This window comes from Kosakonia sp. R1.Fl, assembly GCF_023516815.1.
GTDB lineage: Bacteria > Pseudomonadota > Gammaproteobacteria > Enterobacterales > Enterobacteriaceae > Kosakonia.
The window spans coordinates 1,484,048-1,541,718 of record NZ_JAMGSQ010000001.1 but is presented as its reverse complement, the minus strand read 5'-3'; the positions used below and the strand labels follow the sequence as shown (position 1 = coordinate 1,541,718).

The window sequence follows — 57,671 nt, the reverse complement described above, 5'->3', positions numbered from 1 at the left end:
CAGCAGTGGTTTTACCGGGTAGGATCTCGCGCAGCCACTCGACTGTCGCGGCGGGCAGCGGGGCGTAAACCATAAAATAGGAGCGGGCAAAACCAAACACGATGCTGGCTTCCGCCGATGTGGTCAGACAGGTATCGACAAACAGCTCACCGTCATCGCTGCGGTGAAGCGGCAACAAGAACGGCAGCGTAGCCGACGGGGTAATAAGCTTGCCCACCAGCCAGGCGGCTTTGTTGCGGTAAAACAACTCGTTCGCCACCTGCAAGTGAGAGTGAGCAAGGGGTTCGTTGCCAAACGCTTCCTGCAAATGTGCGGTGATATAACTTACGTCACGCGCTTTATCCTGCCACGGCAGGCGCAGCGGCAAATCCGACAGCACTTTGGTCAGCAGTGCTTCCCAGCCGCGTTCCGGCCAGAATGCTTTGGCTAACGGGCGCGGGATGGTGCGAAAGCGGCGTTCCGGTTGCGAGCTAAAGATAAACAACCGTTCGGGCGTGAGAGAGCGGTGATCGAACAGCCGGCAATAGACTGAATTAAAAAAACTTTCGGCGATTTCAAAGCGGGGATAATCCGGCAGCAGTTGCGTGTAGTGCTCTTTGACGCGCAGCAAAAACGCGGCGTCCGGGCTTTGGCTGTCGGTGATGCAACGCAGTTGCTCGACGACCAGGCCAACATGGTGATCATAAAGGTGAATGCGCTGTTTCATCGCCTGCTGAACAGCATGCCAGTCGGCTTGTTCAAAGCGCTGTTGCGCGCCGGAAGTCACTTCCAGAAAACGACCATACTGGGCATCAAAGCCTTGCAGGATGGTTTGGGCAATCAACAGTTCCAGACCACGCGACATCGTATTCCCCAGGCATTAGCCCGGCAGGCAAATTGCTACCGGGCAGATTGACGATTAGAACTGAGCTTCTTCCGTTGAACCCGTCAACGCCGTTACCGACGAGGCGCCGCCCTGAATAATGGTGGTGACTTTGTCGAAGTAACCGGTACCCACTTCCTGCTGGTGAGAAACGAAGGTGTAGCCCTCTTTGCCTGCGGCGAACTCTGGCTGCTGCACTTTTTCGACGTAGTGCTTCATCCCTTCGCCCTGCGCGTACGCGTGGGCTAAATCGAACATGTTGAACCACATGCTGTGGATGCCCGCGAGGGTGATGAACTGGAACTTGTACCCCATATCTGACAGCTCCTGCTGGAAGCGGGAGATGGTGTTATCATCAAGGTTCTTTTTCCAGTTAAACGACGGCGAGCAGTTGTATGCCAGCAGTTTGCCCGGGTATTTCGCGTGGATTGCATCGGCGAAACGGCGCGCCAGGTTCAGGTCTGGCGTGGAGGTTTCACACCACACCAGATCGGCATACGGCGCGTAAGCCAGGCCGCGGCTGATCGCCTGCTCAATGCCTGCATGAGCGCGGTAAAACCCTTCGCTGGTGCGTTCGCCGGTGATAAACGTGCTGTCATACGGGTCGCAATCTGAGGTAATCAGATCGGCGGCATCGGCATCGGTGCGCGCCACCAACAGCGTCGGAACGCCCAGCACATCCGCTGCCAGACGCGCCGCCACCAGTTTCTGCACCGCTTCTTGCGTAGGGACTAACACTTTGCCGCCCATATGGCCGCATTTTTTCACTGACGCGAGTTGATCTTCGAAATGCACTGCCGCCGCACCGGCTTCAATCATCGATTTCATCAGTTCAAAGGCGTTCAGTACGCCACCAAAGCCAGCTTCGGCATCTGCGACGATCGGCAGGAAATAGTCGACAAAGCGCGGGTCACCTGGCTCAATACCGGAAGACCACTGAATTTGATCGGCGCGACGGAACGTATTATTGATGCGCTCAACCACCGACGGCACGGAGTTTGCCGGGTAGAGCGACTGGTCCGGGTACATGCTGGCGGCGAGGTTAGCATCTGCCGCCACCTGCCAGCCGGAGAGATACACCGCTTCGATTCCCGCTTTCGCCTGCTGCAACGCCTGCCCACCCGTCAGCGCGCCAAGGCTGTTGATGTACCCTTTTTTCGATTCGCCATGCAGCAAGCGCCACATTTTCGCCGCGCCCAGTTGCGCCAGCGTGCATTCCGGATTGACCGAGCCGCGTAACTTCACCACATCTTCCGCGCTATAAGGGCGGCGAATGCCTTCCCAGCGCGGCTGCGTCCACTCTTTTTGTAATTCTTCGATTTGTTGGGTACGGGTTTTCATATACAGATGCTCCATATTCTTCTCCTGGCTCGCCAGGCGTTATTGGTGAAGGCAGTTTGGCCACGACCAGCGCACGAAAACCGCAACGTGCTGGTGATACGTAAGGATGTTGAGCACTGTCCAGGGCCAAATTGGCGAACAAAATAGTCCGGGCGATTACGCCAGCAGGCGGTAGCCAGGCAACGTTAAGAAGTCGATCAGCTCATCAGAAGTGGTGATCTGCTCCATCAGGCGCGCGGCATCGTTAAAACGCCCGCTGCTGAAACGGTGCTCGCCCAGCTCCTCCTGAATAACCAGCATCTCTTCAGCCAGCATCTGGCGGAACAGCGCTTTAGTGACCGGCTTGCCGTTGCTCAGCGTTTTTTCGTGATGGATCCATTGCCAGATTGAGGTACGGGAAATTTCCGCCGTGGCGGCATCTTCCATCAGCCCGTAAATCGGCACGCAGCCATTGCCGGAGATCCACGCTTCGATGTACTGCACCGCGACGCGGATATTGGCGCGCATGCCCTCTTCGGTGCGCTCGCCTTCACAAGGTGCCAGCAGATCTTCTGCGGTGATCGGCGCATCGTCTTCACGGCTGACAAAGAGTTGGTTTTTGTGTTCGCCCAGCGCCGCGTTGAATACCTCCATCACCGTGTCACCAAGCCCCGGATGCGCAATCCAGGTGCCATCGTGGCCGTTATTCGCTTCGAGCTGTTTATCGGCTTTCACTTTGTTCAGCACCCAGTTGTTGCGTTCGGTGTCTTTGCTGGGGATAAACGCCGCCATACCGCCCATCGCGAAAGCGCCGCGACGATGGCAGGTTTTGATCAGCAGACGTGAATAAGCACTGAGGAACGGTTTATCCATCGTCACTACCTGGCGGTCAGGCAGCACGCGATCCGGGTAGTTTTTCAGCGTCTTGATGTAGCTGAAGATGTAATCCCAGCGTCCGCAGTTCAGGCCAACAATGTGATCGCGCAGCGCATGCAGGATCTCATCCATCTGGAATACCGCGGGCAAGGTTTCAATCAGAAGCGTGGCTTTGATGGTGCCGCGCGGCAAATTGAAACGATCCTCGGTAAAGCTGAAGACTTCGCTCCACCATGCAGCTTCTTGCCATGACTGCGTTTTCGGCAGGTAGAAATAGGGACCGCTACCTTTGGCGAGCAGACTTTTGTGGTTGTGGAAAAAGTAGAGCGCGAAATCGAACAGGCTGCCCGGAATGGCCTCGTCGCGCCAGGTGACGTGTTTTTCCGGCAGGTGTAAACCACGCACACGGCAAACCAGCACCGCCGGGTTTGGCTTCAGCTGGTAGATCTTACCCGCTTCATTGGTGTAGCTGATGGTGCCGTTGACGGCATCGCGCAGGTTGATCTGCCCGTCGATCACTTTGTCCCAGTTCGGTGCCAGCGAATCTTCAAAATCCGCCATGAACACCTTCACATTGGCATTCAGCGCGTTGATCACCATTTTGCGCTCAACCGGCCCGGTAATTTCAACGCGGCGGTCCAGCAGATCGTCGGGAATTCCCCGGATCGTCCAGTCACCTTCGCGAATGGAAGCTGTTTCCGAAATAAAATCAGGCAACGTACCGGCATCGATCTGTTGCTGCTGATGCACGCGCGCGGCCAGCAGTTGATTGCGCTTTGGCGTAAAGCGGGTGACCAGCTCGCTCAGGAATTCCACCGCTGCCGGGGTGAGAATCTGCTTCTCTTGTTCACCGTACGGTCGCGTAAAGGCCAGTTCATCGGTTGTTGTCGCCTGTTGTGTCATGGTGCGATTCCTCTTTTTTGCAGCAAAGACATTTCCCAATGCCAACGAAGATCGGGTGTGCAGTTTTCGTTCAGCAGGATCAATCCTGGCTAATAATTTTTCCAAAATCAAAAACAATTTCCATTTTTAAATTAAAATGGAAATAACTATTTGATAAAAAAGAGGTTATAGTTTTATTGTGTTGAGAAGTGATTTTCGCAAATAAAAAAGGCACCCGAAGGTGCCTGTAATAAGGGGCTGAAACGCTTAATCCAGCGTCGGATTCATATGGCTCAGATCGTATGGCGTGATCTGGTAGACGTAGTAGTTGAGCCAGTTGATAAACAGCAAATTGCCGTGGCTGCGCCAGGATGCACGTGGTTTATTCTGCGGATCGTCATGGGGAAAATAGTTGTGCGGTAGCGCCGGACTTAGCCCCGCATCCACATCGCGGAAGAACTCGTCTGCCAGTGTGTTGGCATCATATTCCGGATGGCCGGTAACAAAGGCGATACGTTTGTCTTTGCTGGCAAACAGGTAGGCGTCGCCCTCTTCCGTCTGGGCGAGGATCTCTAAATCGGTGTAGTCGCGGATCAATGCAGCCGGGAAATCGGCGTAACGCGAGTGCGGCGCCAGAAAAACATCATCAAAACCACGCGTCAACAACGCGTGAGGATGAAGGATGTGGTGTTCGTATACGCCGGAGAGTTTTTCGGTGCGGGTCTGTTTGGGGATGCCATAAAGGATGTTTAGCGCGGCTTGTACCGCCCAACAGACAAACAGGGTGGAGGTGACATGATCTTTTGCCCACTCCAGAACCTGCTCGATTTGCGGCCAGTAGGCCACGTCGTTAAATTCAACTAAGCCTAATGGCGCACCGGTGACGATCAGGCCATCGTAGTTTTCATCACGGATGTCATCGAAATTACAGTAAAAGGTATTGAGGTGCTCGGCCGGTGTGTTGCGTGATTCACGCGAGTCAATGCGCAGCAGGCGCACATCAACTTGTAGCGGTGAGTTGGACAGCAAGCGCAGGAACTGGTTTTCCGTCTCAATCTTCTTTGGCATCAGATTGAGGATCAGCACCTTCAGCGGGCGTATTTCCTGCACTGTTGCGCGCGATGTCGTCATCACAAAGACATTCTCATCACGCAAGAAATTGACGGCTGGCAGCTCGTCCTGCACCCGAATCGGCATATCTTATATCCTCACTGCATACGTTTAAACGTTTAGACATCCAGACAGCCGAAGATACCCAGGAATCGGCAAAATGTCGAGTCCGCAAGTGAAAGGTGAGAAAGTTTCACGTCGCTGCCTGTTTAGCATTGATATTAGCTAATGATTTTCGGTTTGTTATCGCGCGGAGAGGGAGACATTTTCGATTGTCTCAGTGCTGCCAGTACGTGTTGATCGCTAAGCGGTGTCTGACTGGCAACGACCTGCGGGTAACGGCATCGGCCTTGCGAAGCGCCAAAAGTCATTTCAAGAATGGCGCGCTCTTCGACGGGCGATAAGCCGCCTTCATTCATTTCCAGCGCATGCGCGAGGATAGCTAAACGCCCCATGCCCGGAAGTGCGTGCCAGAATGCGCGCGGTGCAACTTGTAGAATCAAATCTTGTAATAGCTTTTCCGCCGGGAAAAAGTCTGCGATGAGTATTCGCTGGTTGCTGAAGGTTTGGCTACCCGATACCTGCTGCTGAGTCTGGAGGTTACGCACAACCATGCGATTTTTATAAAGCTGGGCGTACAGAACGATCATTGAGATGTCCTTTAGCGATAAATGGAGCTGAAACAATAGCAAAAAAGCCCCGTGCTTTCGCATGAGGCTTTGTTCCGGGCAGGCAGTCACGCCTGTTGTGCGCTGGCTCAGGCAGGCGGGGTAGTTTACCGGTACTTACTGTCTGTTCCACATGAGGCTTTCTGTCGGGCAGATGAAAGGTTAAAACCGCCATCACAGACATGTTTTGCCGCATCCGAAGGGGGAGCGCCTGTGCTGTTTCACAGCGTAAAAACGCAAAAAGGCCATCCGTCAGGATGGCCTCTTCACTTGTTTGATGCCTGGCAGTTCCCTACTCTCGCATGGGGAGACCCCACACTACCATCGGCGCTACGGCGTTTCACTTCTGAGTTCGGCATGGGGTCAGGTGGGACCACCGCGCTACTGCCGCCAGGCAAATTCTGTTGTCAGACCGTTCTCACGCCCTGACGTAATCTGTATCAAGCTGATTTCATCTCTCTCACGCCAAAACATCTTCGGCGTTGTAAGGTTAAGCCTCACGGTTCATTAGTACCGGTTAGCTCAACGCATCGCTGCGCTTACACACCCGGCCTATCAACGTCGTCGTCTTCAACGTTCCTTCAGGAGACCTAAAGTCTCAGGGAGAACTCATCTCGGGGCAAGTTTCGTGCTTAGATGCTTTCAGCACTTATCTCTTCCGCATTTAGCTACCGGGCAGTGCCATTGGCATGACAACCCGAACACCAGTGATGCGTCCACTCCGGTCCTCTCGTACTAGGAGCAGCCCCCCTCAATTCTCCAGCGCCCACGGCAGATAGGGACCGAACTGTCTCACGACGTTCTAAACCCAGCTCGCGTACCACTTTAAATGGCGAACAGCCATACCCTTGGGACCTACTTCAGCCCCAGGATGTGATGAGCCGACATCGAGGTGCCAAACACCGCCGTCGATATGAACTCTTGGGCGGTATCAGCCTGTTATCCCCGGAGTACCTTTTATCCGTTGAGCGATGGCCCTTCCATTCAGAACCACCGGATCACTATGACCTGCTTTCGCACCTGCTCGCGCCGTCACGCTCGCAGTCAAGCCAGCTTATGCCATTGCACTAACCTCCTGATGTCCGACCAGGATTAGCTGACCTTCGTGCTCCTCCGTTACGCTTTAGGAGGAGACCGCCCCAGTCAAACTACCCACCAGACACTGTCCGCAACCCGGGTAACGGGTCCACGTTAGAACACCAGCCATTAAAGGGTGGTATTTCAAGGGCGGCTCCACGCAGACTGGCGTCCACGCTTCAAAGCCTCCCACCTATCCTACACATCAAGGACCAGTGTTCAGTGTCAAGCTATAGTAAAGGTTCACGGGGTCTTTCCGTCTTGCCGCGGGTACACTGCATCTTCACAGCGAGTTCAATTTCACTGAGTCTCGGGTGGAGACAGCCTGGCCATCATTACGCCATTCGTGCAGGTCGGAACTTACCCGACAAGGAATTTCGCTACCTTAGGACCGTTATAGTTACGGCCGCCGTTTACCGGGGCTTCGATCAAGAGCTTCTCCTTACGGATGACCCCATCAATTAACCTTCCGGCACCGGGCAGGCGTCACACCGTATACGTCCACTTTCGTGTTTGCACAGTGCTGTGTTTTTAATAAACAGTTGCAGCCAGCTGGTATCTTCGACTGATTTCAGCTCCACGAGCAAGTCGCTTCACCTACGCATCAGCGTGCCTTCTCCCGAAGTTACGGCACCATTTTGCCTAGTTCCTTCACCCGAGTTCTCTCAAGCGCCTTGGTATTCTCTACCTGACCACCTGTGTCGGTTTGGGGTACGATTTCGTGTTACCTGGAGCTTAGAGGCTTTTCCTGGAAGCAGGGCATTTGTTACTTCAGCACCGTAGTGCCTCGTCATCACGCCTCAGTGTTAAAGTCCTCCGGATTTGCCTGGAGCACACACCTTCACGCTTAAACCGGGACAACCGTCGCCCGGCTAACATAGCCTTCTCCGTCCCCCCTTCGCAGTAACACCAAGTACAGGAATATTAACCTGTTTCCCATCGACTACGCCTTTCGGCCTCGCCTTAGGGGTCGACTCACCCTGCCCCGATTAACGTTGGACAGGAACCCTTGGTCTTCCGGCGAGCGGGCTTTTCACCCGCTTTATCGTTACTTATGTCAGCATTCGCACTTCTGATACCTCCAGCATGCCTCACAGCACACCTTCGCAGGCTTACAGAACGCTCCCCTACCCAACAACACATAAGTGTCGCTGCCGCAGCTTCGGTGCATGGTTTAGCCCCGTTACATCTTCCGCGCAGGCCGACTCGACCAGTGAGCTATTACGCTTTCTTTAAATGATGGCTGCTTCTAAGCCAACATCCTGGCTGTCTGGGCCTTCCCACATCGTTTCCCACTTAACCATGACTTTGGGACCTTAGCTGGCGGTCTGGGTTGTTTCCCTCTTCACGACGGACGTTAGCACCCGCCGTGTGTCTCCCGTGATAACATTCTCCGGTATTCGTAGTTTGCATCGGGTTGGTAAGCCGGGATGGCCCCCTAGCCGAAACAGTGCTCTACCCCCGGAGATGAATTCACGAGGCGCTACCTAAATAGCTTTCGGGGAGAACCAGCTATCTCCCGGTTTGATTGGCCTTTCACCCCCAGCCACAGGTCATCCGCTAATTTTTCAACATTAGTCGGTTCGGTCCTCCAGTTAGTGTTACCCAACCTTCAACCTGCCCATGGCTAGATCACCGGGTTTCGGGTCTATACCCTGCAACTTAACGCCCAGTTAAGACTCGGTTTCCCTTCGGCTCCCCTATTCGGTTAACCTTGCTACAGAATATAAGTCGCTGACCCATTATACAAAAGGTACGCAGTCACACCCCGAAGGATGCTCCCACTGCTTGTACGTACACGGTTTCAGGTTCTTTTTCACTCCCCTCGCCGGGGTTCTTTTCGCCTTTCCCTCACGGTACTGGTTCACTATCGGTCAGTCAGGAGTATTTAGCCTTGGAGGATGGTCCCCCCATATTCAGACAGGATACCACGTGTCCCGCCCTACTCATCGAGCTCACAACCTGTGCATTTTTGTGTACGGGGCTGTCACCCTGTATCGCGCGACTTTCCAGACGCTTCCACTAACACACAAGCTGATTCAGGCTCTGGGCTGCTCCCCGTTCGCTCGCCGCTACTGGGGGAATCTCGGTTGATTTCTTTTCCTCGGGGTACTTAGATGTTTCAGTTCCCCCGGTTCGCCTCATTAACCTATGGATTCAGTTAATGATAGTGTGACGAGTCACACTGGGTTTCCCCATTCGGACATCGCCGGTTATAACGGTTCATATCACCTTACCGGCGCTTTTCGCAGATTAGCACGTCCTTCATCGCCTCTGACTGCCAGGGCATCCACCGTGTACGCTTAGTCGCTTAACCTCACAACCCGAAGATGTTTCGTGAAACATCCGCGTGTCGCGAAAATTTGAGAGACTCACAGAACAGTTCGCACTGTTCAGTGTTTCAATTTTCAGCTTGATCCAGATTTTTAAAGAGCAAATATCTCAAACATGACTCGCTGTTCACACAACGGAATCAGTTTTGAGATACATCGGCAGGTGACTTTCACTCACAAACCAGCAAGTGGCGTCCCCTAGGGGATTCGAACCCCTGTTACCGCCGTGAAAGGGCGGTGTCCTGGGCCTCTAGACGAAGGGGACGTAAAGTCTCGCTCGCAAGACGCCTTGCTTTTACTTTTCATCAGACAATCTGTGTGGACACTGCAGAGGCAGGTTCTTTAAGGTAAGGAGGTGATCCAACCGCAGGTTCCCCTACGGTTACCTTGTTACGACTTCACCCCAGTCATGAATCACAAAGTGGTAAGCGCCCTCCCGAAGGTTAAGCTACCTACTTCTTTTGCAACCCACTCCCATGGTGTGACGGGCGGTGTGTACAAGGCCCGGGAACGTATTCACCGTGGCATTCTGATCCACGATTACTAGCGATTCCGACTTCATGGAGTCGAGTTGCAGACTCCAATCCGGACTACGACGCACTTTATGAGGTCCGCTTGCTCTCGCGAGGTCGCTTCTCTTTGTATGCGCCATTGTAGCACGTGTGTAGCCCTGGTCGTAAGGGCCATGATGACTTGACGTCATCCCCACCTTCCTCCAGTTTATCACTGGCAGTCTCCTTTGAGTTCCCGGCCTAACCGCTGGCAACAAAGGATAAGGGTTGCGCTCGTTGCGGGACTTAACCCAACATTTCACAACACGAGCTGACGACAGCCATGCAGCACCTGTCTCACAGTTCCCGAAGGCACCAAAGCATCTCTGCTAAGTTCTGTGGATGTCAAGACCAGGTAAGGTTCTTCGCGTTGCATCGAATTAAACCACATGCTCCACCGCTTGTGCGGGCCCCCGTCAATTCATTTGAGTTTTAACCTTGCGGCCGTACTCCCCAGGCGGTCTATTTAACGCGTTAGCTCCGGAAGCCACGCCTCAAGGGCACAACCTCCAAATAGACATCGTTTACGGCGTGGACTACCAGGGTATCTAATCCTGTTTGCTCCCCACGCTTTCGCACCTGAGCGTCAGTCTTCGTCCAGGAGGCCGCCTTCGCCACCGGTATTCCTCCAGATCTCTACGCATTTCACCGCTACACCTGGAATTCTACCTCCCTCTACGAGACTCAAGCCTGCCAGTTTCGGATGCAGTTCCCAGGTTGAGCCCGGGGATTTCACATCCGACTTGACAGACCGCCTGCGTGCGCTTTACGCCCAGTAATTCCGATTAACGCTTGCACCCTCCGTATTACCGCGGCTGCTGGCACGGAGTTAGCCGGTGCTTCTTCTGCGGGTAACGTCAATGAGCAAGGTTATTAACCTTACTCCCTTCCTCCCCGCTGAAAGTACTTTACAACCCGAAGGCCTTCTTCATACACGCGGCATGGCTGCATCAGGCTTGCGCCCATTGTGCAATATTCCCCACTGCTGCCTCCCGTAGGAGTCTGGACCGTGTCTCAGTTCCAGTGTGGCTGGTCATCCTCTCAGACCAGCTAGGGATCGTCGCCTAGGTGAGCCGTTACCCCACCTACTAGCTAATCCCATCTGGGCACATCTGATGGCAAGAGGCCCGAAGGTCCCCCTCTTTGGTCTTGCGACGTTATGCGGTATTAGCTACCGTTTCCAGTAGTTATCCCCCTCCATCAGGCAGTTTCCCAGACATTACTCACCCGTCCGCCACTCGTCACCCGAGAGCAAGCTCTCTGTGTTACCGTTCGACTTGCATGTGTTAGGCCTGCCGCCAGCGTTCAATCTGAGCCATGATCAAACTCTTCAATTTAAAAGTTTGATGCTCAATGAATTAAACTTCGTAATGAATTACGTGTTCACTCGTTGAGACTTGGTATTCATTTTTCGTCCGAGGACGTTCAAGAATCCAGTCACCCTGAGTGCCCACACAGATTGTCTGATAAATTGTTAAAGAGCAGGTGCGACGCGCTTTAGCGCTCTGTCGCGAGGTGGCGTATATTACGCTTTCCTCTTTCAGAGTCAACCCTGAATTTCAGGATTTTTTCTCTTCAACCGAACCGGTTGTTTGTGTGAAGTGATTCACATCCGCCGTGTCGATGGAGGCGCATTATAGGGAGTTCTCCGCCCCCCGCAATAGAAAAATGACATAAAAATGACTGACTGCTGCATTCCACAGCAAAACCCGCCTTTATACCCCTTTACGCACAGACTTATCCACAATCCGGCAAAAGTACAAAAATTCGCGAGCGCTACGCAAACGTTTTCGTTACAATGCCCGCGCAAAAAACATGAGCCCTCGCTGGGGCATTAGCTAAGTTTTAGGATCAATAAAGATCCTAATATTTAGCTAACGCTCTCTGTTAAAGACAAATCCAGGGGATTTACCATGCAACAACGTCGTCCAGTCCGCCGCGCTTTGCTCAGTGTTTCTGACAAGGCCGGTATTGTCGAATTCGCACAGGCGCTCTCTCAGCGTGGCGTAGAACTGCTCTCTACCGGCGGCACCGCGCGTCTGCTGGCGGAAAAAGGTCTGCCAGTGACCGAAGTTTCCGACTACACCGGTTTTCCGGAAATGATGGATGGACGTGTGAAAACCCTGCATCCGAAAGTACACGGCGGCATTCTGGGTCGTCGCGGGCAGGATGACGCAATCATGGCAGAACATGCAATTGCGCCGATCGATATGGTGGTCGTTAACCTTTATCCATTCGCCGAGACCGTCGCGCGTGAAGGTTGCTCACTGGAAGATGCGGTAGAGAATATTGATATTGGCGGTCCGACTATGGTGCGCTCCGCCGCGAAGAACCATAAAGATGTCGCTATCGTTGTAAAGAGCAGCGACTACACCGCCATTATTAATGAAATGGATGCCAACGAAGGTTCACTTCTGCTTGCCACCCGCTTCGACCTGGCGATTAAAGCGTTTGAACACACCGCAGCGTACGACAGCATGATTGCCAACTACTTCGGCAGCCTGGTTCCGGCCTATCACGGCGAAAGCAAAGAACCCGCCGGTCGCTTCCCGCGTACCCTGAATCTGAACTTCATTAAGAAGCAGGATATGCGCTACGGCGAAAACAGCCACCAGCAAGCCGCCTTCTATATAGAAGAAGAGATTAAAGAGGCCTCCGTTGCCACCGCGCAGCAGCTGCAAGGCAAAGCGCTCTCCTATAACAATATTGCCGATACCGATGCAGCGCTGGAGTGCGTGAAAGAGTTCAGCGAACCGGCGTGTGTGATTGTGAAACACGCCAATCCTTGCGGCGTCGCGGTTAGCGGTTCAATTCTGGAGGCTTACGATCGCGCTTATAAAACCGATCCAACCTCCGCATTCGGCGGCATCATCGCTTTTAACCGTGAGCTGGACGCTGAAACCGCCCAGGCGATCATCTCTCGCCAGTTTGTTGAAGTGATCATCGCCCCGTCCGCCAGCGAAGAGGCGCTGAAAATTACCGCCGCTAAGCAGAATGTCCGCGTACTGGTCTGCGGCGAGTGGACGCAGCGTGTTCCGGGACTCGATTTCAAACGCGTCAACGGCGGTCTGCTGGTTCAGGACAGAGATCTCGGCATGGTAAGCGCAAGTGAACTGCGCGTCGTCAGCAAACGCCAACCGACCGAGCAGGAGCTGCGTGATGCGCTGTTCTGCTGGAAAGTGGCGAAATTCGTCAAATCCAACGCCATTGTCTACGCGAAAGAGAACATGACCATCGGCATCGGCGCAGGCCAGATGAGCCGCGTCTACTCGGCGAAAATCGCCGGGATCAAAGCCGGTGATGAAGGGCTGGAAGTGAAAGGTTCCGCCATGGCTTCTGACGCGTTCTTCCCGTTCCGCGACGGCATTGATGCCGCCGCCGCTGTTGGCGTGACCTGCGTTATTCAGCCTGGCGGTTCCATCCGCGATGACGAAGTCATTGCCGCCGCCGACGAACACGGCATTGCGATGATCTTCACCGATATGCGTCACTTCCGCCATTAATCCACGGAGCAGACAATGAAAGTATTAGTAATTGGCAACGGCGGGCGCGAACACGCGCTGGCATGGAAAGCCGCGCAGTCACCGCTGGTTGATACCGTTTTTGTCGCACCGGGTAACGCCGGTACGGCACTGGAACCGACGCTGCAAAACGTCGCGATTGGCGCAACCGACATCCCGGCGTTGCTGAGCTTTGCGCAGAACGAGAAGATCGATCTGACTATCGTTGGCCCGGAAGCACCGCTGGTGATCGGCGTGGTCGACGCGTTTCGCGCGGCCGGTCTGAAAATTTTTGGCCCAACACAGGGTGCCGCGCAGCTGGAAGGCTCCAAAGCCTTCACCAAAGACTTCCTCGCGCGCCACAATATCCCGACCGCTGAATACCAGAATTTTACCGACATTGAGCCTGCACTGACTTACCTGCGTGAGAAAGGCGCGCCTATCGTGATCAAGGCAGATGGTCTGGCGGCGGGCAAAGGCGTGATCGTCGCCATGACGCTCGAAGAAGCCGAAGCAGCGGTTCACGATATGCTGGCAGGCAATGCGTTTGGCGACGCGGGCCACCGCATTGTAATTGAAGAGTTTCTCGATGGCGAAGAAGCCAGCTTTATCGTGATGGTCGACGGCGAACACGTGCTGCCAATGGCCACCAGCCAGGATCACAAACGCGTCGGGGATGGCGATACCGGCCCGAATACCGGCGGTATGGGTGCTTACTCGCCTGCGCCAGTGGTGACGGATGAAGTGCATCAGCGCACCATGGAACGCGTCATATGGCCAACCGTGCGCGGCATGGCGGCAGAAGGCAATACCTACACCGGTTTCCTGTATGCCGGGCTGATGATCGATAAGCAGGGCAACCCGAAAGTTATCGAATTCAACTGCCGCTTTGGCGATCCGGAAACACAGCCAATTATGCTGCGCATGCAGTCTGACCTGGTGGAGCTGTGTCTGGCCGCGTGTGAAGGCAAGCTGGATGAGAAAACCTCAGAGTGGGATAGTCGCGCATCGCTGGGCGTTGTGGTTGCAGCCGGTGGTTATCCGGGCAACTACCGCAATGGCGATGTCATCCACGGTTTACCGCTGGAAGAAGTGGCTGACGGTAAAGTGTTCCACGCAGGCACCAAACTCTCCGCCGACGACCAGGTGCTAACCAACGGCGGGCGCGTGCTGTGCGTTACCGCGCTGGGTAACACCGTCGCCGAAGCGCAGCAGCGCGCGTATGCCTTAATGACCGATATTCACTGGGATGGCAGCTTCAGCCGCCGGGATATTGGTTACCGCGCAATTGCGCGCGAGCAAGGCAAGTAACTCTCGCCCTTTCACCCTCTCTCCACCGGAGAGAGGGTTTTCAGAAATTCTTTTCCGTCGGCTGCCAGCGGCAGAAATCCGCATTCGCCACCAGCAATAGCTGCGCGCCTTCCGGCGCTTCCAGCCATGCGACGCTTACCGCAACCGCAGAGCGGTTCTGACGCTGCTCAATACGGTTTAAGGCGTAATCATCCAGATCGGGTTTCACGGTCTGCCCTTCACAGGTCTGTACCGTATGGTTGGCCTGCCAGCGCCCCTGACGCAGGATCACCCGCCCCTGACGCAGCGCGTCACTGGTCTGGCGGATCTGCTCTGCCCGGTAGCGATACAGCGCGACCTGGTCGCTGGAAAGCTGCTGTTTCTGCCCGTCGACCTCACGCTGCATAAAGCTCAGCTCGCCGCGATCGTCAAAACGGACGCGAATATGCTCCGGCGGTTTACCGTAAACGTTGAGTTCAATGAGAGTTAACGTATCGCCCTGCCAGCGGTATTCGCTAAGCGATGTATTCCCGCGGTGCCACGGGCTAAATGCGGCGAGCAAGTGCGTCTCACCGTCTGAATCTTTACGCCAGATCCGCACTGCGCCCTGATCGCCGGCAAACCCGCTGGCGGTAAAAGGCGGTAAGGAGGAGTCATGGCTACAGGCTGTAAGTAACAGCGCTGCGCCCGCCAACAACAGCGGGCGACGCCAGAATGACAAAAGGGGCGAAACCGCCCCTTCGACAAAACTGTTCACTGCCACGCGGTCTTACTTAACTGCGTCTTTCAGTGCTTTACCAGAAACAAATGCCGGCACGTTAGCTGCGGCGATTTTGATTTCTTTACCGGTCTGCGGGTTGCGGCCAGTACGCTCAGCGCGGTGGTTCACTTTGAAGGTACCGAAACCAACCAGTTGTACCGCATCACCTGCTTTCAGAGACTCAGTAACGGCAGCCAGGGTGGATTCCAGTGCAGCTTTCGCTTGCGCTTTAGACAGATCAGCCTTGTCTGCAATTACATCAATCAGTTGAGTCTTGTTCATAAGTTATCCTTTCAATGTGTTTATCGCTTGCTAAGCATCGAGTGCGACGGAAATGCCTCAAAAGCACTCTCCTGCATACACGCACCGATAGCCACTTATTTTCGCCCCCCAAATGTAGACCAGACGAGGGTATTAAGGGAAGCCTTCAGGCACGACAAAACAGGCGTTAAATCACGTTTTATTGTCTCATTGCTGCAAATTTATACCGATATTGCTCTCGCCGACCTCACGCAGGTCTGCGCGCAGCCCTTTAATCAGCTCAATATCGCGTTCTTCGCAGGCTGCCAGAAGGCGGAAAATCTCCCACTGAATATCCCATTCTTGCTCAACAGCCGGGTTTTCCCGCAGCTCTTCGTCGGTCATTTCACGTCCCTGCTGGGTCATTTCCAGCATCGCAACGGTAGTGATCGACGTTTTACTGACCTCGATAGCATGCTCCAGTGTTTCACCGCTCAGGCGCGAATGAATCAGTTCACTGAGCGCCACGCAGGCATCAATGGCCGGATAAACACCGTACAGATCGTAGTCATCCGCCGCCGGAATCGCCTCTTCCAGTTTCTCCAGCTGGCTGTCGAAGTTCACTTTCGCGTCTTTGACGATCTGCGTTTCCCACACCAGGTCAAGGATCCGCCGGTAAAGCTGCGCATCGCCAAACTCTGTCTGCTGGCAGAACATGGCGTAATTGGGGTACATACGCTCGCACAGGCAAGCCATAAAGACGACGTGCTGCCAGCTTTCCAGCTTTTCCAGACGCAGGTGAATTGGGTTTTGTAACATGATCGTTTCTCAAAATCGGTAATGCGCGGCAGTTTACCTGATATCGCGCTGAATTGCCTGCCAACGCGTAAACGCAGGCCGACCGGATGCCACCGCGTCCGCCCAGCGCGTCGGTTCCGGTAACCGGTAGCCTTTCATGCAACGCTGCACCCACGCGAGCGCGCTATCCTGGCTGACACGATGCCCGGTGGTGACAAACAGCGGGTTACAGCGCGCCTTGCTGCGCCACACCCAGGCGAGCTTCTCACCTTTATCCATCAACGGGGAGAGCGCACCCGGCTCGTCCGCCAGCGGTTCGAACTTGCCACACAGCCGCTTTTTCGCCACGCCGATAGTAGGCACATCAACCAGCAAACCGAAATGGCTGGCAACACCGAGACGGCGCGGATGGGAAATACCGTGGCCATCGACAAACAGCAAATCGGGTTTTTGCGACAGCTGCTCCCACGCCGCCAGCAGCGCCGGGTATTCGCGAAAAGAAAGGAAACCGGGGATATAAGGCATGGTGGTGGCGATACGCGCCACCTGATATTCAATCAACTCCAGCGAAGGCCAGGAGAGCAGCACCATCGCCGCTCGCGTCACTTCTCCACCCTGCTCAAAACCGACATCGGCCCCGCCGATCAATGTGGGCGGATCGTTATCCAGACGATCCTCACGGATCACCGAAGAAGCCAGTTCAAGTTGTTGTGCGCGTAGTGACGCGAGATCCATACTCTCTCCTTACTGATGCCAGGAGGCCGACAGGCGGTGCACCGCCTCGACAAATACTCCTGCATGTTCCGGCGGGACATCCTGATGAATGCCGTGACCGAGGTTAAACACATGACCTTCGCCTTTGCCGAAGCCCGCGAGAATCGTCGCGACCTCTTCTTCAATGCGCGCAGGCGGCGCGTAAAGCATAGACGGGTCCATGTTGCCTTGCAGCGCAACTTTATGACCCACGCGACGGCGTGCATCGGCAATATCGGTTGTCCAGTCGAGGCCCAGCGCATCACAGCCTGTTTCTGCCATCGCTTCCAGCCACTGCCCGCCGCCTTTGGTGAATAACGTCACCGGCACGCGGCGGCCTTCGTTTTCACGCAGCAAGCCATCGACAATTTTATGCATGTAGTAGAGCGAGAATTGTTGATAATCGCGCCCGGTCAGCACACCGCCCCAGGTGTCGAAAATCATCACTGACTGCGCGCCCGCGCGGATCTGCGCGTTGAGGTACAACGTGACGCTCTGTGCCAGCTTATCCAGTAGCGCATGCAGCGTGTGCGGCTCGGCGTACATCATTTTTTTAATCAGGGTAAACGCTTTGCTGCTGCCGCCTTCCACCATATAAGTCGCCAGCGTCCATGGGCTACCGGAAAAACCGATCAGTGGTACTTCGCCTTTTAGCTCACGGCGAATGGTACGCACGGCATTCATTACGTAGCCCAGCTCGTTTTCCGGGTCTGGCACCGGGAGCTTATCAACATCCGCTTTGCAGGTGATGGGCGAGGTAAAACGCGGCCCTTCCCCGGCTTCAAAATAGAGGCCAAGCCCCATCGCATCTGGCACGGTAAGGATGTCGGAGAAAAGAATAGCCGCATCAAGCGGGTAGCGGCGCAGCGGCTGTAAGGTCACTTCGCAGGCCAGCTCGGCGTTTTTGCACAGCGACATAAAATCGCCTGCTTGCGCGCGGGTCGCTTTATATTCCGGTAAATAGCGGCCTGCCTGGCGCATCATCCACACCGGGGTCATATCTACTGGCTGGCGCTGAAGCGCGCGCAGGTAACGATCGTTTTTCAGTTCGGTCATTGTCAGTTCCTCAAGCGTCAGGCCGCCAGTATATACACCTTATTCGTCGTCTGCCCGACACATCGCCACCGTATCCTCGATAAGGCGGCGCGCAACCGTGCCCGGAGGCGGTAACAGCGGCAAATTGTCATAGCGATACCAGCCCGCATCCAGTAGCTCTTTCGGGTCAATGCGGATTTCGCCGCTGTCATATTCCGCCATAAATGCGGTCATCAGCGATTGTGGAAACGGCCACGGTTGCGAGGTGACATAACGCAAATTCTTCACTTTGATGCCGCTCTCTTCCATCACTTCACGCGCCACCGCTTGTTCAAGGGTTTCGCCCACTTCGACGAAACCGGCGAGCACCGTGTAAATACCATTGCGATGGCGCGTATGCTGCGCCAGCAAAATGCTGTCATCACGGCGAATGGCGACAATGATGCAAGGGGCGATTTGCGGGTAATAGCGCTCGCGGCAGTGATCGCACAGCATTGCCCATTCGGTTTTACTGGGGTGCATGGTGTGCCCGCAGTAACCGCAAAACTGGTGTGAACGATAAAATTCCGCCAGTTGCACGCCACGGCCCGCGAGTTGAAAAAGCCCCACATCTTGATCGATGAGCAGGCGTACGGATCCCATATCCTGGCGACGATTCTGGCGGATCATCCATACCGCTTCGCCCTGCCACTCGCCAATGTGAAGCGCGCTCTGCCCCACAAGATCGAAATTTCCTGCCTTGCCGTGTGGTAATTCCCCGCCGGGCATCCATAATTTTTGTTCATGGCTGACGATCCACCAGCCCTGATCGTGTGCTTCAATAATACGTACCATTTGGTGCACTACCTTCGCTTTACTGGCATGTTATTAACATTATTATTACATCGTTTTGATCTTACATATTTGCGGAGCCATTTATGCTAAACCAGTTAGAAAGCCTGACAGAGCGCGTTGGAGGAAGTAACAAACTTGTCGACCATTGGCTGCAAGCACGTAAGCAACTGCTTGTTTCTTATTACAATCTGGTTGGCATTAAACCTGGCAAAGGATCCTACATGCAGCTTAACGAAAAAGCGCTGGACGATTTTTGCCACAACCTGGTGGAATACCTTTCCGCAGGTCACTTCAATATTTATGAACGCATCATTAGCGAATTGGAAGGGAGCAGCCCACTTTTAGCGGCGACGCAGCTTTACCCAATGCTTGAAGCGAATACTGTAGAAATCATGAACTATTACGACTCCAGCCTGGAAAACGCCATTGATGACGATAACTGTCTGGAGTTCCAGCAAGCGCTCTCCGATATCGGCGAAGCGCTGGCCGCCCGCTTTACCCTTGAAGACAAGTTAATCGTGCTGGCCTTTGATAACAACATCAAAGAGAGCGCCAACGACGAAAGCGGTGTCGCGCGACCGGCTTGAGTTCTTAAACATTAACGCGTAATTTAAAAAGCAGTCCCCGTCTTCGGACGGGTTTTTCTTGTCGGAGTGCCTATATTTCCACAACATCATTCGCGATGCGTCGAGACGGCAAGTTCGTGAATCCCCGGGAGCTTACATCAAGTAAGTGACTGTGGTGAGCGAACGCAGCCCACAAAGAGGCAGCGTGAAGAATGAAGGGGAAAAGGCTGAGACCGTTAATTCGGGATCCGCGGAACCTGATCAGGTTAAAACCTGCGAAGGGAACAAGAGTAATCCAATCACATCAACCACCCTCACGGGCGGTTTGCTGCCATTACTCCATCCGTCGTCTGACAAGCCATATCCTTTACATTCTGGAATGAGCTATGTCTGCAAAACTTACACGCCGTGAACAACGCGCCCAGGCGCAACACTTCATCGACACACTGGAAGGTACAGCTTTCCCCAACTCGCGCCGCATCTACATCACCGGTTCGCAACCCGAGATCCGCATTCCGATGCGCGAAATCCAGCTGAGCCCGACGCTTACCGGCGGCACAAAAGAACACCCGCTGTTTGAAGAAAATGAAGCGGTGCCGGTGTACGACACCTCGGGTCCGTATGGCGATCCGGAGATTGCGATTGATGTCCAGCAAGGGCTGGCGAAACTGCGCGCTCCGTGGATTGCCGCCCGTGATGACAGCGAAACACTGGAACAGCGCAGCTCTGTCTATACCAACGAACGGCTGGCCGATGATGGCCTCGACGAACTGCGTTTTAGCGGTTTACTGACGCCGCGCCGCGCGAAACCCGGCCAGCGCGTCACGCAATTGCACTATGCGCGCAAAGGCATCGTCACGCCGGAGATGGAGTTTATCGCCATTCGCGAAAACATGGGCCGCGAGCGCATTCGCAGCGAAGTGTTACGCAGGCAGCACCCGGGCGAAGGTTTTGGCGCACGCCTGCCGGAAAACATCACCCCGGAATTTGTGCGCGATGAAGTCACCGCCGGGCGGGCAATTATCCCGGCCAATATTAACCACCCGGAATCGGAACCGATGATCATTGGCCGCAACTTCCTGGTGAAGGTGAACGCCAATATCGGTAATTCGGCGGTGACTTCCTCGATCGAAGAAGAAGTGGAAAAGCTGGTCTGGTCGACGCGCTGGGGCGCGGACACGGTAATGGATCTATCCACCGGACGTTATATCCACGAAACCCGGGAATGGATCCTGCGTAACAGCCCGGTGCCGATCGGCACAGTGCCGATCTACCAGGCGCTGGAGAAGGTTAATGGGATCGCCGAAGATCTCACCTGGGAAGCGTTTCGTGACACATTGCTGGAACAGGCGGAGCAAGGGGTGGACTATTTCACCATCCACGCGGGCGTGCTGCTACGCTATGTGCCAATGACCGCGCAGCGCCTGACCGGCATTGTCTCGCGCGGTGGCTCGATTATGGCGAAATGGTGCCTCTCCCATCATCAGGAAAACTTCCTCTACACCCATTTTCGCGAGATCTGCGAAATCTGCGCCGCCTATGACGTCTCGCTGTCGCTTGGCGATGGTCTGCGCCCAGGCTCCATTCAGGACGCCAACGACGAAGCGCAGTTTGCCGAGCTACACACGCTTGGCGAACTGACCAAAATCGCCTGGGAGTATGACGTCCAGGTGATGATTGAAGGCCCCGGACATGTGCCGATGCAGATGATCCGCCGCAATATGACCGAAGAACTGGAGCACTGCCACGAAGCGCCGTTCTATACGCTGGGGCCGCTAACCACCGATATCGCGCCGGGCTATGACCATTTCACCTCTGGTATTGGCGCGGCGATGATCGGCTGGTTTGGCTGCGCGATGCTCTGTTATGTCACGCCAAAAGAACACCTTGGCCTGCCGAACAAAGAGGACGTCAAACAGGGGCTGATTACCTACAAAATCGCCGCTCACGCCGCCGATCTGGCCAAAGGTCACCCTGGCGCGCAGATCCGCGACAACGCCATGTCGAAAGCGCGTTTTGAGTTCCGCTGGGAGGATCAATTCAACCTTGCGCTCGACCCGTTTACCGCGCGCGCCTACCACGATGAAACGCTGCCGCAGGAATCCGGCAAAGTGGCGCACTTCTGCTCCATGTGCGGGCCGAAATTCTGTTCGATGAAAATCTCGCAAGAGGTGCGTGACTACGCGGCAACCCAGGCGATTGAAGTCGGTATGGCGGATAAATCCAGCGACTTCCGCGCACGCGGCGGCGAGATCTACCTGAAGAGGGAGGAAGCCTGATGTATCAGCCCGATTTCCCGCCGGTGCCCTTCCGCCTCGGGCTTTACCCGGTGGTTGACAGCGTTGACTGGATTGCCCGTTTACTGGATGCGGGCGTGCGCACGCTGCAACTGCGCATCAAGGATAAACGCGACGAGGACGTTGAAGCGGATGTGGTGGCGGCCATTGCGCTTGGCCGCCGCGTTAACGCACGGCTGTTTATTAACGATTACTGGCGACTGGCGATCAAACACCAGGCTTACGGTGTGCATCTTGGTCAGGAAGATCTGGAAACGACTGATTTAAGCGCCATTCGTGCAGCGGGTTTGCGCCTTGGCGTCTCCACCCATGACGATATGGAAATCGACGTGGCGCTGGCGGCCCGCCCCTCTTACATCGCGCTGGGCCATGTTTTTCCCACGCAAACCAAACAGATGCCTTCTGCGCCGCAGGGGCTGGAACAGCTGGCGCGTCATGTTGCACGGCTGAAAGATTATCCAACTGTTGCTATTGGCGGTATCAGCCTTGCGCGTGCGCCGGATGTGTTGGCAACCGGCGTGGGCAGTATTGCGGTGGTCAGCGCCATCACCCGGGCGGATGACTGGCAACAGGCAACCCAGCAACTATTGCACCTGGCGGGGGTAGGCGATGAATGATCGTGACTTTATGCGCTACAGCCGCCAGATCCTGCTGGAGGATATCGCGGTTACCGGCCAGCAAAAATTGCTCGCCAGCCGGGTATTAATTATCGGCCTCGGCGGTCTTGGCGCACCGGCGGCGGTCTACCTTGCGGGCGCAGGGATCGGCACGCTGGTGCTGGCGGATGACGACGCCGTACACCTGAGCAACTTGCAGCGACAGATTTTATTTACCACCGATGATATCAACCAGCCGAAGACCCAGGTCACCGCGCAGCGCCTGCACAGATTAAACCCGGATATCGAGCTGATTACGCTCCAGCAGCGCTTGAGCGGTGAGGCGTTGCACCAGCACGTTCAGCAGGCCGATGTGGTGCTCGACTGTAGCGACAACATGCTGACACGCCAGGCGATCAACGCCGCCTGCGTGGCGGTGGAGACACCGCTTATCACCGCCAGCGCGGTGGGTTTTGGCGGCCAGTTGATGGTGCTGACACCGCCCTGGCAGCAGGGCTGCTACCGCTGTTTATGGCCGGACGACAGCGAGCCAGAACGCAACTGCCGCACCGCCGGCATTGTTGGCCCGGTGGTCGGCATTATGGGCGCCATGCAAGCGCTGGAAGCCATCAAATTGTTGAACGGCCTGCACACCACCAGCGGTGAGCTGCGCCTGTTCGACGCGCGCACCAATCTTTGGCGCACGCTGGCGCTGCACGCTTCCCGCCAGTGCCCGGTTTGTGGAGGGCGACATGCAGATACGCTTCAATGACGAGTCGATGAACTGCGTCGCCGGGCTTTCCGTCGCCACCCTGCTTGAGCAACTCAATCAGCTCAAACCTGGTGTTGCGCTGGCCGTTAATCAACAGATCCTGCCGCGCGAGCAGTGGGAAAACCATCTTGTGCAGGACGGCGATCACATCCTGCTGTTTCAGGTTATCGCAGGGGGCTGAGATGTTACGTATTGCAGAAAAAGAGTTCACTTCACGGCTGTTTACCGGCACCGGCAAGTTCGCCACGCCGCAACTGATGGTCGAGGCGATTCAGGCGTCGGGCAGCGAACTGGTGACGCTGGCGATGAAGCGCGTCGACCTGCGCCAGCGCACCGATATGCTGTTGCAACCCTTGCTGGATGCGGGCGTGACGTTGCTGCCTAATACCTCCGGGGCGAAAAACGCCGAAGAGGCCATTTTCGCCGCCCAACTGGCTCGGGAAGCACTCGGCACGCACTGGCTAAAACTGGAAATTCACCCGGACGCCCGCTGGTTGCTGCCCGATCCGATTGAAACCTTGCGCGCGGCGGAAAAGCTGGTGCAGATGGGTTTTGTGGTTCTGCCCTATTGCGGTGCCGATCCGGTGCTATGCAAACGGCTTGAAGAGGTAGGCTGCGCGGCGGTCATGCCGCTGGGCGCGCCAATCGGTTCCAACCAGGGGCTGGAAACCCGCGCCATGCTGGAGATTATTATTGAGCAGGCGAATGTGCCGGTGGTGGTCGATGCCGGGATCGGCGCGCCCAGCCACGCGGCGCAGGCGCTGGAGATGGGGGCTGACGCGGTGCTGGTTAATACCGCGATCGCGGTCGCCGACGACCCGGTCAACATGGCGCGCGCCTTTCGCCTGGCGGTCGAAGCCGGAACACTGGCCCGCCAGGCCGTACCAGGTGCCCGCCAGCGTTACGCGCAGGCCACCAGCCCGCTCACCGGTTTTCTGGAGGAAACATTATGAGCACCTTCACTGACCGCTGGCGGCAACTGGACTGGGACGATATCCGCCTGCGCATCCACAGTAAAACCGCCGCCGATGTCGAACGCGCACTCAATGCCCGGCAACTGACGCGCGACGATATGATGGCGCTGCTCTCCCCCGCCGCCGCCGGTTTTCTTGAACCAATGGCACAGCAAGCGCAGCGGCTCACGCGCCAGCGTTTTGGCAACACCGTCAGTTTTTATGTTCCGCTTTATCTCTCTAACCTTTGCGCCAATGACTGCACCTATTGCGGGTTTTCGATGAGTAATCACCTGAAGCGCAAAACGCTGGATGAGCAGGAGATTGCGCGTGAATGCGCGGCCATACGCGAACTGGGGTTTGAGCATCTGTTGCTGGTCACCGGAGAACATCAGGGCAAAGTCGGGATGGACTATTTTCGCCGCCATATGCCGGCGATCCGCCGCCAGTTCGCCTCGTTGCAAATGGAAGTGCAGCCGCTCTCCGAAGCGGATTACGCCGAGCTGAAAACCCTTGGTCTTGATGGCGTCATGGTCTACCAGGAGACGTACCACGAAGGCCAGTACGCGCGTCACCATCTGCGTGGTAAAAAACAGGACTTCTTCTGGCGGCTGGAGACGCCGGACAGGCTGGGCCGTGCGGGTATCGACAAGATTGGACTCGGCGCGTTAATGGGCCTGTCCGACAGCTGGCGGGTGGATTGCTATATGGTTGCCGAACATTTGCTGTGGCTACAACAGCGCTACTGGAAAAGCCGTTATTCCATCTCCTTCCCCCGCCTGCGCCCTTGCGCAGGCGGCGTGGAACCGGCATCGGTGATGGATGAACGGCAACTGGTGCAAACCATTTGCGCGTTTCGCCTGCTGGCACCGGACACGGAGCTGTCGCTATCCACGCGCGAGTCACCGCACTTTCGCGATCACGTGATTCCGCTGGCCATCAATAACGTAAGCGCGTTTTCCAAAACGCAGCCGGGCGGCTATGCCGATAATCACCCGGAGCTGGAGCAATTCTCGCCCCATGATGGACGCCGCCCGCAGGAGGTTGCCGACGCGCTGATCACCCGTGGGCTGCAACCGGTGTGGAAAGACTGGGATAGCTGGCTGGGACGCTCGCCGCAAAAAAGCCGCAACGCGCAAATAACGGGTTAACACGTTTTCGGCCTGTTACGTAAAAACAAAATCGGGCGATGGCGGCTTGTCGCCCGAACCTTCATGCTTGCGCTGTCAGGTCATGAGACTGACCGGAGCGGGCGCTCTTCCTCTCTTCCGCTCCGCCTTACTCACTTCAGGTACGCTATCTCTCGCGCAGCCCCTATACTGATACCTGTTCCTCTCTTGCATGTTCAAGGACAAGAAAATGCATATCAAACAACTTTCATTTACAAGACCAATTCTGATGAGCCTTTCCGGGATCCTCCTCAGTTTTGTGATAATCGCGCTCATGATTATCGCCGGTATGCGTAAAGAGACGCTGGAGGAGTACCACGATGTGAATCGCAATTTCGCGCATAACCTGGCGGTGAATTATACCCAGTCGATCCTGCGCGAAAACGACTATATTCTTAATCGCGCCACTGCGTTCTTTGCCCATGATAATCAGTTAGACGCCACCGTAACCGGCGATCGGGACAAGGGGCTTAAGTTACTGATGCAGTTGCTGGCGCTGATGCCGTCGGTGTCGTCGATTTCTCTCGCCGATTCGCGCGGCGTTTATCTGCGCGCGCCGCAGGTGATGGGCAGCGGTGAGAGTTTCAATGCCAGTACGCGTCCGTGGTTTATGCACCAGGCGGAAGCCAGCATGTTTAATCACTATACCCGTACCTATATGGATTTTTTTACCCATAACCCGACAGTCAGCATCTATAAACCGGTGATAGCGCCAGACGGTAAATTAAAAGGAACGCTGGCTTTTCACCTTGATCTGGCCTCCATGGGTTTCACCCTGCGCACCATGCAACCTCCGATGCCTGGCGAGTTCTTCGTTATCGACGGCGAAGGCAAAGCGATGCTGCACCCGGACACTGGCGCGCTATTCAAGACACTTGTCAGCCCGGCAATGCTCGCAGCAATGACCAGTGCTGAAGGCGCGCTTTTTGATGAAAAAAATGCGTGCTGGTATTACTACTACGCCTTCACCAACCCGGAGTGGTTTGTGATCTATAAAGTGTCCGCCAGCACACTGGATAAACGCGTTCGCCATCAGATTCAGCTTGTCGGTTGGGGGTTCACCACGGCGGCAGTGTTTATCATTCTGTTTGGCCTCTATTTACGCCACAGCTCGCGCACGGTGCTGATCAACATTATTGATGCAATAAAAACCGGTGATGTAACCCGCGCCCCACGGCTCGAAGCGATGCTGAGCAAAGCGATTGAAAGCAGTAAAGAGCGGGAACAAACGTGGGTGCGACAGGCAACCATGGATGCGCTGACCAATTGTAAGAATCGCCGCGCCTTTGATGCCGATATTGCCGCGCTGATGAACGATCATCAGCCGTTTGCGCTGGCTCTGGTGGACATCGATAATTTTAAATCCATTAACGATACCTGGGGCCATTTGAATGGCGACATCGTGCTGCGCAACGTGGCGCGCGAAGGTATCCAGATCCTGCAGCCGCAGGGGATTTCGCTCTATCGCTACGGTGGCGAAGAGTTCGCGGTGATTTTCCCGCATGCACATATTGATAACGCGCTGACGCTGCTGGAGCAGTGGCGAGTGAAAGTGGAGAACCGCACCTGGCGCGAGAAAGCGCTGTCGGTCACTTTTAGCGCCGGTTTGGGTGAGTGGAACATGGAACCGCTGAACCAACTAGTCGCCCGTGTGGATGAGGCCCTTTATACAGCGAAGCAGCAAGGTAAGAATCGGATTCTACTGGTGAATCACCTGTAACCAGTCGACGCTTCGCAAGGTTGCAACCGGTTTCATGTTATGCAGGGATTCTTTGTGATGCCCTACACACAATCGCGGTAAAGCGGTTGTTGAACCCAACAGCGCGGGATAATTATCACCTATCCCATCAACACCGAGGCTGACTATGAAAAACATCGTTTTATGCTGTGCAGCGGGTATGTCCACCAGCATGTTGGTGCAACGCATGAAAGACGCGGCGCAGAAAAAAGGCGTCGAGGTCACTATCAAAGCGGTTCCTGTTGCGGATTTTAAAGATGAGATTGCAACAGCGGATATCGTGTTGCTGGGGCCGCAGGTGAAATACGAACAGGCAAAATTGCAGGCGCAGGCGGAACCGCTGGGCAAGAAAGTGGCGGTGATCGATATGATGGATTACGGCATGATGAAAGGCGATGTCGTTCTGGAAAAAGCCCTTAAGCTACTGGAGTGAATGCGTGGAAGATTTAGAAACCATCATTATGGAATTGTTGGTTAACGCGGGCGCGGCGCGTAGCCAGGCATTAACCGCGTTACAGATGGCGCGTAAAGGCGACTTTGCTGAAGCAGAAAAAGCGATGGAAGAGTCGCGCGAATTCGTTAAAGCCGCGCATAAAATTCAAACCCAGCTTATCGGGCTCGATGAAGGCACCGGTAAGCTGCCGGTGAATTTGATCACCGTTCATTCGCAGGATCACCTGATGAACGCGATGGTGATTCAGGATCTGGCAACCGATATGATCGAGCTTTACCGCCGCATACCGCCGCGTGATTAAGACATCGCTTTCATACGATTACTATGCCCGCTCTGGCGGGCTTTTTTTCGTGCAGCGAAAAGTCGTGACGTGTGTTTTCCCCATGTAATTGCGTAATTGCACAACGTGTCATTCGGGATGGTGCAGAGAAATGCCGCTGTCCGGCGCCTATACAACCCGTCCTGCAACGCGATCGCGGTCTTAAAACCTGAATTTCAGGCATAAAAAAACCCGCCGAAGCGGGTTTTTTAGTACGCGAAACGATTACTCGTTGTCGGAACCACCCAGACCTGCGTTCAGCAGTTCTGCCAGGCTCGCGGACGCATCTTCCGCAGTCACCTGCGGTGCTGCCGGCAGTTCGCCAGCGGCGCGACGGCGCATACGATCCTGGTGGTACGCATAACCGGTACCAGCCGGGATCAAACGACCCACGATGACGTTCTCTTTCAGACCGCGCAGTTCGTCGCGTTTGCCCGCAACGGCTGCTTCGGTAAGCACACGAGTGGTCTCCTGGAACGATGCCGCGGAGATGAAGGACTCGGTTGCCAGAGACGCTTTGGTGATACCCAGCAGATCGCGTGCATAGGTTGCACCGATTTTGCCTGCTGCTTCCAGATCGCGGTTAGCGATCTTGACGCGAGAGTATTCAACCTGCTCACCTTCCAGGAAGTCGGAGCTTCCTGCGTTAACGATGGTGGCTTTACGCAGCATCTGACGAACGATAACTTCGATGTGCTTATCGTTGATCTTAACGCCCTGCAGACGGTAAACGTCCTGTACTTCGTTGGTGATATAACGCGTTACCGCGTGTACGCCACGAAGACGCAGAATGTCGTGCGGTGCTTCCGGACCGTCGGAAACCACGTCACCACGTTCTACACGTTCACCTTCAAACACGTTGAGCTGACGCCATTTCGGAATCATCTCTTCGTACGGCTCGCTACCGTCAACCGGCGTGATCACCAGACGGCGTTTTCCTTTGGTTTCTTTACCGAAGGAAATAATGCCGCTGATTTCAGCCAGGATTGCCGGCTCTTTCGGACGACGTGCTTCGAACAGATCCGCAACGCGCGGCAGACCACCGGTGATGTCCTTGGTACCGCTGGATTCCTGCGGAATACGCGCCAGAGCATCACCCGCACCGATCTGGATGCCATCTTCCAGCTGGACAATCGCTTTACCCGGCAGGAAGTACTGTGCAGGCATATCGGTGCCTGGGATCAGTACGTCGTTGCCATTGGCGTCAACGATTTTCAGTGCTGGACGCAGGTCTTTACCGCCAGAGGTACGCTCTGCGGAGTCCAGAACCACCAGCGAAGACAGACCGGTCAGTTCGTCGGTCTGACGAGTAATCGTCTGGCCGTCGATCATATCAGTGAAGCGGATGAAACCAGCCACTTCAGTGATAACTGGCATGGTGTGCGGATCCCAGTTTGCAACGGTTTCACCGCCGGCAACCTGCTCGCCATCACCCTTCGCCATCACCGCACCGTAAGGCACTTTATAGCTTTCTTTGGTACGACCGAATTCGTCGATCAGTTTCAGCTCAGTGTTACGCGAGGTAATAACCAGTTTACCGCTGGAGTTAACAACCGACTTCGCATTGCTAAGACGGATGCTACCTTTGTTTTTCACCTGAATGCTGGATTCAGCAGCCGCACGAGATGCCGCACCACCGATGTGGAACGTACGCATCGTCAGCTGTGTACCCGGCTCACCGATAGACTGTGCCGCGATAACGCCGATAGCTTCACCTTTGTTGATGATGTGGCCACGCGCCAGGTCACGACCGTAGCAGTGCGCACATACACCAAAGTCGGTGTCACAGGATACAACGGAACGTACCTTCACGGAGTCAACAGAGTTCGCTTCCAGCAGATCACACCAGTGTTCGTGCAGCAGTGTGTTGCGCGGAACCAGAATATCTGCGGTACCCGGCTTCAGAATGTCTTCTGCAGTTACACGACCCAGAACGCGATCGCGCAGCGGCTCTTTAACATCGCCACCTTCGATAACCGGCGTCATGGTGATGCCTTCCAGCGTGCCACAATCGTCTTCGGTTACGACCAGATCCTGCGCCACGTCAACCAGACGACGGGTCAGGTAACCGGAGTTCGCGGTTTTCAGTGCGGTATCCGCCAGACCTTTACGCGCACCGTGCGTGGAGATGAAGTACTGGAGTACGTTCAGACCTTCACGGAAGTTCGCGGTGATCGGCGTTTCGATGATGGAGCCATCCGGCTTCGCCATCAGACCACGCATACCAGCAAGCTGACGAATCTGGGCTGCAGAACCACGCGCACCGGAGTCGGCCATCATGTAGATGCTGTTAAAGGAAACCTGCTGCTCTTCAACGCCGTCACGGTTAATAACGGTTTCGGTTTGCAGGTTATCCATCATCGCTTTGGATACGCGATCGTTCGCCGCGGCCCAAATATCGATAACTTTGTTGTAACGTTCGCCAGCGGTTACCAGGCCAGACTGGAACTGCTCCTGAATCTCAGCGACTTCTGCTTCCGCTTCGCTGATGATTTCGTGTTTCTTCTCCGGGATGACCATGTCATCAATGCCAACGGATGCACCTGAACGCGCTGCATAAGCAAAGCCGGTGTACATCGTCTGGTCCGCGAAGATAACGGTTGGTTTCAGGCCCAGAATGCGGTAACACGTGTTCAGCATTTTGGAGATAGCTTTCTTGCCCAGCGCCTGGTTGACGATGGAGAAAGGCAGACCTTTCGGAACGATCATCCACAGAATCGCACGGCCAACGGTCGTGTCTTTCAGGCTGGTTTTCGCTACGAATTCGCCGTTAGCGTCTTTTTCATATTCAGTGATACGCACTTTAACGCGCGCATGCAGAGAGGCCAGGCCAGCGCGGTAAATACGCTCAGCTTCTTTCGGGCCAGTCAGCACCATGCCTTCGCCTTTGGCGTTAACACAGTCACGGGTCATGTAGTACAGACCCAATACAACGTCCTGAGACGGAACGATGATAGGTTCGCCGTTCGCCGGAGACAGAATGTTGTTGGTGGACATCATCAGCGCACGCGCTTCCAGCTGGGCTTCCAGCGTCAGCGGTACGTGAACAGCCATCTGGTCACCATCGAAGTCGGCGTTATATGCCGCACAAACCAGCGGGTGCAGCTGGATAGCTTTACCTTCGATCAGTACCGGTTCAAACGCCTGGATACCCAGACGGTGCAGTGTTGGTGCACGGTTCAGCAGTACCGGGTGTTCGCGGATAACTTCGTCCAGGATATCCCAGACGACAGCTTCTTCGCGTTCAACCATTTTCTTCGCGGCTTTAATGGTGGTGGCGAGGCCACGCAGTTCCAGCTTGCCGTAGATGAACGGTTTGAACAGCTCCAGTGCCATTTTCTTCGGCAGACCGCACTGATGCAGACGCAGGTATGGACCTACGGTGATAACAGAACGACCGGAGTAGTCAACACGCTTACCGAGCAGGTTCTGACGGAAACGACCCTGTTTACCTTTGATCATATCGGCCAAAGATTTCAGCGGACGTTTGTTGGAACCGGTGATCGCACGACCGCGACGGCCGTTATCCAGCAGGGCGTCAACCGCTTCCTGCAGCATACGTTTTTCGTTGCGTACGATGATATCCGGCGCCGCCAGATCCAGCAGGCGTTTCAGACGGTTGTTACGGTTGATCACGCGACGGTACAGATCGTTCAGATCCGACGTTGCGAAACGACCACCGTCCAGCGGAACCAGCGGACGCAGATCCGGCGGCAGCACTGGCAGAACAGTCAGGATCATCCACTCCGGTTTGTTACCAGACTGTACGAACGCTTCCAGCAGTTTGATACGCTTGGTCAGCTTCTTACGTTTGGTTTCGGAGTTGGTTTCGTTCAGCTCTTCGCGCAGCTGTTCGCACTCTTGCTCCAGATCCATGCTTTTCAGCAGGGCCTGAATAGCTTCGGCGCCCATTTTCGCGTCGAATTCGTCACCGAACTCTTCCAGCGCATCCAGGTACTGTTCTTCGGTCAGGATCTGGTTACGTTCCAGATTGGTCATACCGCCTTCGATAACCACATAGGATTCGAAGTACAGAACACGTTCGATATCGCGCAGCGGCATATCCAGCAGCAGGCCGATACGGGACGGCAGAGATTTCAGGAACCAAATGTGGGCGGTCGGAGACGCCAGCTCAATGTGGCCCATGCGCTCACGACGCACTTTTGTCTGGGTCACTTCAACGCCGCACTTCTCACAGATCACACCACGGTGTTTCAGGCGCTTGTACTTACCGCACAGGCACTCGTAATCTTTTACTGGCCCGAAAATACGCGCACAGAAAAGGCCGTCACGCTCAGGTTTGAACGTACGGTAGTTGATGGTTTCCGGCTTCTTAACTTCACCAAAAGACCATGAACGGATCATGTCTGGCGATGCCAGAGCAATTTTGATCGCATCAAACTCTTCGGTTTTAGTTTGCGCTTTCAGAAACTTTAATAAGTCTTTCACGGATTTGCTCCCGTCGGAGTTAGCACAATCTGGTGCCGGGGATTAACCCGGCACCAGTGACCTGTTTGAGCGAGAGTTACTCGTCTTCCAGCTCGATGTTGATACCCAGCGAACGAATCTCTTTCAACAGTACGTTGAAGGACTCAGGCATACCCGGTTCCATCTGATGGTTGCCGTCCACGATGTTTTTATACATCTTGGTACGACCGTTCACGTCATCAGACTTAACGGTGAGCATTTCCTGCAGGGTGTATGCCGCGCCGTATGCTTCCAGCGCCCACACTTCCATCTCCCCGAAGCGCTGACCACCGAACTGCGCCTTACCACCCAGCGGTTGCTGAGTAACCAGGCTGTAAGAACCGGTAGAACGCGCATGCATCTTGTCATCAACCAGGTGGTTCAGTTTCAGCATGTACATGTAGCCAACGGTAACCTGGCGCTCGAATTGCTCACCGGTACGACCGTCGAACAGTGTGATCTGACCGGAAGTCGGCAGGCCACCCAGCTGTAACAGTTCCTTGATTTCAGACTCTTTCGCACCGTCGAAGACCGGCGTTGCGATCGGCATACCTTTGCGCAGGTTTTCTGCCAGACGCAGAACTTCCTCATCGCTGAAGGTGCTCAGGTCCACTTTCTGACGAACGTCAGCGCCCAGATCGTATGCACGCTGGATGAATTCGCGCAGTTTCGCGACTTCTTGCTGCTGTTTCAGCATGGCGTTGATCTTGTCGCCGATACCTTTCGCAGCCATACCCAGGTGAGTTTCAAGGATCTGACCGATGTTCATACGAGACGGTACGCCCAGCGGGTTCAGTACGATGTCAACCGGCGTGCCGTTTTCATCGTATGGCATATCTTCGATCGGGTTGATCTTAGAGATAACACCCTTGTTACCGTGACGGCCTGCCATTTTATCACCAGGCTGGATCTGACGTTTAACGGCCAGATAAACCTTAACGATTTTCAGCACGCCCGGTGCCAGATCATCGCCCTGAGTGATTTTGCGGCGTTTCGCTTCGAGTTTTTTCTCGAACTCGTGTTTCAATTCGTCATACTGCTCAGCCAGTTGTTCCAGCTGATTTTGTTTCGCTTCGTCGGTCAGGCCAAGTTCCAGCCAGCGATCGCGTGGCAGCTTGTCGAGCTTGTCAGCTTCAACACCGCCGGAAACCAGCACGCTGTGGATACGGCTAAACAGGCCAGCTTCGAGGATCTGCAGTTCTTCAGACAGGTCTTTCTTCGCCTGTTTGAGCTGCATTTCTTCGATTTCCAGCGCACGTTTGTCTTTTTCCACGCCATCGCGGGTAAAGACCTGAACGTCGATAACGGTACCGGAAACACCGTTCGGTACACGCAGAGAAGAGTCTTTAACGTCAGACGCTTTCTCACCGAAGATCGCACGCAGCAGTTTTTCTTCTGGCGTCAGCTGGGTTTCACCTTTCGGCGTTACCTTACCAACCAGAATGTCGCCGCCGGTCACTTCCGCACCGATGTAAACGATACCGGATTCATCCAGTTTGGAGAGCGCGGCTTCACCCACGTTCGGGATGTCTGCGGTGATCTCTTCTGGCCCCAGCTTGGTGTCACGGGACACGCATGCCAGTTCCTGGATGTGAATAGTGGTGAAACGATCTTCCTGAACCACACGCTCGGAGACGAGGATGGAGTCTTCGAAGTTGTAACCGTTCCACGGCATGAACGCTACGCGCATGTTCTGACCGAGCGCCAGTTCACCGAGGTCGGTGGACGGGCCGTCTGCCAGCACGTCGCCGCGCTCAATTGGCTCACCCAGATAAACACACGGCATCTGGTTGATGCAGGTGTTCTGGTTAGAACGGGTGTATTTGGTCAGGTTATAGATGTCGATACCTGCTTCGCCCGGGTACATCTCATCTTCGTTAACTTTGATAACGATACGAGAGGCATCCACGTACTGAACAGTACCGCCACGTTTAGCGACTGCGGTTACACCGGAGTCAACGGCAACAGCACGTTCCATACCGGTACCAACCAGCGGCTTGTCAGCGCGCAGAGTCGGAACCGCCTGACGTTGCATGTTCGCACCCATCAATGCACGGTTGGCGTCATCGTGTTCCAGGAACGGGATCAGCGACGCACCGACAGAAACCACCTGCTGGGTGGAAACGTCCATGTAGTCAACCTGGTCTGCGCTGAAGAGGCTGGATTCGCCTTTGCTGCGGCAGGTTACCAGATCGTCTACGAAACGACCTTCTTCCGTCAGGTTGGTGTTCGCCTGAGCGATAACGTAGTTACCTTCTTCGATAGCAGAAAGGTAATGGATCTCGTCAGTTACAACGCCGTCGGTTACTTTACGGTACGGCGTTTCCAGGAAGCCGTATTCGTTAGTCTGTGCGTACACGGACAAGGAGTTAATCAGACCGATGTTCGGACCTTCAGGCGTTTCGATCGGACATACGCGACCGTAGTGGGTCGGGTGTACGTCTCGAACTTCAAAGCCTGCGCGCTCACGGGTCAGGCCGCCTGGGCCGAGTGCAGAGATACGACGTTTGTGCGTAATCTCGGACAGCGGGTTGTTCTGGTCCATAAACTGTGACAGCTGGCTGGAACCGAAGAACTCTTTAACGGCTGCAGAGATAGGCTTCGCGTTGATCATGTCCTGTGGCATCAGGGTATCCAGATCGCCCAGAGACAGACGCTCTTTCACCGCACGTTCTACACGAACCAGGCCAACACGGAATTGGTTTTCCGCCATTTCGCCTACGGAACGGATACGACGGTTGCCGAGGTGGTCGATATCATCCACTTCACCGATGCCGTTACGGATACCGATGAGCTTTTTCATCACTTCGATGATGTCTTCTTTGCTCAGGATACCGGAACCTTCGATGCTGTCGCGCAGCAGAGAACGGTTGAACTTCATGCGACCAACCGCAGAGAGATCGTAGCGGTCTTCGGAGAAGAACAGGTTCTCGAACAGGCTTTCTGCAGCTTCGCGAGTCGGCGGCTCACCAGGGCGCATCATGCGGTAAATTTCTACCAGCGCGCTCAGACGATCGTTGGTCGGGTCGACACGTACAGTCTCAGAGATGTACGGACCGTGGTCAAGATCGTTGGTGAACAGGGTTTCGATACGTTTGTGACCAGACTGGCTCAGCTTCGCCAGCAGATCGAGCGACAGCTCCATGTTTGCCGGGCAGATCAGCTCGCCAGTGGATTCGTCAACGTAGTCTTTAGCCGCAACTTTGCCTGCGATGTACTCAACCGGTACTTCAATGTGTTGAATTTCGTCTTTTTCCAGCTGACGAATATGGCGCGCGGTAATACGGCGACCTTTCTCAACATACATTTTGCCGTTTGCTTCGATATCGAAGGATGCAGTTTCGCCACGCAGGCGTTCCGGCACCAGTTCCATCTGCAACTTGTTGTCGCGGATTTCAAAGACAACTTTTTCAAAGAACAGATCAAGAATCTGCTCAGTGGTGTAGTTCAGCGCGCGCAGAATAATGGTCGCCGGCAGTTTGCGGCGGCGGTCGATACGCACGAAGAGGTTATCTTTCGGGTCGAACTCGAAGTCCAGCCATGACCCACGGTAAGGAATAATACGTGCGTTATAAAGCACCTTACCAGATGAGTGGGTTTTACCCTTATCGCTGTCGAAGAAGACGCCAGGACTACGGTGCAGCTGAGAAACGATAACACGCTCAGTACCGTTGATAACAAAGGTACCGTTGTCGGTCATGAGCGGAATTTCGCCCATGTAGACTTCTTGTTCTTTAATGTCTTTAACGGTGCCTTCCGGCGCTTCGCGCTCGTAGATCACCAGACGCAGTTTTACGCGCAGCGGAGCGGAATACGTTACGCCACGGATCTGACATTCTTTAACATCAAAAACAGGTTCGCCAAGACGGTAGCTGACGTATTGCAGTTCCGAATTGCCGCTGTAGCTCTTAATCGGGAACACGGAGCGGAACGCCGCTTCCAGACCGTACTGCCCTTCAGGATCTTGCTCGATAAACTTCTGGAACGAGTCAAGCTGGATAGAAAGGAGATATGGGACATCCAGTACTTGTGGACGTTTACCAAAATCCTTACGAATACGTTTTTTCTCGGTATAGGAGTAAACCATAGGGTTCCTCAGCTCGCTGACAAGTCGACCCACTCTGTCCGTCGAAAGGGACAGTTTATGCAACACTATTTTTTTAGACCGGAAAGTGGAGCACTTTCCGCAATGCTTGTTGCTATCACGCTTAAATCATTTCATTGCGATTTACACAGAAAGAACTTTCTGTCGCAGTATATTAAGTCGTCGATAGAAACAAGCATTGTAAAGGCTACTGGCAGTCAAACAGTGTGAAACGCTACCGGTACCTTCTACAGCGCAAAAAGGCTGGTGACCAAAAAGTCACCAGCCATCAGCCTAATTTCTCAGGCTGCAACCGGAAGGGTTGGCTTATTTAACTTCAACTTCAGCGCCAGCTTCTTCCAGAGATTTTTTCAGAGCTTCAGCGTCATCTTTGCTCACGCCTTCTTTCAGAGCGGCCGGAGCAGATTCTACCAGGTCTTTAGCTTCTTTCAGACCCAGGCCAGTTGCGCCACGTACTGCTTTGATAACAGCAACTTTGTTAGCGCCAGCGGCTTTCAGAATTACGTCGAACTCAGTTTTTTCTTCAGCAGCATCAGCAGCCGGGCCAGCAGCAACAGCTACAGCAGCAGCAGCAGAAACACCGAATTTTTCTTCCATTGCAGAGATCAGTTCTACAACGTCCATTACGGACATAGCGGCAACTGCTTCAATGATTTGATCTTTAGTGATAGACATTTAAATTGTTCCTGAATATCAGAATAAGTTTATACGTAAGCAAATGCTTTATAAAGAAAACTGCGATTAAGCAGCTTCTTTCGCATCGCGTACAGCAGCCAGAGTACGAACCAGTTTGCCAGCAGAGGCTTCTTTCATGGTTGCCATCAGGCGTGCAATTGCTTCTTCGTAGGTCGGCAGGGTTGCCAGGCGATCGATCTGGGACGCCGGGATCAACTCACCTTCAAAGGCAGCGGCTTTGACCTCAAATTTTGCATTCGCTTTCGCGAACTCTTTGAACAGACGAGCAGCAGCGCCCGGGTGTTCCATAGAGTATGCAATCAGGGTCGGACCAACGAACGCGTCTTTCAGGCACTCAAACTGAGTACCCTCAACAACACGGCGCAGCAGGGTGTTGCGAACAACACGCATGTAAACGCCGGCTTCGCGACCTGCTTTACGCAGTTCGGTCATTTTATCTACGGTAACGCCACGGGAATCCGCAACAACCGCAGACAGCGCGCCTTTGGCTACTTCGCTGACTTCAGCAACAATCGCTTGTTTGTCTTGAAGATTTAAAGCCATTAGCTTTGCTCCTGGATGTTTGCCAGGGCTCATGCCCTGGAACTCACTTCACTCTTCTCAATGAAAAGAGCGTCTTAATACGGTGAGCAGAAACAAGCCAAAGAGTACTTTAAAAATAATCTTTAGGTTCTGTCACCGTCTACGCAGGGAATTAAGCTTCTTACGAAACACCTGCGGTCTTCGACGGAGGCCTGGATTAGGCCAGGCTCCAACGAACAAATCTGTTTGTTTGCTAACTTACGCTAGCAAAACGTGGGGGTAAGATTGTAGACAAATCCACCACCCACGTAAAGGCGAATATTAGTTCGCTACTGCGTTCAGACCAGCCTGGTCTACCGCAACACCCGCACCCATGGTGGTGGAGATGCTAATTTTCTTGATGTACACGCCTTTCGCCTGAGACGGTTTTGCTTTTTTCAGCGCAACCAGCAGGGATTCCAGGTTTTCTTTCAATTTGTCAGCGTCAAAATCCACTTTACCGATGGTGGTATGGATGATGCCGTTTTTGTCGTTACGGTAACGAACCTGACCCGCTTTAGCGTTTTTAACCGCTTCAGCAACGTTCGGCGTTACGGTACCAACTTTCGGGTTTGGCATCAGGCCACGCGGCCCCAGAACCTGGCCCAGCTGACCAACAACGCGCATTGCATCCGGAGAAGCAATAACAACGTCGAAGTTCATTTCGCCTTTTTTGATCTGCTCAGCCAGATCTTCCATACCTACCAGTTCAGCGCCAGCTGCTTTAGCAGCTTCAGCGTTCGGGCCCTGGGTAAATACGGCTACGCGAACAGAACGGCCAGTACCGTGCGGCAGTACAGTTGCACCACGTACGTTCTGGTCAGATTTACGCGCGTCGATGCCGAGGTTAACAGCAACGTCTACGCTTTCTACGAATTTAGCAGTGGCCAGCTCTTTCAGCAGAGCAATGGCTTCGTTGATGTCGTACTGTTTGGTCGCATCAACTTTGTCACGGATCACGCGCATGCGCTTGGTCAGTTTAGCCATTTCTTAATCCTCCACTACCAGGCCCATGGAACGCGCAGTACCTTCGATTGAGCGAGTCATCGCTTCAATGTCAGCACCGGTCATGTCCGCGGCTTTAGTCTGAGCAATTTCCTGCACCTGAGCGCGGGTTACTTTGCCCACTTTGTCTTTGTTCGGCTTGCCAGAACCAGACTTGATACCAGCCGCTTTCTTCAGCAGAACTGCTGCCGGAGGCGTTTTGGTAACGAAAGTGAAGGAGCGGTCAGCGTAAACGGTAATAACAACCGGAATTGGCAGACCTTTTTCGATGGAATCAGTTTTGGCGTTAAACGCTTTACAGAATTCCATGATGTTAACACCCTGCTGACCCAGAGCCGGACCAACCGGTGGGCTCGGGTTTGCCATGCCAGCTGCAACCTGCAGCTTGACGTAGGCCTGGACTTTCTTAGCCATTGAAATTTCCTCGTTTGGGTATAGCGCCCCGAAAGGCTCCCCGTGTTTGAATACGTTTTACGGATACGAGACCCATAAAAACAAAAGGCGCGAAATTGTATGTCAATTTCGCACCCTGTGCAACGTTTGATCGCCGAATATTTAGGCTTTTTCGACCTGGCTGAAATCCAGCTCTACCGGGGTCGCACGACCGAAGATAGAAACGGATACTTTCAGGCGAGACTTCTCGTAGTCCACCTCTTCAACCACACCGTTAAAGTCGGCAAACGGACCGTCGCTAACGCGGACCATTTCACCCGGCTCAAACAGCGTTTTCGGACGCGGCTTATCACCAACCTGTTGCAGGCGGTTCATGATCGCATCCACTTCTTTATCGCTAATCGGCGCCGGACGATCGGACGTGCCGCCGATGAAGCCCATTACACGCGGAACGCTGCGTACCAGGTGCCAGCTGGCGTCATTCATCACCATCTGAACAAGGACGTAGCCCGGGAAGAATTTGCGTTCGCTTTTGCGACGCTGACCACCACGGATTTCGACCACTTCTTCAGTCGGCACCATGACTTCGCCAAACAACTCTTCCATATTGTGTAATTTGATATGCTCGCGCAGCGAAGTAGCTACGCGGCCTTCAAAACCGGAAAACGCCTGAACGACGTACCAGCGCTTTTTAGGAGCTTCAGACATCTCAGAACCTCAGGCCAGTGATAAAGGAAACCAGGCGGACCAGAATACCATCCAGTCCCCACAGGATCAGTGACATGACTGCAGTTACGGCAGCCACGATCAATGTGGTGTGCAATGTTTCCTGACGAGTGGGCCAAATCACTTTACGTACTTCGGTTCTCGCTTCACGGGCAAAAGCGACGGTCGCTTTACCCTTCGTCGTCAACAGCGCGACACCACCTGCTGCAGCAATCAGAATAACAACTGCCAGCGCGCGGAGCGGCAGCATCATGTCACGATAAAGATAGTTGCCAACGATAGCCACGAGCAGCAGTACTGCAACAACAACCCACTTCATCGCTTCCAGGCCGCGCCCGCTCCCTTGAGCTTCGGTATTCGCACTCATAAACCAACCTGTCACAAGAATTCAGACAAACATTTTTGCCCCGCATAAGCGAGGCAACCAAACCGAAATGCTCTGGCGAGATTCGGACTAACGCCCTCTTCAGAGCCTGTCTCAGCAATGATTATGACAAATAAAATCACTGATGAGCCAGGTTCTGGTTCGAAAGCGTACAAAAAGGGCATCAAATGATGCCCTCTTCTTGCGCATTGCGTCAAATGTTATCAGCGATTAGCTGAGAACTTTTGCTACAACGCCCGCGCCAACGGTACGGCCGCCTTCACGGATTGCGAAACGCAGACCATCGTCCATCGCAATCGGGTGAATCAGGGTAACAACCATTTTGATGTTGTCGCCCGGCATTACCATCTCCACGCCTTCCGGCAGTTCGATGGTGCCAGTCACGTCAGTTGTACGGAAGTAGAACTGCGGACGGTAGCCTTTGAAGAACGGAGTGTGACGGCCGCCTTCATCTTTGGACAGAATGTACACTTCAGATTCGAATTTGGTGTGCGGCTTGATGGAACCCGGCTTAGCCAGTACCTGACCACGTTCGATTTCTTCACGTTTGATACCACGCAGCAGAACACCTACGTTCTCACCAGCACGGCCTTCGTCCAGCAGTTTGCGGAACATTTCAACGCCGGTACAGGTGGATTTCGCGGTGTCTTTGATACCAACGATTTCAACTTCTTCACCCACTTTGATGATACCGCGCTCTACACGACCGGTAACAACGGTACCACGACCGGAGATGGAGAATACGTCTTCGATCGGCAGCAGGAACGGCTTGTCAATCGCACGCTCTGGTTCCGGAATGTAGGAATCCAGGTAGCCAGCCAGTTCAACGATTTTATCTTCCCACTCAGCTTCGCCTTCCAGCGCTTTCAGAGCAGAACCACGAACGATCGGGGTGTCGTCGCCCGGGAAATCGTACTGGGACAGCAGTTCACGAACTTCCATCTCTACCAGTTCCAGCAGTTCTTCGTCATCAACCATGTCACATTTGTTCAGGAACACGATGATGTACGGAACGCCTACCTGACGGCCCAGCAGGATGTGCTCACGGGTCTGCGGCATCGGGCCGTCAGTCGCAGCAACAACCAGGATCGCGCCGTCCATCTGCGCAGCACCGGTGATCATGTTTTTAACATAGTCGGCGTGGCCCGGGCAGTCTACGTGTGCGTAGTGGCGAGTCGGGGTGTCATATTCAACGTGAGACGTGTTGATGGTGATACCACGAGCTTTTTCTTCCGGCGCGTTATCGATCTGGTCGAATGCACGAGCATTACCACCGAATTTTTTAGCCAGAACGGTAGTGATTGCAGCGGTCAGCGTTGTTTTACCATGGTCAACGTGGCCGATAGTACCGACGTTAACGTGCGGTTTTGTACGTTCAAACTTTTCTTTAGACATCGATTGTCCCTCTAAGACACGGATAAATCGGTGATATCACCACATCAACCAGGCAACATGCCCGACTCGTTGAATGCTAATAACAGAAGAGAAACCAGGGAGGAGAAGTGAAGTGGTGCTGATACCCAGAGTCGAACTGGGGACCTCACCCTTACCAAGGGTGCGCTCTACCAACTGAGCCATATCAGCACGTCTTGGAGCGGGCAGCGGGAATCGAACCCGCATCATCAGCTTGGAAGGCTGAGGTAATAGCCATTATACGATGCCCGCATCCTGAAACTCGGCTACCCAGTACTTTCTGTATTATCGGGAGAAGACACTCTCCCAAAGAGCTGATTCACTACTGACACCAACTCAGGTTACGTTTTAGCGTAACCGAAAATGGTGGTGGGGGAAGGATTCGAACCTTCGAAGTCTGTGACGGCAGATTTACAGTCTGCTCCCTTTGGCCGCTCGGGAACCCCACCGGACTTGATGGTGCCGACTACCGGAATCGAACTGGTGACCTACTGATTACAAGTCAGTTGCTCTACCTACTGAGCTAAGTCGGCATCAAGTAGCGCGCATTCTAGGGAGACAGAGGGATTGATGCAACTAAAAAATTGCACAAAACGTTCTATCGCTCACATTTTGCGCGACAAGCCGAAGAAATGCTGTAATTTCATGCAACACCGTGGAAAAAACCACCATTTTTCATGATTCCTTCCCCTCTATTCTCTCAGCCCAACGCTCTGTTCGATACCTGTGTGGACCTTTGCCAGTGCAGTTGCGCTATCGTGGTGCAAATAAATGATCGCTTAACGCCGATTCCTCAGCGCTAATACGGAATCGTGAAATGGATCACTAATTGCATCTGCGCTATTACATCCCCTGCGGAGGCGTCATCATGAAAATTGTTTTATTAAATGCAGCCACCTTGCCAGTCTATTGCCCGGAACTTGCACAATTATTACTTGATGCATTGCACAGCGGCGCATCTGTGGGGTATCAACGTGCGCTCAGTCAACAGGAAGCTGAAAGCAGCTTTTACCGTTTACGTAGTGAACTGGAAAAAGGCGAGCGACTCATCTGGATTGCGCGGGATGAACAGGGCGTTTCGGGCAGCGTCAGTTTGCAACTCAACATGCAACCTGAAGCCCTTAACCGGGGAAATATCAAACTCCTGCTGGTACATCGCCGCGCCCGCCGCACAGGCGTTGGTAAGAAGCTCATTGCTGAGCTCGAGAAGGCAGCATATGCACGCCAGCGAGGTTTGCTATCACTTGAAGCACTGGCCGGTTCTGCCGGGGAAGCATTCTTTCGCTCGCAAGGATACCGCTGCCTTGGTGAAATACCGGATTTTCTCTGCTCTGCGGACGGTTATTACCACCCGGCAGCCATTTATTTTAAACGCTTATTTGCTGTAAATCAGATGGTTCGTTCTATTGCCAGCTAAAGTGAAGCGCGTGATGCTTTCTACGGAAAGCATCATCTCGACGCGATTTTTCATATTATTCCCTGTCATCTGGTGTTAACCTCCTGCCCATTGATCCCACTTATTTCAATAACGTCGTGCCATAGCATTATCTTTAGAGTCTCTCTCTTACTGCGCGCAGGAAGCCAACGCAGCGAGTGATAATGGCAGGCTAATAAAAGCTTATGAGTAAAAAAGAGCAAACGTTAATGACGCCTTACTTACAGTTTAATCGCAGCCAATGGGCTGCGCTTCGCGATTCTGTCCCAATGACCTTAACTGAAGGTGAGATCGCGAGATTAAAAGGCATTAATGAAGACCTTTCTTTGGAAGAAGTTGCTGAAATATATCTTCCACTTTCCCGTTTACTTAACTTCTACATCAGTTCGAACTTGCGCCGTCAGGCCGTTCTTGAACAATTTCTCGGCACTAACGGGCAGCGTATTCCTTATATCATCAGCATTGCGGGTAGTGTTGCCGTAGGAAAAAGCACCACCGCTCGCGTCTTGCAGGCACTCCTGAGCCGCTGGCCAGAGCATCGCCGTGTAGAACTCATCACGACCGACGGTTTTTTGCACCCAAACCAGGTACTGAAAGACCGTGGCTTGATGAAGAAAAAAGGGTTTCCGCAATCTTATGATATGCACCGCCTTGTGCAGTTTGTTTCAGATATTAAATCGGGCGTGACTAACATCACCGCGCCGGTTTATTCACATCTTATTTATGATGTGATCCCCGATGGCGATAAAACGATCTCGCAACCGGATATTTTAATTCTTGAAGGGTTAAATGTTTTACAAAGCGGGATGGATTACCCACATGATCCACATCATGTATTTGTTTCCGACTTTGTTGATTTCTCGATTTATGTGGATGCACCAGAAGATCTTTTGCAAACCTGGTATATCAACCGTTTCCTGAAGTTCCGCGAAGGCGCATTTACCAATCCTGATTCTTATTTCCACAACTACGCCAAATTGTCGGAAGCCGAAGCAATTGAGATTGCGATGTCATTGTGGAAAGAAATTAACGGCTTAAATCTTAAAGAAAACATCCTGCCAACCCGCGAGCGTGCAAGCCTGATTATGACAAAAAGCGCCAACCATGCCGTGGAACAAGTTCGACTACGGAAATAAATTAAAAGGGAGCATTCATGCTCCCTTTTAATTATTCCGCGCTACGAAGCGATATCTCTCCCCCCACCCAGGGTTTAATAACGCCGTCCTGCTCAAGTAGCAAAGCACCTTGTGAATCAATCCCGCGGGAAATGCCAAAGATCTCTTTTTCACCAATAATCAACTTCACCGGACGATTAATGAAATTATCCAGCGCTTCCCAGCGAGTCAGGAAAGGCGTTAACCCTTCTTGTTCAAAGTGCTGCAAGGCGGTGCGAAGTTCAATGATCAAACGTGCCGCCAGTTGGTTGCGATCAATGCGCACACCGGCTTCCTGCAGATTAATCCAGCTTTGACTGATATCTTCTGCCTGTGTTTTACGCATCACTAGATTGACGCCAGCGCCAATGACAATTTGTGCCGCATCGCCGGTTTTTCCCGTTAATTCGACGAGGATCCCCGCGAGTTTACGATCCTGTAGATAGAGATCATTTGGCCATTTGACGCGTACTTGCTCCGCGCCTAAATCGCGCAGCACCTCGGCCATAACGATACCGATGACCAGGCTCAGGCCAATGGCAGCTGCCGGCCCCTGCTCAAGCCGCCAGTACATGGAAATATAAAGGTTAGCACCAAACGGAGATACCCATTTTCGCCCGCGCCGCCCGCGACCAGCCTGCTGATATTCGGCAACACAGGCGTCGCCGGAGCGTAAGCCATTTAAGCGATCCAACAGGTATTGGTTGGTTGAATCGATCACCGGTAGCACCGCAACAGAGCCTTGTGCCACCTGGCTACTGATAAAGGCCTCGTCCAGCAGCTGAATAGGTTCTGGCAAGCTATAGCCTTTTCCCGGCACGGTGAAAACATCTATACCCCAGTCACGTAGCGTCTGGATATGTTTGTTGATAGCAGCACGACTCATGCCTAAACGCTCACCAAGCTGCTCGCCAGAATGGAATTCGCCATCCGCCAGAATCGAAATCAGCGTTAATGGAACGGTATTGTCTTTCACGCAATAGCCTCCACCGCATTCACCTCGCCAGAAGATCCTATAAAGCGCACTTCCGGTTCCAGCCAGATATCAAATTTATCGCCTACACTCTGCCGAACAAAATGTGCAAGACGCACCACATCTTCGCTCGTTGCGTGACCGGTGTTAATCAGTACTAAAGCTTGTAAGTGATGGACAGCTGCGCCCCCTAATGAGGTACCTTTCAACTGACATTGATCGATCAACCAGCCTGCGGCCAGCTTCACGGAACCATCTTCTTGTGGGTAATACGGTGCATGAGGAAAACGTGCGAGCAGTATGCGAGCTTGCTCAGCCGTGATCACCGGGTTTTTGAAGAAGCTGCCCGCATTCCCGTTCACTTTAGGATCCGGCAACTTGCTGGTACGCATCTGGCAAACGGCATCGAAAACCTGTTGAGGCGTTACGGTTGCGGGGTCCAGACGGGTCAGGTCACCGTAGGTCAAGACGGGTTGCCAGGATTTTGCCAACCGCAATCCAACAGCAGTGATGGCGTAACGATCCTGATATTCATGCTTAAAGATACTGTCTCGGTAGCCAAAACGGCAGGCCTCTGCAGATAAACGCTGCGACTTACCGCTACTGAGTTCCATGCAATCTACATAACTGCACACACGTTGTAACTCAACGCCATAGGCACCAATGTTCTGGATAGGAGAGGAGCCCACACAGCCTGGAATTAACGCCAGATTTTCCAGTCCCGGCATGCCTTGCTCGAGTGTGCACCGTACAAGATTATGCCAGTTCTCTCCCGCACCGACATGCAAAAGCCATGCGTCCGCCTCTTCGTGAACGTCAATTCCTTTAATACGATTGATAATGACCGTGCCGACAAAATCTTCCAGAAACAATACGTTGCTTCCTTCACCGAGGATCAATACGGGTTGCTGGCTTTGTACTGCAGACTGCCACGCATTGAGCAGTTGCTGCGTACTTTCGACACAAACAATTTGGTGAGCCTGGCGATCAATACCAAAGGTATTCCAGGGCTTAAGGGAGAGATTCATTAGCGCTATCCTGATGCAAAAACACGGCTAGTTTACCGCATCCGCAGGATGAGCGCTTGTGCTGTTTCACAGCGTAAAAACGCAAAAAGGCCATCCGTCAGGATGGCCTCTTCACTTGTTTGATGCCTGGCAGTTCCCTACTCTCGCATGGGGAGACCCCACACTACCATCGGCGCTACGGCGTTTCACTTCTGAGTTCGGCATGGGGTCAGGTGGGACCACCGCGCTACTGCCGCCAGGCAAATTCTGTTGTCAGACCGTTCTCACGCCCTGACGTAATCTGTATCAAGCTGATTTCATCTCTCTCACGCCAAAACATCTTCGGCGTTGTAAGGTTAAGCCTCACGGTTCATTAGTACCGGTTAGCTCAACGCATCGCTGCGCTTACACACCCGGCCTATCAACGTCGTCGTCTTCAACGTTCCTTCAGGAGACCTAAAGTCTCAGGGAGAACTCATCTCGGGGCAAGTTTCGTGCTTAGATGCTTTCAGCACTTATCTCTTCCGCATTTAGCTACCGGGCAGTGCCATTGGCATGACAACCCGAACACCAGTGATGCGTCCACTCCGGTCCTCTCGTACTAGGAGCAGCCCCCCTCAATTCTCCAGCGCCCACGGCAGATAGGGACCGAACTGTCTCACGACGTTCTAAACCCAGCTCGCGTACCACTTTAAATGGCGAACAGCCATACCCTTGGGACCTACTTCAGCCCCAGGATGTGATGAGCCGACATCGAGGTGCCAAACACCGCCGTCGATATGAACTCTTGGGCGGTATCAGCCTGTTATCCCCGGAGTACCTTTTATCCGTTGAGCGATGGCCCTTCCATTCAGAACCACCGGATCACTATGACCTGCTTTCGCACCTGCTCGCGCCGTCACGCTCGCAGTCAAGCCAGCTTATGCCATTGCACTAACCTCCTGATGTCCGACCAGGATTAGCTGACCTTCGTGCTCCTCCGTTACGCTTTAGGAGGAGACCGCCCCAGTCAAACTACCCACCAGACACTGTCCGCAACCCGGGTAACGGGTCCACGTTAGAACACCAGCCATTAAAGGGTGGTATTTCAAGGGCGGCTCCACGCAGACTGGCGTCCACGCTTCAAAGCCTCCCACCTATCCTACACATCAAGGACCAGTGTTCAGTGTCAAGCTATAGTAAAGGTTCACGGGGTCTTTCCGTCTTGCCGCGGGTACACTGCATCTTCACAGCGAGTTCAATTTCACTGAGTCTCGGGTGGAGACAGCCTGGCCATCATTACGCCATTCGTGCAGGTCGGAACTTACCCGACAAGGAATTTCGCTACCTTAGGACCGTTATAGTTACGGCCGCCGTTTACCGGGGCTTCGATCAAGAGCTTCTCCTTACGGATGACCCCATCAATTAACCTTCCGGCACCGGGCAGGCGTCACACCGTATACGTCCACTTTCGTGTTTGCACAGTGCTGTGTTTTTAATAAACAGTTGCAGCCAGCTGGTATCTTCGACTGATTTCAGCTCCACGAGCAAGTCGCTTCACCTACATATCAGCGTGCCTTCTCCCGAAGTTACGGCACCATTTTGCCTAGTTCCTTCACCCGAGTTCTCTCAAGCGCCTTGGTATTCTCTACCTGACCACCTGTGTCGGTTTGGGGTACGATTTCGTGTTACCTGGAGCTTAGAGGCTTTTCCTGGAAGCAGGGCATTTGTTACTTCAGCACCGTAGTGCCTCGTCATCACGCCTCAGTGTTAAAGTGCTCCGGATTTGCCTGGAGCACACACCTTCACGCTTAAACCGGGACAACCGTCGCCCGGCTAACATAGCCTTCTCCGTCCCCCCTTCGCAGTAACACCAAGTACAGGAATATTAACCTGTTTCCCATCGACTACGCCTTTCGGCCTCGCCTTAGGGGTCGACTCACCCTGCCCCGATTAACGTTGGACAGGAACCCTTGGTCTTCCGGCGAGCGGGCTTTTCACCCGCTTTATCGTTACTTATGTCAGCATTCGCACTTCTGATACCTCCAGCATGCCTCACAGCACACCTTCGCAGGCTTACAGAACGCTCCCCTACCCAACAACACATAAGTGTCGCTGCCGCAGCTTCGGTGCATGGTTTAGCCCCGTTACATCTTCCGCGCAGGCCGACTCGACCAGTGAGCTATTACGCTTTCTTTAAATGATGGCTGCTTCTAAGCCAACATCCTGGCTGTCTGGGCCTTCCCACATCGTTTCCCACTTAACCATGACTTTGGGACCTTAGCTGGCGGTCTGGGTTGTTTCCCTCTTCACGACGGACGTTAGCACCCGCCGTGTGTCTCCCGTGATAACATTCTCCGGTATTCGTAGTTTGCATCGGGTTGGTAAGCCGGGATGGCCCCCTAGCCGAAACAGTGCTCTACCCCCGGAGATGAATTCACGAGGCGCTACCTAAATAGCTTTCGGGGAGAACCAGCTATCTCCCGGTTTGATTGGCCTTTCACCCCCAGCCACAGGTCATCCGCTAATTTTTCAACATTAGTCGGTTCGGTCCTCCAGTTAGTGTTACCCAACCTTCAACCTGCCCATGGCTAGATCACCGGGTTTCGGGTCTATACCCTGCAACTTAACGCCCAGTTAAGACTCGGTTTCCCTTCGGCTCCCCTATTCGGTTAACCTTGCTACAGAATATAAGTCGCTGACCCATTATACAAAAGGTACGCAGTCACACCCCGAAGGATGCTCCCACTGCTTGTACGTACACGGTTTCAGGTTCTTTTTCACTCCCCTCGCCGGGGTTCTTTTCGCCTTTCCCTCACGGTACTGGTTCACTATCGGTCAGTCAGGAGTATTTAGCCTTGGAGGATGGTCCCCCCATATTCAGACAGGATACCACGTGTCCCGCCCTACTCATCGAGCTCACAGCCTGTGTGCTTTTGTGTACGGGGCTGTCACCCTGTATCGCGCGACTTTCCAGACGCTTCCACTAACACACAAGCTGATTCAGGCTCTGGGCTCCTCCCCGTTCGCTCGCCGCTACTGGGGGAATCTCGGTTGATTTCTTTTCCTCGGGGTACTTAGATGTTTCAGTTCCCCCGGTTCGCCTCATTAACCTATGGATTCAGTTAATGATAGTGTGACGAGTCACACTGGGTTTCCCCATTCGGACATCGCCGGCTATAACGGTTCATATCACCTTACCGGCGCTTTTCGCAGATTAGCACGTCCTTCATCGCCTCTGACTGCCAGGGCATCCACCGTGTACGCTTAGTCGCTTAACCTCACAACCCGAAGATGTTTCGTGAAACATCCGCGTGTCGCGAAAATTTGAGAGACTCACAGAACAGTTCGCACTGTTCAGTGTTTCAATTTTCAGCTTGATCCAGATTTTTAAAGAGCAAAACTTCGCAGCACACACAGAATGTGTACTCTGAAGTTTTCTTGTGCCGAACAGTAAAGATGGTGGAGCTATGCGGGATCGAACCGCAGACCTCCTGCGTGCAAAGCAGGCGCTCTCCCAGCTGAGCTATAGCCCCATCGTAGTTAAATCCCGTTACCTTGAATTCGTTACCGGGCGCGGCGTGTTGACGCGAAGCATACTGAAGTATGTGAGCGTTAACACAACAAAGCACGGGAGCGAATTTGGTAGGCCTGAGTGGACTTGAACCACCGACCTCACCCTTATCAGGGGTGCGCTCTAACCACCTGAGCTACAAGCCTGCAGAGATTTTTTACTGCTCGTTATTTCATCAGACAATCTGTGTGGACACTGCAGAGAACGGTTCTTTAAGGTAAGGAGGTGATCCAACCGCAGGTTCCCCTACGGTTACCTTGTTACGACTTCACCCCAGTCATGAATCACAAAGTGGTAAGCGCCCTCCCGAAGGTTAAGCTACCTACTTCTTTTGCAACCCACTCCCATGGTGTGACGGGCGGTGTGTACAAGGCCCGGGAACGTATTCACCGTGGCATTCTGATCCACGATTACTAGCGATTCCGACTTCATGGAGTCGAGTTGCAGACTCCAATCCGGACTACGACGCACTTTATGAGGTCCGCTTGCTCTCGCGAGGTCGCTTCTCTTTGTATGCGCCATTGTAGCACGTGTGTAGCCCTGGTCGTAAGGGCCATGATGACTTGACGTCATCCCCACCTTCCTCCAGTTTATCACTGGCAGTCTCCTTTGAGTTCCCGGCCTAACCGCTGGCAACAAAGGATAAGGGTTGCGCTCGTTGCGGGACTTAACCCAACATTTCACAACACGAGCTGACGACAGCCATGCAGCACCTGTCTCACAGTTCCCGAAGGCACCAAAGCATCTCTGCTAAGTTCTGTGGATGTCAAGACCAGGTAAGGTTCTTCGCGTTGCATCGAATTAAACCACATGCTCCACCGCTTGTGCGGGCCCCCGTCAATTCATTTGAGTTTTAACCTTGCGGCCGTACTCCCCAGGCGGTCTATTTAACGCGTTAGCTCCGGAAGCCACGCCTCAAGGGCACAACCTCCAAATAGACATCGTTTACGGCGTGGACTACCAGGGTATCTAATCCTGTTTGCTCCCCACGCTTTCGCACCTGAGCGTCAGTCTTCGTCCAGGAGGCCGCCTTCGCCACCGGTATTCCTCCAGATCTCTACGCATTTCACCGCTACACCTGGAATTCTACCTCCCTCTACGAGACTCAAGCCTGCCAGTTTCGGATGCAGTTCCCAGGTTGAGCCCGGGGATTTCACATCCGACTTGACAGACCGCCTGCGTGCGCTTTACGCCCAGTAATTCCGATTAACGCTTGCACCCTCCGTATTACCGCGGCTGCTGGCACGGAGTTAGCCGGTGCTTCTTCTGCGGGTAACGTCAATGAGCAAGGTTATTAACCTTACTCCCTTCCTCCCCGCTGAAAGTACTTTACAACCCGAAGGCCTTCTTCATACACGCGGCATGGCTGCATCAGGCTTGCGCCCATTGTGCAATATTCCCCACTGCTGCCTCCCGTAGGAGTCTGGACCGTGTCTCAGTTCCAGTGTGGCTGGTCATCCTCTCAGACCAGCTAGGGATCGTCGCCTAGGTGAGCCGTTACCCCACCTACTAGCTAATCCCATCTGGGCACATCTGATGGCAAGAGGCCCGAAGGTCCCCCTCTTTGGTCTTGCGACGTTATGCGGTATTAGCTACCGTTTCCAGTAGTTATCCCCCTCCATCAGGCAGTTTCCCAGACATTACTCACCCGTCCGCCACTCGTCACCCGAGAGCAAGCTCTCTGTGTTACCGTTCGACTTGCATGTGTTAGGCCTGCCGCCAGCGTTCAATCTGAGCCATGATCAAACTCTTCAATTTAAAAGTTTGATGCTCAATGCTTCTTTATTTCTAAAGAAAAGAACTTCGTAATGAATTACGTGTTCACTCGTTGAGACTTGGTATTCATTTTTCGTCCGAGGACGTTCAAGAATCCAGTCACCCTGAGTGCCCACACAGATTGTCTGATAAATTGTTAAAGAGCAGTGCCGCCTCGCTTTTTGCTGCGGCGCGGGTTGCGTATACTACGCTTTCCCGCTGTGAAGTCAACTGTTTATTTTCAGATTTCTTCACCTGACAGGCCGGTGTGTTTGCCGTTGTGCCGTGTCAGTGGAGGCGCATTATAGGGAGTTAATTCCCGCTGACAAGCATAAATTTAAAAAAAGTTTTCGTTCGCTTAATTTTCAGTCGCAACGGCCGCTAATCGGTCGATTTGCATTTTAATTGAGCGATTTCGCGGGCAAAACTCGCCACATGCTGCCAGTTGGTATAGACAACTTCCTTCGTGGGATTCGTTTCTCCGCCGGTCATCTTCATAATCAGTTGAATCATCAAGCGGTCATACCAGCGATAATGTGGATAACGCAGCGCACCGGCAAACACCGCACACTGATCTGGCTGCCACGGTGAAGAGAGTAAAAATTTGCGTGTATAGCTATTGGTTTGCGGAGAGCTCTTCTCAGGCTTACGCGCAACAAGGTTAACGGAGTAGAACGCGCTCGGGAGCGCATTCAACTGCTGCAGGTGCTTTTTCACAAAGCTCGCCAGCGCCGGGTGGAAATGGCCGTAACGGATAGATGCACCAATCACCACGCGCTCGTAGTTATCCCATTCAATATCTGGCGTACGGTTCAGGTTCACCACATCAGCATAGACACCAAGCTCTTTCAGCTCGGAGGCCAGATAAGAGGCGATTTCCCGCGTTTGCCCATCCCGGGTCGAAAATAGAATCAATGTTTTCACGTCACACTCCCTTATTCGCGCCAGAAAGTTGGGGTAAACAGTACCAACAGTGTGAAGACTTCAAGGCGACCAAACAACATATTCGCGATGAGGATCCACTTCGCCACCGGGTTCATGCTCGCGAAGTTATCAGCAACTACGCCCAGCCCTGGCCCCAGGTTATTCAGCGTGGCGACAACGGAAGCAAAAGCAGAAAAGTCATCCACGCCTGTGGCGATAATCGCCAGCATGCTGACAATAAACACCAGCGCATAAGCAGAGAAGAACCCCCACACCGCTTCAAGAATACGTTCCGGCAAGGCGCGATTCCCCAGCTTAATGCTGTAAACCGCATTCGGGTGCACCAGACGTTTCAGCTCGCGGTTACCCTGTTTGAACAGCAGCAATATACGGATCACTTTCAAACCACCACCGGTAGAACCCGCACAGCCACCAATAAACGCCGAACACAGTAGCAGCACCGGCAAGAACAGCGGCCAACGAGCAATACTGTCAGTGGTAAACCCGGCAGTGGTCGCCATCGACACCACCTGAAAGAAAGCCTGGTTCACCGTCGTTACCGCAGAGCTGTAAACATCGTGGAACCACAGCACCACGGTGCAGATCACCACCAGCGTCAGTTGCACGCCGATAAACATTCTGAATTCAGGATCGCGCCAGTAAACTTTCAGGCTGCGCCCGCTCAGCAAAGAGAAGTGCAGGCCGTAATTACAGCCGGAGATCAATAAGAAGATAGCAATGATGGTATTAATAGTTGGGCTATTGAAATAACCCACGCTGGCATCATGTGTCGAGAAGCCGCCAATGGCGATGGTCGCAAAGCTATGGCCGATGGCATCAAAAGCGGGCATCCCGGCAAACCACAGCGCCAGCGCGCACGCTACGGTCAGCAACACATAAATAAGCCACAGCGTTTTTGCCGTTTCGGCAATACGCGGGCGCATTTTGTTATCTTTCAGTGGTCCTGGCATCTCCGCGCGGTAAAGCTGCATCCCCCCCACGCCAAGAATCGGCAGTATCGCGACCGCCAGGACAATGATCCCCATCCCACCAAACCATTGCAGCATCTGGCGGTAGAAGAGGATGGCATGCGGCAACGAATCCAGCCCCACCAGCGTGGTGGCCCCGGTTGTCGTCAGGCCAGAGAAGGATTCAAAAAAGGCGTCGGTCACCGTCAGGTTCGGGCTTTCCGAGAAAATAAACGGCAGCGCACCCACACTCCCCAGTACGGTCCAGAACAGCACGACGATCAAAAAGCCTTCGCGGGATTTCAGTTCCTTTTTCTCCCGACGGTTTGGCCACCACAGGATGGAGCCAATCACCAGCGCAGCGAAAAAGGTCTGGGTAAATGCACGACCCGCACCATCGCGGTAAATAAGGGCTACCAGTCCGGGTAAGATCATCGTTCCGGAAAAGAGGATAACCAGCAGTCCAACGATTCGGGTTATGGCGCGAAATTGCATCTCTGCCGCTTCCTTAGGTGTTCAGAAAATCAGGTGGGGGATTATTCTTCAGTTTTTAACAATTGCAATGCGCCACGACTAAAATCCGCAAGCCTTGCTGAAAATGCGTCCAGTCTGCTGTGAGGAAGCGCCACTCGCAGACGCACGGAGGCCTGATACTCGCTTGCGACAATTTTCCCCTCAAATTGCCCAAGCAGCGTTTCAACTCCGGCGAGCTGTGCGTAATCGCACCACAAAGTATATTCGGTTAATGGCATTTTGCGGACGGTGGTTAACAGGCTTAACGCCTGCTGCACCCCGCCGCCATAAGCTTTCACCAGCCCACCGGTTCCCAGCAGCACGCCGCCATAATATCGCACAACTACGGCGGTAATTTCGCCGATACCGCTGCCCATTAACTGCGAGAGTATCGGTTTACCCGCCGTGCCTGCCGGTTCGCCATCGTCAGAAAAGCCTAACTGCTGCGAATCATCCGGCGCGCCAGCGACCCACGCTATACAGTGATGACGCGCGTCCGGATGTTCCGCCCGAACCGCGTCAACAAACGCTTTTGCTGCGTCAACACCGTCCGTATGCGCCAGCAGCGTAATAAAGCGGCTCTTTTTGATCTCCTCGCTAAAGGTGACCGGTGCCGCCGGGATCAGCCAGCTCTCCATTACGCCAGCTTCTGGTCCCGCGTCATGTTTTCAATGCTGTTTTCGTGGATAACCACGTTATCTTCAATACGAATGCCGCCAAACGGTTTCAGCGCATCAATCTTCTGCCAGTTAAAGTGCTTGCTGAGCGGGCCATCGCGCCACGGCGCTAACAGCGACTCAATAAAGTAAATACCCGGCTCGATGGTCAGCACCATGCGCGGTTCCATCACACGCGTGCAGCGCAGATACGGGTATTTCGATGGCGCAGCCAGATGCGTACCGCTGTCGTCTTGCATAAAACCAGCGACATCATGCACTTGCAAGCCAAGCGGGTGACCAATACCGTGCGGCATAAACGGCCCGGTAATGTCCTCCTCAACCATGGCTTCTTCACTGATATCGGTGATGATTTGGTGGCGACGCAGCAACTTCGCGATGCGCTGATGGAACTGCACATGGTACTCCACGTAATTGACACCCGCTTTCATGGTGGCAATCAGCGCCAGTTGTTCATCATTAACGTCTTTCACCAGTTGCGCGTAATCGGTGTCGCTGTTCGCCGCCCAGGTACGCGTCAGGTCAGCGGCATAGCCGTTGTATTCCGCACCAGCATCCAGCAAGAAACTGCGCATTTCCGCCGGTGCGCGGTGGTCGAGCCTGGTGTAATGCAGCACAGCGGCGTGTTCGTTCAGCGCCACAATGTTGCCATAAGGCACGTCAGTATCGCGATGGCCGGTGGCGGTCAGATAGGCGAGGTTGATGTCGAACTCGCTCATGCCGGACTGGAACGCCTCATGCGCGGCGCGATGACCAATCACCGCCGTCTTCTGCGCTTCACGCATGCACGCCAGTTCATAATCGGTTTTATACGCGCGGTAATAGTGCAGATAATCGATCACCCCTTTCGGGTTGATATTGCTTGCCGCAATATCAAGGCTCAACGCGCGTTCCGCAACAGGCCCAATATAAGCGATGTTGCCACGTGCGGCTGGCAGTTGGTTGCCAATACTGTCCGCTTTTGGCAGCGCAATAACGTCAATCTCTTCGGTCCAGAAACTGGTCGGCAGCGGCTCTACGTTGTGCCAGTAGTCCACCGGCAAGTAGAACCACAGCTTCGGTTTATTTACGCCATCAACCAGCAGCCAGCAGTTCGGCACCTGCGTTACCGGCACCCAGGCTTTAAATTGCGGGTTCACTTTAAACGGATAAGGATGGTCATCAAGAAAGACGTTAAACAACTCGCCGGAGTGAATAAGTAATGCGTCGAGTTTAAACCGAGCCAGCACATCACGGGTGCGTTCCTGTAAAGTAACAATATGATTTTTATAAAGTTCAGCCAGTGAGTCCATCGTTTTTCCTTCTGTTTCTTGTGACCTCAAGTTTTCGCATCTTAGCACACCTACCCGCAACTGAGTGATTTCCGCCGAGCGTGATCGGCGCTGCATTTTTTTAATGAGTTGTTTGCATTTTATTAACATAAAAACCACACTCCGCTTCATCTGGTACGACCAGATCACCGCTGGATTCAGGAGACTGACATGCTCTACAAAGGCAATAACCTGTACCTCGACTGGCTGGAAGACGGCATCGCCGAACTGGTGTTCGATGCGCCTGGCTCAGTTAACAAGCTTGATACCGCTACCGTCGCCAGCCTTGGCGAAGCGTTGGGCGTGCTGGAAAAGCAATCAGATTTAAAAGGGCTGCTGCTGCGCTCGGAAAAAGCGGCCTTTATTGTCGGTGCCGATATCACCGAATTCCTCTCCCTGTTCCTGGTCCCGGAAGAACAGTTGAGCCAATGGCTGCACTTCGCCAACAGCGTCTTTAACCGTCTGGAAGATCTACCTGTCCCGACGATCTCTGCCGTAAATGGCTATGCCCTCGGTGGCGGCTGCGAATGTGTGCTGGCGACAGACTACCGCTTAGCCACGCCGGATCTGCGCATTGGCCTGCCGGAAACCAAACTCGGCATTATGCCAGGCTTTGGCGGATCGGTGCGTATGCCACGTTTGCTGGGTGCCGATAGCGCACTGGAGATCATCGCCGCCGGGAAAGATGTCGGCGCGGAACAAGCGCTGAAAATCGGACTGGTCGATGGCATCGTCAAACCGGAGAAATTGCGCGATGGCGCGGTGGCGATCCTGCGTCAGGGGATTAATGGCGATCTCGACTGGAAAGCCAAACGCCAGCCGAAACTGGAGCCGTTGAAGCTCAGTAAAATCGAAGCCGCCATGAGCTTTACCATCGCCAAAGGCATGGTGATGCAAACCGCCGGAAAACATTACCCGGCGCCGATCACGGCGGTCAAAACCATTGAAGCCGCCGCCAGATTTGGCCGCGAGGAAGCGCTGAAGCTGGAAAACCAGAGTTTTGTTCCGCTCGCACATACCAACGAAGCCCGCGCGCTGGTCGGCATTTTCCTCAATGACCAGTATGTAAAAGGCAAAGCGAAGAAACTCACCAAAGATACTGAAACGCCAAAACATGCTGCTGTGCTGGGTGCAGGCATTATGGGCGGTGGTATCGCTTACCAGTCGGCCTGGAAAGGCGTGCCGGTATTAATGAAAGATATCAATGAGAAATCCCTCGCGCTTGGCATTAATGAAGCTGGCAAGTTGCTGAATAAGCAGCTTGAACGCGGCAAGATCGATGGCTTGAAGCTGGCGAACGTGATTGCCACTATTCAGCCGACGCTGGAATACTCTGGTTTTGAGCGTGTCGATGTGGTGGTTGAAGCGGTAGTAGAAAACCCGAAAGTGAAAAAAGCGGTGCTGGCGGAAACTGAAGACAAGGTTCGCCCGGATACCGTTTTGGCCTCCAACACCTCGACCATTCCCATCAGCGAACTGGCAAGTGTGCTGAAGCGGCCGGAAAATTTCTGCGGCATGCACTTCTTCAACCCGGTGCACCGTATGCCGCTGGTTGAGGTCATTCGCGGCGAGAAAACCTCTGACGACACCATCGCGAAAGTGGTGGCCTGGGCGAGCAAAATGGGCAAAACGCCGATTGTGGTCAACGACTGCCCCGGCTTCTTTGTGAACCGCGTGCTGTTCCCCTACTTTGCCGGTTTCAGCCAGTTGCTGCGCGACGGCGCGGATTTCCGCAAAGTCGACAAAGTGATGGAAAAACAGTTCGGCTGGCCGATGGGTCCGGCTTATCTGCTGGATGTCGTGGGCATTGACACCGCGCATCACGCACAAGCAGTGATGGCGGCTGGATTCCCGCAGCGGATGCAAAAAGATTATCGCGATGCGATTGACGCGCTGTT

The 57,671-nt window shown here is 53.8% G+C and carries 41 protein-coding genes, 7 tRNA genes and 6 rRNA genes (2 of these 54 running past the window's edge); 15 read left to right on the top strand and 39 right to left on the bottom strand.

The features are described 5' to 3' along the window. From aceK to M8Q36_RS07260, 9 genes are all read right to left on the bottom strand, one after another. Nucleotides 1–844 carry the beginning of a bifunctional isocitrate dehydrogenase kinase/phosphatase gene (gene aceK, locus M8Q36_RS07300; RefSeq protein WP_249880449.1) on the bottom strand. The gene continues 905 nt to the left of window position 1, outside the view, so the window shows 844 of its 1,749 coding nt (coding positions 1–844); its start codon is at nucleotides 842–844; its stop codon lies off the left edge, out of view. Between the two features lie 54 nt (nucleotides 845–898). Beyond that, complete coding sequence (gene aceA, locus M8Q36_RS07295; RefSeq protein WP_249882729.1) at nucleotides 899–2,203, bottom strand: isocitrate lyase; 1,305 nt, start codon at nucleotides 2,201–2,203, stop codon at nucleotides 899–901. A gap of 156 nt (nucleotides 2,204–2,359) precedes the next feature. Beyond that, complete coding sequence (aceB, locus tag M8Q36_RS07290; protein WP_249880448.1) at nucleotides 2,360–3,961, bottom strand: malate synthase A; 1,602 nt, start codon at nucleotides 3,959–3,961, stop codon at nucleotides 2,360–2,362. A gap of 246 nt (nucleotides 3,962–4,207) precedes the next feature. Continuing rightward, entirely contained in the window at nucleotides 4,208–5,137 is a 930-nt protein-coding gene (metA, locus tag M8Q36_RS07285) for a homoserine O-acetyltransferase MetA (RefSeq protein ID WP_020456077.1), read from the bottom strand. Nucleotides 5,138–5,271: 134 nt separating this feature from the next. After that, the gene (locus M8Q36_RS07280; protein ID WP_249880447.1) at nucleotides 5,272–5,700 is read right to left on the bottom strand and encodes a YjaA family stress response protein; all 429 of its coding nucleotides are present in this window, start codon (nucleotides 5,698–5,700) and stop codon (nucleotides 5,272–5,274) included. Between the two features lie 297 nt (nucleotides 5,701–5,997). Then, nucleotides 5,998–6,113 (bottom strand): 5S ribosomal RNA (gene rrf, locus M8Q36_RS07275). A gap of 91 nt (nucleotides 6,114–6,204) precedes the next feature. After that, a 23S ribosomal RNA gene (locus M8Q36_RS07270) occupies nucleotides 6,205–9,112 on the bottom strand. 205 nt (nucleotides 9,113–9,317) lie between these two features. After that, nucleotides 9,318–9,393 (bottom strand) — tRNA-Glu (locus tag M8Q36_RS07265). Nucleotides 9,394–9,476: 83 nt separating this feature from the next. Further along, nucleotides 9,477–11,016, bottom strand: a 16S ribosomal RNA gene (locus tag M8Q36_RS07260). Together the 16S, 23S and 5S rRNA genes with 1 tRNA gene alongside form the textbook arrangement of a ribosomal RNA operon. Nucleotides 11,017–11,592: 576 nt before the next feature. Between M8Q36_RS07260 and purH the strand changes: the two genes are divergently transcribed. After that, a complete protein-coding gene (gene purH, locus M8Q36_RS07255) occupies nucleotides 11,593–13,182 on the top strand; it encodes a bifunctional phosphoribosylaminoimidazolecarboxamide formyltransferase/IMP cyclohydrolase (RefSeq protein ID WP_045514719.1) in 1,590 nt (529 codons plus the stop codon). A gap of 15 nt (nucleotides 13,183–13,197) precedes the next feature. Further along, nucleotides 13,198–14,490, top strand: a complete 1,293-nt coding sequence (gene purD, locus M8Q36_RS07250) for a phosphoribosylamine--glycine ligase (protein ID WP_249880446.1) — start codon at nucleotides 13,198–13,200, stop codon at nucleotides 14,488–14,490. A 40-nt stretch (nucleotides 14,491–14,530) separates the two neighbouring features. On the opposite strand, the gene M8Q36_RS07245 is transcribed toward purD, so the two are convergent. From M8Q36_RS07245 to nudC, 6 genes are all read right to left on the bottom strand, one after another. Then, nucleotides 14,531–15,226: a DUF1481 domain-containing protein gene (locus tag M8Q36_RS07245; RefSeq protein WP_249882728.1), complete on the bottom strand. Its 696-nt coding sequence runs from the start codon at nucleotides 15,224–15,226 to the stop codon at nucleotides 14,531–14,533. A gap of 12 nt (nucleotides 15,227–15,238) precedes the next feature. Beyond that, entirely contained in the window at nucleotides 15,239–15,511 is a 273-nt protein-coding gene (hupA, locus tag M8Q36_RS07240) for a nucleoid-associated protein HU-alpha (RefSeq protein WP_017460010.1), read from the bottom strand. 186 nt (nucleotides 15,512–15,697) lie between these two features. Further along, complete coding sequence (locus tag M8Q36_RS07235) at nucleotides 15,698–16,288, bottom strand: YjaG family protein (protein ID WP_020456071.1); 591 nt, start codon at nucleotides 16,286–16,288, stop codon at nucleotides 15,698–15,700. A gap of 33 nt (nucleotides 16,289–16,321) precedes the next feature. Next, the gene (gene nfi / locus M8Q36_RS07230; protein ID WP_249880445.1) at nucleotides 16,322–17,002 is read right to left on the bottom strand and encodes a deoxyribonuclease V; all 681 of its coding nucleotides are present in this window, start codon (nucleotides 17,000–17,002) and stop codon (nucleotides 16,322–16,324) included. A 9-nt stretch (nucleotides 17,003–17,011) separates the two neighbouring features. Next, entirely contained in the window at nucleotides 17,012–18,076 is a 1,065-nt protein-coding gene (gene hemE / locus M8Q36_RS07225) for a uroporphyrinogen decarboxylase (RefSeq protein WP_086868583.1), read from the bottom strand. A gap of 39 nt (nucleotides 18,077–18,115) precedes the next feature. Continuing rightward, nucleotides 18,116–18,889, bottom strand: coding sequence for an NAD(+) diphosphatase (gene nudC, locus M8Q36_RS07220; protein ID WP_045514593.1), 774 nt, complete (start codon nucleotides 18,887–18,889; stop codon nucleotides 18,116–18,118). Between the two features lie 83 nt (nucleotides 18,890–18,972). Between nudC and M8Q36_RS07215 the strand changes: the two genes are divergently transcribed. The 10 genes from M8Q36_RS07215 (at nucleotide 18,973) to M8Q36_RS07170 (ending at nucleotide 27,735) form a co-directional block, all read left to right on the top strand. Next, nucleotides 18,973–19,476 (top strand): Rsd/AlgQ family anti-sigma factor, encoded by a 504-nt coding sequence (locus tag M8Q36_RS07215; RefSeq protein WP_020456067.1) that lies wholly within the window; start codon nucleotides 18,973–18,975, stop codon nucleotides 19,474–19,476. Between the two features lie 365 nt (nucleotides 19,477–19,841). Then, nucleotides 19,842–21,734 carry a phosphomethylpyrimidine synthase ThiC gene (gene thiC / locus M8Q36_RS07210; protein WP_249880444.1) on the top strand — a complete coding sequence of 631 codons (1,893 nt, stop codon included), beginning with the start codon at nucleotides 19,842–19,844 and terminating at the stop codon, nucleotides 21,732–21,734. Next, complete coding sequence (gene thiE / locus M8Q36_RS07205) at nucleotides 21,734–22,369, top strand: thiamine phosphate synthase (protein WP_249880443.1); 636 nt, start codon at nucleotides 21,734–21,736, stop codon at nucleotides 22,367–22,369. The genes thiC and thiE overlap by 1 nt, the downstream gene beginning before the upstream one ends. Further along, a complete protein-coding gene (locus tag M8Q36_RS07200; RefSeq protein ID WP_249880442.1) occupies nucleotides 22,362–23,120 on the top strand; it encodes a HesA/MoeB/ThiF family protein in 759 nt (252 codons plus the stop codon). The genes thiE and M8Q36_RS07200 overlap by 8 nt, the downstream gene beginning before the upstream one ends. Next, complete coding sequence (gene thiS / locus M8Q36_RS07195) at nucleotides 23,101–23,301, top strand: sulfur carrier protein ThiS (protein WP_017460019.1); 201 nt, start codon at nucleotides 23,101–23,103, stop codon at nucleotides 23,299–23,301. Before M8Q36_RS07200 ends, thiS begins: the two co-directional genes overlap by 20 nt. Nucleotide 23,302: 1 nt before the next feature. Next, nucleotides 23,303–24,073 carry a thiazole synthase gene (gene thiG / locus M8Q36_RS07190; RefSeq protein ID WP_249880441.1) on the top strand — a complete coding sequence of 257 codons (771 nt, stop codon included), beginning with the start codon at nucleotides 23,303–23,305 and terminating at the stop codon, nucleotides 24,071–24,073. Continuing rightward, complete coding sequence (thiH, locus tag M8Q36_RS07185; protein ID WP_249880440.1) at nucleotides 24,070–25,224, top strand: 2-iminoacetate synthase ThiH; 1,155 nt, start codon at nucleotides 24,070–24,072, stop codon at nucleotides 25,222–25,224. The genes thiG and thiH overlap by 4 nt, the downstream gene beginning before the upstream one ends. A 208-nt stretch (nucleotides 25,225–25,432) precedes the next feature. Beyond that, nucleotides 25,433–26,962: a sensor domain-containing diguanylate cyclase gene (locus tag M8Q36_RS07180; protein ID WP_249880439.1), complete on the top strand. Its 1,530-nt coding sequence runs from the start codon at nucleotides 25,433–25,435 to the stop codon at nucleotides 26,960–26,962. A 145-nt stretch (nucleotides 26,963–27,107) separates the two neighbouring features. Further along, nucleotides 27,108–27,413 carry a PTS sugar transporter subunit IIB gene (locus M8Q36_RS07175; RefSeq protein ID WP_023479403.1) on the top strand — a complete coding sequence of 102 codons (306 nt, stop codon included), beginning with the start codon at nucleotides 27,108–27,110 and terminating at the stop codon, nucleotides 27,411–27,413. Between the two features lie 4 nt (nucleotides 27,414–27,417). Next, entirely contained in the window at nucleotides 27,418–27,735 is a 318-nt protein-coding gene (locus tag M8Q36_RS07170; protein WP_017460024.1) for a PTS lactose/cellobiose transporter subunit IIA, read from the top strand. Between the two features lie 243 nt (nucleotides 27,736–27,978). Here the strand turns inward: M8Q36_RS07170 and rpoC are convergent, their stop codons facing one another. From rpoC to M8Q36_RS07105, 13 genes are all read right to left on the bottom strand, one after another. Next, nucleotides 27,979–32,202, bottom strand: a complete 4,224-nt coding sequence (rpoC, locus tag M8Q36_RS07165; protein WP_200553599.1) for a DNA-directed RNA polymerase subunit beta' — start codon at nucleotides 32,200–32,202, stop codon at nucleotides 27,979–27,981. A 76-nt stretch (nucleotides 32,203–32,278) separates the two neighbouring features. Beyond that, a complete protein-coding gene (rpoB, locus tag M8Q36_RS07160; RefSeq protein WP_249880438.1) occupies nucleotides 32,279–36,307 on the bottom strand; it encodes a DNA-directed RNA polymerase subunit beta in 4,029 nt (1,342 codons plus the stop codon). A 324-nt stretch (nucleotides 36,308–36,631) separates the two neighbouring features. Next, entirely contained in the window at nucleotides 36,632–37,000 is a 369-nt protein-coding gene (gene rplL / locus M8Q36_RS07155; protein WP_014882064.1) for a 50S ribosomal protein L7/L12, read from the bottom strand. Nucleotides 37,001–37,066: 66 nt separating this feature from the next. After that, nucleotides 37,067–37,564, bottom strand: a complete 498-nt coding sequence (gene rplJ, locus M8Q36_RS07150) for a 50S ribosomal protein L10 (protein ID WP_002438625.1) — start codon at nucleotides 37,562–37,564, stop codon at nucleotides 37,067–37,069. 300 nt (nucleotides 37,565–37,864) lie between these two features. Continuing rightward, the gene (gene rplA, locus M8Q36_RS07145) at nucleotides 37,865–38,569 is read right to left on the bottom strand and encodes a 50S ribosomal protein L1 (RefSeq protein ID WP_017460030.1); all 705 of its coding nucleotides are present in this window, start codon (nucleotides 38,567–38,569) and stop codon (nucleotides 37,865–37,867) included. A 3-nt stretch (nucleotides 38,570–38,572) separates the two neighbouring features. Further along, nucleotides 38,573–39,001: a 50S ribosomal protein L11 gene (gene rplK / locus M8Q36_RS07140; protein WP_002438627.1), complete on the bottom strand. Its 429-nt coding sequence runs from the start codon at nucleotides 38,999–39,001 to the stop codon at nucleotides 38,573–38,575. A gap of 141 nt (nucleotides 39,002–39,142) precedes the next feature. Beyond that, nucleotides 39,143–39,688, bottom strand: coding sequence for a transcription termination/antitermination protein NusG (gene nusG / locus M8Q36_RS07135; protein ID WP_006816549.1), 546 nt, complete (start codon nucleotides 39,686–39,688; stop codon nucleotides 39,143–39,145). Nucleotide 39,689: 1 nt separating this feature from the next. Next, a complete protein-coding gene (gene secE / locus M8Q36_RS07130) occupies nucleotides 39,690–40,073 on the bottom strand; it encodes a preprotein translocase subunit SecE (protein WP_003033128.1) in 384 nt (127 codons plus the stop codon). Between the two features lie 228 nt (nucleotides 40,074–40,301). Next, complete coding sequence (tuf, locus tag M8Q36_RS07125; RefSeq protein ID WP_249880437.1) at nucleotides 40,302–41,486, bottom strand: elongation factor Tu; 1,185 nt, start codon at nucleotides 41,484–41,486, stop codon at nucleotides 40,302–40,304. Nucleotides 41,487–41,599: 113 nt separating this feature from the next. Then, nucleotides 41,600–41,675, bottom strand: a tRNA-Thr gene (locus M8Q36_RS07120). A gap of 6 nt (nucleotides 41,676–41,681) precedes the next feature. Then, a tRNA-Gly gene (locus tag M8Q36_RS07115) sits at nucleotides 41,682–41,756 on the bottom strand. A gap of 112 nt (nucleotides 41,757–41,868) precedes the next feature. Continuing rightward, nucleotides 41,869–41,953: transfer RNA gene (locus tag M8Q36_RS07110), tRNA-Tyr, on the bottom strand. A gap of 8 nt (nucleotides 41,954–41,961) precedes the next feature. Further along, nucleotides 41,962–42,037 (bottom strand) — tRNA-Thr (locus M8Q36_RS07105). A 335-nt stretch (nucleotides 42,038–42,372) separates the two neighbouring features. On the opposite strand from M8Q36_RS07105, the gene M8Q36_RS07100 reads away from it, so the two are divergent. Continuing rightward, complete coding sequence (locus tag M8Q36_RS07100; protein WP_249880436.1) at nucleotides 42,373–42,921, top strand: GNAT family N-acetyltransferase; 549 nt, start codon at nucleotides 42,373–42,375, stop codon at nucleotides 42,919–42,921. Between the two features lie 203 nt (nucleotides 42,922–43,124). Beyond that, entirely contained in the window at nucleotides 43,125–44,075 is a 951-nt protein-coding gene (coaA, locus tag M8Q36_RS07095) for a type I pantothenate kinase (protein WP_017460033.1), read from the top strand. Between the two features lie 31 nt (nucleotides 44,076–44,106). On the opposite strand, the gene birA is transcribed toward coaA, so the two are convergent. From birA to pepQ, 11 genes are all read right to left on the bottom strand, one after another. Next, nucleotides 44,107–45,069: a bifunctional biotin--[acetyl-CoA-carboxylase] ligase/biotin operon repressor BirA gene (gene birA, locus M8Q36_RS07090; protein WP_249880435.1), complete on the bottom strand. Its 963-nt coding sequence runs from the start codon at nucleotides 45,067–45,069 to the stop codon at nucleotides 44,107–44,109. After that, on the bottom strand, nucleotides 45,066–46,094 hold the full coding sequence (gene murB, locus M8Q36_RS07085) for a UDP-N-acetylmuramate dehydrogenase (RefSeq protein WP_249880434.1): 1,029 nt from the start codon (nucleotides 46,092–46,094) through the stop codon (nucleotides 45,066–45,068). Before murB ends, birA begins: the two co-directional genes overlap by 4 nt. Nucleotides 46,095–46,218: 124 nt before the next feature. Further along, nucleotides 46,219–46,334 (bottom strand): 5S ribosomal RNA (gene rrf, locus M8Q36_RS07080). 91 nt (nucleotides 46,335–46,425) lie between these two features. Beyond that, nucleotides 46,426–49,333, bottom strand: a 23S ribosomal RNA gene (locus M8Q36_RS07075). A gap of 179 nt (nucleotides 49,334–49,512) precedes the next feature. Continuing rightward, nucleotides 49,513–49,588 (bottom strand) — tRNA-Ala (locus M8Q36_RS07070). A 107-nt stretch (nucleotides 49,589–49,695) separates the two neighbouring features. Next, nucleotides 49,696–49,772: transfer RNA gene (locus M8Q36_RS07065), tRNA-Ile, on the bottom strand. Nucleotides 49,773–49,844: 72 nt separating this feature from the next. Further along, nucleotides 49,845–51,384 (bottom strand): 16S ribosomal RNA (locus M8Q36_RS07060). A 378-nt stretch (nucleotides 51,385–51,762) separates the two neighbouring features. Next, nucleotides 51,763–52,305 (bottom strand): menaquinone-dependent protoporphyrinogen IX dehydrogenase, encoded by a 543-nt coding sequence (gene hemG, locus M8Q36_RS07055; protein ID WP_249880433.1) that lies wholly within the window; start codon nucleotides 52,303–52,305, stop codon nucleotides 51,763–51,765. Nucleotides 52,306–52,316: 11 nt separating this feature from the next. Next, complete coding sequence (gene trkH, locus M8Q36_RS07050; RefSeq protein WP_020456050.1) at nucleotides 52,317–53,768, bottom strand: Trk system potassium transporter TrkH; 1,452 nt, start codon at nucleotides 53,766–53,768, stop codon at nucleotides 52,317–52,319. A gap of 41 nt (nucleotides 53,769–53,809) precedes the next feature. After that, entirely contained in the window at nucleotides 53,810–54,424 is a 615-nt protein-coding gene (locus M8Q36_RS07045) for an IMPACT family protein (protein ID WP_249880432.1), read from the bottom strand. Further along, complete coding sequence (gene pepQ / locus M8Q36_RS07040) at nucleotides 54,424–55,755, bottom strand: Xaa-Pro dipeptidase (RefSeq protein ID WP_249880431.1); 1,332 nt, start codon at nucleotides 55,753–55,755, stop codon at nucleotides 54,424–54,426. Before pepQ ends, M8Q36_RS07045 begins: the two co-directional genes overlap by 1 nt. 189 nt (nucleotides 55,756–55,944) lie before the next feature. Between pepQ and fadB the strand changes: the two genes are divergently transcribed. Beyond that, nucleotides 55,945–57,671: the 5' portion of a fatty acid oxidation complex subunit alpha FadB gene (gene fadB / locus M8Q36_RS07035; protein ID WP_249880430.1), read on the top strand. Its footprint extends 463 nt past the window's final position; the window shows 1,727 of its 2,190 coding nt (coding positions 1–1,727); it begins with the start codon at nucleotides 55,945–55,947; the stop codon falls past the right edge of the window.

Bases quoted from the DNA above. Each gene is read 5' to 3' on its own strand.
- aceA (WP_249882729.1), bottom strand. From the start codon at position 2,203: ATGAAAACCCGTACCCAACAAATCGAAGAATTACAAAAAGAGTGGACG.
- aceB (WP_249880448.1), bottom strand. From the start codon at position 3,961: ATGACACAACAGGCGACAACAACCGATGAACTGGCCTTTACGCGACCG.
- metA (WP_020456077.1), bottom strand. From the start codon at position 5,137: ATGCCGATTCGGGTGCAGGACGAGCTGCCAGCCGTCAATTTCTTGCGT.
- M8Q36_RS07280 (WP_249880447.1), bottom strand. From the start codon at position 5,700: ATGATCGTTCTGTACGCCCAGCTTTATAAAAATCGCATGGTTGTGCGT.
- purH (WP_045514719.1), top strand. From the start codon at position 11,593: ATGCAACAACGTCGTCCAGTCCGCCGCGCTTTGCTCAGTGTTTCTGAC.
- purD (WP_249880446.1), top strand. From the start codon at position 13,198: ATGAAAGTATTAGTAATTGGCAACGGCGGGCGCGAACACGCGCTGGCA.
- hupA (WP_017460010.1), bottom strand. From the start codon at position 15,511: ATGAACAAGACTCAACTGATTGATGTAATTGCAGACAAGGCTGATCTG.
- M8Q36_RS07235 (WP_020456071.1), bottom strand. From the start codon at position 16,288: ATGTTACAAAACCCAATTCACCTGCGTCTGGAAAAGCTGGAAAGCTGG.
- nfi (WP_249880445.1), bottom strand. From the start codon at position 17,002: ATGGATCTCGCGTCACTACGCGCACAACAACTTGAACTGGCTTCTTCG.
- hemE (WP_086868583.1), bottom strand. From the start codon at position 18,076: ATGACCGAACTGAAAAACGATCGTTACCTGCGCGCGCTTCAGCGCCAG.
- nudC (WP_045514593.1), bottom strand. From the start codon at position 18,889: ATGGTACGTATTATTGAAGCACACGATCAGGGCTGGTGGATCGTCAGC.
- M8Q36_RS07215 (WP_020456067.1), top strand. From the start codon at position 18,973: ATGCTAAACCAGTTAGAAAGCCTGACAGAGCGCGTTGGAGGAAGTAAC.
- thiC (WP_249880444.1), top strand. From the start codon at position 19,842: ATGTCTGCAAAACTTACACGCCGTGAACAACGCGCCCAGGCGCAACAC.
- thiE (WP_249880443.1), top strand. From the start codon at position 21,734: ATGTATCAGCCCGATTTCCCGCCGGTGCCCTTCCGCCTCGGGCTTTAC.
- M8Q36_RS07200 (WP_249880442.1), top strand. From the start codon at position 22,362: ATGAATGATCGTGACTTTATGCGCTACAGCCGCCAGATCCTGCTGGAG.
- thiS (WP_017460019.1), top strand. From the start codon at position 23,101: ATGCAGATACGCTTCAATGACGAGTCGATGAACTGCGTCGCCGGGCTT.
- thiG (WP_249880441.1), top strand. From the start codon at position 23,303: ATGTTACGTATTGCAGAAAAAGAGTTCACTTCACGGCTGTTTACCGGC.
- thiH (WP_249880440.1), top strand. From the start codon at position 24,070: ATGAGCACCTTCACTGACCGCTGGCGGCAACTGGACTGGGACGATATC.
- M8Q36_RS07180 (WP_249880439.1), top strand. From the start codon at position 25,433: ATGCATATCAAACAACTTTCATTTACAAGACCAATTCTGATGAGCCTT.
- M8Q36_RS07175 (WP_023479403.1), top strand. From the start codon at position 27,108: ATGAAAAACATCGTTTTATGCTGTGCAGCGGGTATGTCCACCAGCATG.
- rpoB (WP_249880438.1), bottom strand. From the start codon at position 36,307: ATGGTTTACTCCTATACCGAGAAAAAACGTATTCGTAAGGATTTTGGT.
- rplL (WP_014882064.1), bottom strand. From the start codon at position 37,000: ATGTCTATCACTAAAGATCAAATCATTGAAGCAGTTGCCGCTATGTCC.
- rplJ (WP_002438625.1), bottom strand. From the start codon at position 37,564: ATGGCTTTAAATCTTCAAGACAAACAAGCGATTGTTGCTGAAGTCAGC.
- rplA (WP_017460030.1), bottom strand. From the start codon at position 38,569: ATGGCTAAACTGACCAAGCGCATGCGCGTGATCCGTGACAAAGTTGAT.
- rplK (WP_002438627.1), bottom strand. From the start codon at position 39,001: ATGGCTAAGAAAGTCCAGGCCTACGTCAAGCTGCAGGTTGCAGCTGGC.
- nusG (WP_006816549.1), bottom strand. From the start codon at position 39,688: ATGTCTGAAGCTCCTAAAAAGCGCTGGTACGTCGTTCAGGCGTTTTCC.
- secE (WP_003033128.1), bottom strand. From the start codon at position 40,073: ATGAGTGCGAATACCGAAGCTCAAGGGAGCGGGCGCGGCCTGGAAGCG.
- tuf (WP_249880437.1), bottom strand. From the start codon at position 41,486: ATGTCTAAAGAAAAGTTTGAACGTACAAAACCGCACGTTAACGTCGGT.
- M8Q36_RS07100 (WP_249880436.1), top strand. From the start codon at position 42,373: ATGAAAATTGTTTTATTAAATGCAGCCACCTTGCCAGTCTATTGCCCG.
- coaA (WP_017460033.1), top strand. From the start codon at position 43,125: ATGAGTAAAAAAGAGCAAACGTTAATGACGCCTTACTTACAGTTTAAT.
- murB (WP_249880434.1), bottom strand. From the start codon at position 46,094: ATGAATCTCTCCCTTAAGCCCTGGAATACCTTTGGTATTGATCGCCAG.
- trkH (WP_020456050.1), bottom strand. From the start codon at position 53,768: ATGCAATTTCGCGCCATAACCCGAATCGTTGGACTGCTGGTTATCCTC.
- M8Q36_RS07045 (WP_249880432.1), bottom strand. From the start codon at position 54,424: ATGGAGAGCTGGCTGATCCCGGCGGCACCGGTCACCTTTAGCGAGGAG.
- pepQ (WP_249880431.1), bottom strand. From the start codon at position 55,755: ATGGACTCACTGGCTGAACTTTATAAAAATCATATTGTTACTTTACAG.